The following is a 57078-nucleotide window of genomic DNA, read 5'->3' on the forward strand; positions in this document are numbered from 1 at the left end:
CGGTGGACGAGCTGCCGCTGATCTACGCGCAAACCGTGAGCGAACTGGCGAGGCAAGCCGGTGCCAGCGGTTTTGCCGCCTGGCAGGATGGGTTGAAACTGGCCTCGGGCCCGAAAGCCTTCGCCACGCCATCGGTGCTGGTGAACTACTGGGATCCGCTGTTCTGGGGCGGCGACAAGGAAGCCTATCACTGGGCGGGCAAGGGCTACCAGGTGGTGCTCGCCCTGCCGGATTATCTGTACTTCGATTTCCCGCAGGAAGCCAACCCCCGGGAGCCGGGTTACTACTGGGGCGCTCGCGATACCAGCACCTATAAAGTGTTCTCGCTGGCGCCCGGCAACCTGCCGCAAAACGCCGAAATCATGCCCGACCGCGATGGCAACGCCTTCGAATCGCTCTCGAGCGAGGAGCCCGCACCCTTCGCCGGCATGGAAGGACTGGCATGGAGCGAAGTCATGCGTACCGACCAGCGCCTCGAGTACATGAGCTATCCGCGTATGCTCGCGCTGGCCGAACGAGCCTGGCACCGTCCGTCCTGGGAGCTCGACTACCAGAAGGGCCGACGCTTCAAACTGGGCGAAACGAACTGGGTTGACCGGGCCGCGCTGAATCGTGACTGGCAGGACTTCGCCGCCGTGGCAGGATGGCGCGAACTGCCCAAACTGGAAAAGGCCGGCGTGCGTCCGCGTCTGTCCCAGCCTGGCGTGAAATCCACGGCGGCGGGCTGGGAAGCCCGCACGGAATTGCCGGGAATCGCGGTGCAATTCTCGCGGGACGGCGGCAAGACTTGGGAGACATTTGGCCAATCAGCGCAACCGGGGCCGGGAGAGACACCGCTCTGGCGCACACAAAGCCCGCTGGGCACGGTCAAGGGGCGCGAAGAGACCCTGGACGGCATGGCCCCCTGATTTTCTCCAGGCGACGAGCCTTGAGCCACCCGTGTCCTCCGGGTGGCTTTTTTTCTGTCGGCCGCCGAGAGGCAGGCAGACAGGGTTCGCACATTATACTACTGTGAATAACAGCATGAAGAACCCATTCCGGAGACACCGCCATGCAGTTCGACGAAGTCCTGCCGCAGCATTTCATCACCCTGTCGAGGGATCCCTATCCGCACATACTGATCGACACCGCCTTGCTGCAACTGGCGGGTGGCGGAGCGGAAGCCTCGCAATTCCGGCTTCAGGTTCTGGCGGCCGCCGGCTGGCGTCATCATGCGGTCACGCCGCTGGCCAAATACCCGGCGGAAGCCAGCGTGGTCTACAACCGGATCCGCGGCGTGCTCGCCGTCACGCAAGACCCGCAAGCCATCCTGGACGAGCTGGCCAAAGGATGAAAAGAACACGCGGACCCGCCTGCCGGCGGATCCGCGGTGCCGCGCGTCAGGCGACGGCCTTGAGGACGGCGTACAACTCGTCCTTGAGTTTCAGCTTCTCTTTTTTCAGGACTTCGATCTCCTCCATCGAAGCGGGCTCGATGCGCGCTTCCATGTTCTTGATACGCTGGTCCAGCTCGTTATGGCGCTCGAACAGCCGGTTAAAGTGCGCATCCTCGGTCTTCAAGCGCGAGATCAGATCGCGGTATTCGGGAAACATGCCGGACTCCTTGCCAACGACCGGCCCGGCGCGGGCAGGTCTACGCATTCAGTCTACCCAATGTCATGTTTCGCTGATTTGATCTGGCTCAGTGCCGGATGGCGGGCAATGAAGAGCGAATCTCCCCCACCTCTTGCGCAGACACGGCGCCGGCCGCATTGCCCCAGCTTTGTCGCAGGTAGCTCAGAACCTCGGCCACATCCCGGTCGGACAATTGGTGGGCATAGCCCGGCATGCTGTACTCCCAAGCCAGATGCCGCGTGCGCGCATTGACGCCGCCCTCCAGGACAACACGGATCAGCGAGGAGGGATCGCGCGCCATGACGGCGGAACTGCCGGCCAGAGAAGGAACGACACGCTCATGCCCCTGCCCGGCGGCCTGGTGGCACGTCGCGCAATTCTCGGCATAGAGCGCCGCCCCCGTTTTGACCGACTCGACCCTGGCCGCTCCCGATGACGGCAGGCTCTTGATATAGGCCGCGATCGCCTTCAGATCGGCATCCTCAATGTACTGGGAACTGTAGTGCACCACCTCGGCCATCGGTCCGAACGCCGCGGTATAACGGTTGCGACCTTCGCGCAAGTAATCGGTCAGATCCCCGGGCGACCAGTTGCCCAGGCCTTCGCGCGGGTCGGCCGTCAGATTGCCGGCGAACCAGCCGGCCAGCCGCGCGCCGGTCAGATATCCCGGCTGGCGTTCCGACAGGGCGACTTCCTGGAAGGCAAAACCGCGCGGCGTATGGCAAGTGCCGCAATGCGCCATGCCCTGCACCAGATAGGCACCACGGTTCCACTGCGCGCCGCGCGACGCAACCGGCTGATAAGGGCTGGCGTCATGGAACAGCCAGCGCCATACCGTCAGCGGCCAGCGCATCGACAAGGGCCAGGGGATATCGCTAGCGCGATTGGACTGCCGAACGGGCTCGACCCCGCCCATGAAATACGCATACAGATCTTTCATGTCGGCATCGTTAATACGCGCGAACGAGGTATACGGCATGGCCGGATACAAGGAGTGACCCTCGCGGGCCACCCCTTCACGCAGCGCGCGAGCGAATTCGTCGTACGTGTAGTTGCCGATACCGGTTTCCTTGTCCGGCGTGATATTCGTGGAATACACCTTGCCGACGGGTGTGTCCATCGGCAAGCCTCCGGCGTTGGGTTTGCCGCCAGGAGCGCTATGGCAGGCGATACAGTCGGACACGCGGGCAAGGTAGGCGCCGCGGCTAATGCTGCCGGTATCGACGCCGGCCAAGGCGGAGCCGGCGAGCAACGACAGGGCCAGAAGGCCCAGGGTTTTCAGGGAAGTCATTCGCGGTTCCTCTTAGCCCAGTTCATTGACGGCGCGCCATGCCTGATCGATGGCGGCGTGCGTGTACGGATTCCAGTCGGAGTCGGAATTGGCGATCGTCACATTGCCAACCGGGCGGCGGGCGGCATGAATGATGCGCTGACTCTCCGCTTCGTCGTCGAACAGGGAGTTGAAGAAATAGGAGTAGCCATGCGACCAGCGGTTGACGGTGATACCGGCGATATCGCGCTTGTGATCGAAACCGGCCGGTCCGAGAATGCGCTGCAGCTGGTCGCGCACCATGGATTCCATTTGCGCGAACGGCATGGCCAGCAACTTGGCGCGGCCCATGCGCGCCTGGGTGCGCACATCAAGGCCGGAGCCCGCCACCGTCGGCACATACACCATGTGCAGGCACATCGGCTCGGCAGGGTCTCGCGGATGACGGTAGCCGCCAAGATCCACCGGGTAATCGAGCTTGATCCGGCTATAGGGCATGGACGGGCAATAGAGTTCGTGCACGCCGAGTTTCGCGAAGCTGCGCCAGTTCTTCATGGCCACCTTGGTGTACACCAGCGGACATTTCACATTCTGTGCCAGGGCGTGCTTTTGATCCTCGGGCAAGCTCGGCATCATGTGCGGAATCATCATGTTGTAGCAGGCCATGACCGTATGTCGCGCCTGAACGCGGTGCAACCGGCCGGCCTTGTCCAGGTAGCCGACATCCACCTTGCCATGGGGGTTGTCCACGCGCACCACCGTGCTGTTCAGTCTCAGGCGCACCGGAGAGCCGGCGACATCCAGCCTGGAGTAATCGAAACGGGCCATGACGATGTCGTTCATGTCCTTGCCCGGCGCGACCCGGGGGATCATTTTGCGCACCAGCAAGCGGGCGATGGAGGCGTTACCGTCGGGGAAATGGTAGATATAAGGATCGCGCAGCTCGGCCTCCGCTTCGGCGCTGATCTTGCCCAGTCCCGCCACGCCGTGAAAACCCGGCAAATCGAGGTTGCGCGCATCCAGGGCCGGCAAACCGTCGATGCCCACCGCCTGGAAGTCATTGCTGCGCGCCTGGAAGAAGCGCACGGCCTGGGCGCTTAGCCCGACATGGCGTGTCAGATACGTGCTGTAGCTGATCTTGGCCAGATACGCTTCGCGCTTGGCGCGGGGCATGTCCCCCAGATAATCGCGCGTCGAGGTGTGCAGATCGATCAGCGCATCGCGATCCTTGCGCGATAACGGAAAATCATTGATGAAATCGCGGACCGGTCGCGCATTGAGGCGCTTGGGATCGATGTCATCGGCCACCTGCAGGTAGGGGTCGCCCGTCACCAGCTTGTCCGTGCCGAAGTTCTCCCTGTCGAAGAACACCCCGCGCGACAGCTTCATGTCGGGGTAGAAATTGCGGTCAAAATGCTTCGCCAGCGTATCGATATCGACGGTGAGCTCCTTCATCAACTTCATGGCCACCGGACTGAACACATGCTTGGGCGATTGCAGTGATTCGGTGCCGCCATAGCCGAGAATCGTCTTCCCTCCCACATCGAATTCATTGCGCTTGGCGTGCCCGCCGAAATCGTCGTGATTATCCAGAATGAGGATGCGGGCGCCGGGATGTTTCTTGCGGTAGAAATACGCCGCGGACAGGCCGCTGATGCCGCCGCCGACCACGACAAGGTCGTAGCTTTCTTCGACCTTCACCGCATCCAGCGCGTACGCGTGATGAGCCCGCCCCAGCTTGTGGGCGGATTCGAACGAACCGTCGTGATTGCCGCGCAATCCTGTCAGCCCCGGAGGGTAATAGCTGGCGCCGACCTGCCGGGGCGCGGCGCGGAGGATCTCCAGCGGCGTCAACCCGGCGGCCACCGTCAGCGCGAAACCGTTGAGAAAGTCTCGGCGAGTAATGGACATGGTTTTTCCTGTTGATATGAGTTGCAGACCGGCAGCCTCTGCGTGCTGTCCGGATAAAGCCAAGGCGCTGCGATAGTCAATGCTCTGGAGTGACGGTCGGCGACGAATCGCCGGACGGAGGCGCCGGCAAGACGCATGGAAAGGATGAGGACACCCGGGATGCCGGGACGGGAAAAGGCTGCGCCATCATGCCTTTTTCGCTCGGCCGGTTATGCGTGGAGCGGAATGGACCGGATCGGTCCATTTAAGCTAACGTCATCAAATATTGATCTATTATTAAGAATTAAATAGAAATCAGCCGCATCTGTCAAGACAGTTGTCCTTTTCCTCGCGCGTCCCCCACGGCGAACCGACCGGACCGCGGCCGGCTCCGAGACAGCCGCGCGGGAAGCCCCGTTGTCACTTGGGACTGCCCAAAGGGAATCCGCCTTCCCGATGCGCACTGCCAGTGCGCGGCGACAACCAGGCCGGTAACAGGCGGCGCGCCGGGAAACACTGATTGACCAGCTCCCTGGCCGACAGCATGGCGCCCATGCCCCCTCCCCCGGGAAAAGTCCAGGCTCCCACCTGGTACAATCCGTTGAGCGGATAGCGCATCGGAAAGCGTTTGCGTATCCCGGCCTGCTGAACGGACTGTTCGAACCCGTTGATGCTGCCCTGCTCGTTGCGGGTATAGTTTGCCATGGTCTGCGGGGTTCCGGCCTCGATCAGTTCGATGTGCGCGGAAAGCCCGGGCACCCGGGACTCGGCCTTCGCGATAAGAAGGCGAACCAGTTCGGCCTTCTTTTGCCGGTAGACATCGGGGGGCAGGCCGAGCCAGTCTTTGCCGGGCACCATCGTGAACAGACCCACCGAGGATTTTCCGTGGGGCACCAGCCCCGGGTCGACATTCGAGAAAAAATTCAGGCTCCACCCCACCCGGTCATCGCCCGCATCGCCCGCCAGCATCTTTTTGTATTGGGACTGGGAATCCAGATCGTAAGCAAAATAATGGCTGCATTCGTCCGGTTCGATACCCAAAGTCCCGAGCGGGCAGTCCAGACCGAGATACACCTGAAAACCCGACATGGCAGGCCGCATGTTTCTCAACCGGGTCAGGAAAGAGGCGGGGAACACCTCTTCGCCGATCATCCCGACAATCGCTTCCGGACTGATGTTGCTGATGACGCGGGATGTGGCGATGCGCCCGAGCCGGCGAGCGGAAACGCCGACCACACCTTGCCTGTCCACATGGATGCGCGTGGCGCCCGATGACAACTCGACCCGCCCGCCATGTTCGCGAATCACATCGACCAGCGCGTCGGACAGTGCCTGCGCTCCGCCCTTGACCGAATAGCCGCCATGCGCGAGAAAATCGTAAAAGGGATAAGAGAAATACGAGAACGCCAGACGCCGGGATGGCAAGCCATAGCACAGCCACTGGGCACTGAGCGCTTCCTTGAGCCGTTCGTTGGCGGTGAACAGGGAAAAGAACTCATGCACGGTCATGTGTTCGTAGCGCGCCAACCGCGGAAAAAGCAGCGGCATCATGGCGAGCTTGAGCGTGTGGGGCAACGGCGTGGCCATATAGCGGCTCATGTCCCGAAACATGTTTCCCGCCTCGTCAAGAAGCCGGCCGATATTGGCCGCCTCCCCCGGAAAACGCTTCGCCAGCTTGCGCCGATACCCCGTCAGATCGCCAGGCTCCACCAGCATTTCCCCATCGTCGGTCACCAGCCGGTACACCGAGGCGAGGGGGATCAACTCCACGCGATCCGCGACACCGCACTCCTGCAGGCACCGGTACGATAATGTGCCCGGCTTTGCGCCGTTAAGAGCGCGTAACGCGACGTCGAAGGTGAACGCGCCGCGGGAAAAACTGGTCGCATAGCCTCCTGGTTTGGCCTGACGCTCCAGAACCAGGATTTTCTTGCCGCGGCGGGCGAGCAAACTGCCCGCCGCCAGACCGCCCAGCCCCGCGCCAATGATCACCGCATCGTAACGCTCAGACATCCCGTGCACTCCTGTGAATCGTCATTCTCCGCATCCGCCGGCGCCCGCCCCGGCGCATTGGCCGATCCGCCACCTCCCGGAAAGATTTCTGTTATTGCCAGATGGGCGAACGGCATGACTGTCCATCGCGGAGGCCCGGTGCGGCACACTTCGTTGCCGGATGCAGGGTCCAATGAATTGAAAACATGGAAACAGGCAAGACAGATCACGCCATCGAACCACCCCGGCGGGGCAAAACGGAAGCAACAGAAACACCTTGAAGCCGCCTGATCGTCTGGCGTTGGGTAGTATCCTAAATCACCACATGCATATGATTTTGACATATATCAAAGTCAATTACATTTGAATTAACTGTTTGAATTGCCGTTGTCAAAACACGGCGAGCCGCCACTCGCCCCACACGATGCGCTTTACCGGGACGCGACCGCTACAGAGAACCGGCCGGTCCGTCAGGAAGAACGGTATTTTTCCGCAGCAGATTCGTAACCAGACCTGCGCGCCCGACCAGGCCAGGCGATCCCCTGCGAACACGGCGGCACGCGGCTGCCTCGACCAGCACGCCGCCTTCCGAAGCGCCGCTCCAATGCGCACCGGCCTCCGCGCGGATACCGTTGCGACGCGTCGGGCCGTACCATGGGAAACTGTCCGCCAACACCTCCCCATCTTGCGTCAAGCGATTGATCGCCTTGTGGGGGAGACAAAAAAGCAAAGGACTCCCGGTCTTCCGCCTTTGGGAAGAGGCCGTGTCAACGGCGTCATTGCATAACCCCGGGCCATGGACTAGAAGTAAAAGTCCGGGCTCCACCACAGCGCATCGCGCCTGACAACGGTCCCGCAACCCGATACCGGAGTCGCAAGCATCATGTCTTCAGCGTTTTACCTCCTGCGCAGCGGCTGTTTTGGCGTGAATGGCGGAACCCGCCGCAACCGCACTGTCGCGGCCCGCATTCCGTCAGCGCGCGTGCTTCGCCTGAGCGCCGGACGGCGAACCCCGCTTCCGTCTCCCGAGCCGGTGAGGAGCATGGGAACCTTCGTGATCTCGACATTCTCCGTGGCGGCAGCCGAAGAGCGGGAATAGTCCGGCAAAATCCCGTGCCCCGCGGGCGAGCCCGCCCGCTTTCCCCGCCTGCCCCCCATTTATCGTGATCCCAACAAGGCGAGGGTTTTGCGATGGCACCGACTCTGCTGCTGTTCGACCTGGGCGGCGTCCTGATCGAAAATGTCATGTTCGAACGGCTCAACGCCTTGCTGCCCGCGCCTCGTCCGGCCACTGAGCTGAAGGAGCGCTGCCTGAATTCCGACGCGTTTCGGCGCTTCGAAAGCGGGCACTGCCAACCTCGCGAGTTCGCCGGGCATTTCATCGCGGAATGGAAGCTGAGTCTTGCTCCCGATGCGTTTCTGGAAGAGTTCGCCGCATGGCCGAAGGGATTTTTCCCCGGTGCAGAAAGATTGCTCGCCACACTCCGCCAGCGCTACCGGGTGGCCTGCCTGAGCAACTCCAACGCGGTGCACTGGACGCGCTTCGGCGGATTCGCCGAGCACTTTGATCTTGCCCTGTCCTCACATCTTCTCGGCGTCGTCAAACCCGACCGGGAAGCCTTTATCCGGTCTCTTGACATCTGCGGCGCGATGCCGGACGAGACGCTGTTTTTCGACGATTCGCGGGCGAATGTCGACACGGCCCGGAGCCTCGGCATCGCGGCGCACCATGTGGAGGGATTCGATGCCCTGACCACGCGCCTGCAAGACCTGGCCCTGATCTGACACCCTTTCCGCCCGCCCCCTTGCCAGATCATGAAAAGGTGTGTCGTCCCTCGCCCTCATCCCGGCTCGATAATCAAGCATCACTGACAACAGTTTCGCAAACTGCTTTTATGTCCTACTCTTCATGCACTTCCCGCGAGTCAGGTTCGCCTGCCACCTCGGCACCTTTTCGCGCCCCCAGACGGAGACATGCACATGGCAAAAGTGAGCACTTACCTGATTTTCCGGCGCTCGACCGAGAGCGCGTTTCTCTTCTACCGCTCAGTATTCGAGAGCGAATTTCTCTGTCCCATACACCGGTTCAGCGACACGCCGTCCCAGGAGAACCAGCCGCCCGTTGCGGAGGAAGACAGAAATCTGGTGATGCATGTCGCCCTGCCGATTTTGGGCGGTCACATACTGATGGGCAGCGACTGCCCGGACAGCGGCAAATTCCCTCTCGAACCGGGCAACAACGTCTGCATCAACCTCGAGCCCGATTCTCGCGCAGAAGCGGATCGCCTCTTCGCGGCCTTGTCGCGCGACGGATCCGTCAAAACCCCAATGCAGGAGATGTTCTGGGGCGCTTACTTCGGGGCATTGATCGACCCGTTCGGCATCCACTGGATGATCAACTGCGAAAGCAAGACCTGACCCCCCGCCTTCGGCAACGCCGCCGATCCCGCTTTTCCAGTGCCAATAATGTGTAACGACAATCAAAAGCGTTACAAACGAATCCGGGACACTATACTGACCGGAGTGGCGGCAAGAAGAGCGGGAAACGGAAATGGGCGGTGGCGGGAGGTCTCGGCGGGAAAAGTGGCGCAAAAGCGCCGCCGTTGCACTGTGCGTGGTTGCGCAGGCCATCCCGGCCGCCGATCTGTCAGGCGTCAGGATCTACACGGATAACGACCCACCCTATGTGATAGCGGATGACAAAACCGGTATTCCGGGGGGAACCGCCACTCGCAAGGTTCTTGCCATCCTTGTCCGTCTGAAGTTGCCCGCGTCGACCATCCGGGTGGTGCCTTGGTCGCGCGGTTACAACGAAGCGAAGAACCGACCCTATGCGATGATTTTTCCCATCGCGAAAACCCGTGAAAGGCAGGGTTTTCTCGATTTCACTGTCAAACTGCTCGATTCGGAAGTGTCGTTCTACCGGCTTCGCTCGCGTACGGATCTTTCGCTGTCGTCGCTGGAGGATGCAAGGAAACACCGTATTTGTGTGGTTCAGGATGACTATCGCCACGAATATCTGGTCGGCGAAGGATTCATGCAGCTGGAACTGGCCTCCGACTCGACGCTCAATGTGAAGAAATTCATCGCCGGGCGCTGCGATCTGATCATGTCGACGGAGAACGGCATACTCAGCAAGCTGACTTCGCTTGGCAAGGATCCCTCGCTGGTGGAAAAGGCATTGCCAGTGAGAAACCTCGACAGCGCTCTTTATGCGGCTTTCAACAAAGCAACCCCGCCCGATGTCATCGAGGCCTTCCGGCATGCGGCCAAAGGGCTGGACTCCATGTAACGCCCTGCCCCCCGATTCAGCCGTTTCCCGCACACCCCGCACTTTTGGCCGATAGTCTTCCCGAAAAAAAGGAATACCATGAAGTCCGGTACGCGCAAGTGACTCCTGCGCGACAACACATTTTCGACAAGGATCGCCTTATGCAGACCGTTTTATGGAAATCCGTCATGACCACAGTGCTGATCGGCATCACCGCGCTCGCCCATGCCGACGAACCGGTCAAGCTCTCCGAGGCGCAGCAAAAGCGGGTGGATGCCGCCATCGCCCGACTGAAGTCGGCCGAAGACCGCGCGACAGCCTCCGCCTGGAGCACCGCGAAAAAGGCGGCGGAAATCCTGTGCGGCCCGGCTTCCTTGCGCGCGGCGAAAAAACAGGATCCCAGTGTCGACAAGGTGTTCCTTGGCGACAACTCGACGGAAAGCCTGAAACTGGTCAGCGCGGGGCGCCTGGAAGGCAGGGGGTCGATGCGTACCCGCAAGGGCTGGCGCGACATGACATTCGTCTGCACCCTCAACCCGATGTCGGGCAAGACTGTCCGCGTCGCGATCACACCCACCCGCTGAACTGGCCGGTAACAGGATGCAGGACGCCACCGCCAATGCGCAGGACGCGGGCGGGAACGAGATGCCGTGGCCGGCGGTGACTGGCAACGATGACAAGCGCTCCGCGTTCCAGCGCTCGGGCCATGCCAGCCTCAAGAACCTCGCAGGCAAGGTCGTCCAGCGCATTATAGGGTTCGTCGAACAACAGCAGCCTGGCGCCGCTGGCGAATGACAGCGCAAGAAAATGCTTGCGCCCGGTGCCCAGCGACAGTTCGTCAAGCGGCTGCCGTTCCGTACCCGTCAGGCGGAACGCATCTAGCCCAGCGCGCCAAGCGGCCTCATCGAATGCCGGCAAAACCTCAGCCGCCAGACGCGCCCATTGCGATGGCACAAGCCATGGCAATGGCACTTCGTCGCTGTCGCAGAAAAACAGCTGGCGGCGGTATGCAGCAGGATGGGAGGCCTCCTCGACACCATTGAGCCGCAGTGTTCCGCGGTAGCCCGGCAAGGCACCGGCCAGGGTACGCAGGGCGCTGGATTTGCCGCTCCCGTTCTCGCCGGTCAACCAGACCAGTCCTGCCTCGAAGGTCAGATGGGCGCAGTCCAGGATACGTTTCTCCGGGTAAGCGATGCTCAGCCCAACCAATTCCAGACGACTCATCCGGTCAGCTCCGAAACAATCGCCAGGCACGCGGCCCAGCCAAAACCCAGGGGAAATATCGCCCGCTCCGGCGCGATGTCGCGAAGCGCATGACACAACAGGCACTGCAGGGGCGCGGCCAGGCACAACCAGAGCAGCGGTTGCGGATTCACCGGTTGGGCAGCCCATATCGTCATGACAAAAAACGCATGAAACGCCAGATACGGCAAGAACGCCAGTACCGCGACGCCGGTCGACAGTCCGGCTATCGGCCAATGCCCGAGGCTACGCTTTATCCGGCGCTCTGCGGCATGCAATCTGAGCTGCCACATTCGGGTAAAAAACTGCATCAGCGAGAAAGCCAGCATTGCAGCGATGGGGTGGTACCGGAAAGGAACAGAGGCCAGGTACCCCAGCATCACCCATGGCACACCCTGCAGCAACCGCCTTTGCCCTGCGGGTAACGCGGCCAACGTGACGTTGAGAGGCAAGGTCAGGACAACGGGCATTCGGAACAAGGGAGGCCGATAACGGGTGCCTCCCCGCGCGAGTTGCCATTGCAGCCAGAGCCACATGATCGAGGAGGCCATCATCGTACCGCCAACCCCCAGCCAGCCGATGCCGCCCAGCGCGGCATCATCCACCCGCCCCCCGCACAGCCAGGATGCCAGCGCCATCGCTAACAACAAGGCCGGCAACGGCATACATGCCGCCAAGGCCAGCAGCGCATCGCCAATCCGGTGCTGACGGCCGGACAAGGGCAAGCTGGCGAACAGGCGGATCACCGAAGGCGGACGCAAAATAGGCAACAGGGGAAATGCGGCGAACAAGAACAGCATCGCATAGCCCCCCTGCAAGGCAGAAACGGGAAGTTTGCTGAAATACGGCAACCAGGGGATGGCGGGATCGCCCCCCTTGACCAGTTGGTAGACATACAGCAACGAGGGAAACAGCAACCAGGCGCCGCGTCGCCTCAGCAGCCGGAGCCAGTCGTCGGCGAAGGCACGCCAACGCAGCCCCAGATAACAGGCCAGCGCCGGCGAGACCGCCCAGCAATTAGGCGCGATTGGTTTGCATCCGCCCACATCCGCTCCTGAATTCGGTTGGCCGGCCAAGATAACTCAAAAAGCATAAAAATAAAACAACAATCCGGACCTCTCTTGCTCTTCGGCTCCGACCAACTTCCAGACAAAGCAGACCTCGCGGATTGTACCGGGAAATGGCCAGATGCAATTGCCGGGTCAGCCGCGCGGCACCTCCTCGCCCTCCTCCGAAGCCTCAACGCCCGCGTCCGCTATCCCCGGACATCCGGCCTTGAATTCTCCCAGGATCGGCACCCCGCCCGTACCAAGAAAGGCGTTCAGGCCCGGCCTCCGAGCCTTTGGCCGATCAATTGCGACAAATTCTTTCATGTAACGCCGGGTTCATGGGCTCTTACGCATGATATCGCGCGGGATTTTTTGAACCCCGAGATCCCGCAGGCAAGGCCGTGATCGCGTCGTCAGCAGCGGCCAGTGCGATTCACGTTTGCCCATGCGACACTGGATGATTCTGTTATTTAAAGGCGAGAATAATGCTCAACGCTGTATTCTCGTCCGTCCCCCACGCAGCCGGTGCGAATCCAAAGACCAATCGAGTAAAATGTTTCGAACGGTTGGCTTCCAAGAACAGCGATCGAAGCGAACGGAGCACCGGCTTGATGGACATTGAATGAAGGACTGCCACATGGCGAACACAGAGCTGGATAGACTGGTCATCCGTCGCGCGAACGAAGCAGACGCTCCGGCAGTGTTAAGAATTTTCGATGAGATAATCGCTTGGTTTGTCGAAATACACAATCAAGGGCAATGGGGATCTGAGCCGTGGTCGACCCAGCCACGGCAAGTTGCCAGGGTGACCGAAGCGTGCTCGCTGCCCGGCGCGTGGGTAGCAGAGGAACAAGGCGGCCCGGTTCGGGCCGCTTTGGTATTGGGAGAAGCCATGCCCTACGTTCCAGCCATGACAGAACCTGAACTCTATGTGAGATTGCTGGTGGCATCACGTAGATCAAACTATCGAGGTATTGGTCGACACTTGATGGCTTTCGCGGAGGATCAGGCAAAACTGGCCGGGGTAAAGCGCTTGCGTGTCGATTGCTATGGCGGGGGTTCCGGTGCCCTGGTGCAATTTTATGAGTCCTGCGGCTACGAGCGAATCTGCGCATTCGATGTGGATGGTTGGCCGTGCCAGCTGTTAGGGCGGTCGGTGTGAGCAGACAATGCGAGAAGCCTGACTTGACGCCAGAAAAGCAGCTTGGCTGGCCCGGCCAGCTTATGCCTTGCCGGACCACATCTATAATCGGAAGGTAACGCGATTACTTGTCCAGGTAGTGTTGCAAACCATTCCAGTAGCCCTGAACAAATTCGCGAATAGCGGTCCGGTCATCGATCCAGACGCCGAACTCCATGTTATACGACGGGTAGGCGTTATCCGAACCGATATAGCACAAGGCATCATCAACCAGAGTCAGCTTGCAGTGATTGCCATTCGAGGTCAGATCGTTCCTGACCCGTCTGTAACGCAACAGCGTCCTGACCAGGTCGGCGACGGGCGCCGCCGGTTTGATGATCCCGGTCAAAGCCTGCCCCTGCATATATGCGCCGAGCCGGGACGAAAAGATTTCGGCATGCGCCATGTCGGACCAACCCTTGTCATAAAAGGAGCAGACGATATCGATGCCGCGATCGGATCCGTCAGTCCGGCTCATGGTCGCCAGCGCGCAGCCCATGGCATCGAATGTGTCAAAAGCCCAGATCAGCCCGTCCCAATGAACCCCCAGCCGTTCATTGACAAGACGGACGAACGACTGGTAGGCCGGAATGCCCAGCAATAACCCTTGGACCACGGCCTGCTGACTCATGCGCACTGTGCGCTGCGCATGTCGGATGGCATGGCTGCGGGAATAGCGGGACGCCCAGGCCATGGGATTAATGCCGAACTTATGCGCGACCTCGCGGAACAGCTCGCTGTCGTCGCTTAACAGGCGACACAACAAGACCAGCAAGGCCGAACCCGGCGCAGACGCCTTCTTTTCAATCCAAAGCGCGGCAAGATTGAGAAACGCGTCCCGCAGCGCGTCGAAAATTTGTACTGGATACTCGAAATGGCTCATATGCCAGTCACCGTTACGGCCCACGCTAAGCACATGGGCCGGCCCCGCGTTAACGGGCATGGGGCCAAACACGGGAACGTGGCGGCAAGGAATCGGTTCGGCAGAGGTTCCGTCAAGCTTCACGGCCTTGCACCATGAGACCGGATCGGAACCGGAACGCGCGCCCAACCGTTGCCAGAGGTAGTCGGCGAACAAGTGCGCGTCAACAGCGGCATCCCCCCGCAAGGAGATATCCAGATCCAGCACGGTGCCATCAGGCCGGTTCTGATAAAGCTTCCAGTAATTCATGCCCCCGGTGACCAGCGCCAGGCCATTCATGGCGAAAATCTTCGAGTGATTCCAACTGCCGGTAACCCGTACCCAGTGTTCCAGCAACTCGGGAAGCATCGGCCGCAACTCCGCTTCCATATCGGTGATCAGTGCGCGCGCGGCGGCCGTCAGCCCGGCAGCCGCGGTCAGTGTCGCCGGATGGGTCAGGTGTTGCCAGAGCTCGCTCACGACCCTTTCAATGAAAGGGCTGACCTGGCCCGCCTTCGGAGTCGGCAGCGGTACGGACGGCGAGCTGTTTCCGCAATACAGCATGGCGCGAGGATGGCGTATGTGCGTGGTGATGGCCTGGTAGATTGTGTCTTCGGCCACGAAACCGTTCCAGTCGATCGGCGTATCGTTGCCGATCAGATAACGGATGACCGGCGTGGCATCGCTCGGCAATGCGTTGATGTACCGGGCGAGCGTACCGATGATGGTGTGGCCTTCATCAGAAGCTCTGTCCTCGAAAATCCGGGTTTCCTTGGCGAGGGACAAATTACTCAGGTCGATGAAACAGGGACGGTTCCCCCCCTCGGCGACAGCATCGACAATGGCGCGGTGAAGCGCTTGCACAAAAGGACTGTAAGACGGTATCTCCGGTGTCTTTGGCCTTTCGTGGGAAGCGGGGGGAGCTGACGGCGAACCCCACGAGCCAAATGGCGCCATCACCCACCATGACGGAATCAACCGGTTTTTGCCGCTCCATCGGTAGGAAATACCTTCCTGCATGCCGCGGGACGGCGACCGGGGGTCCTTTATGTCGAGAATCTGGAGCTCGGCGAAGAGATCGCGGGTATCCATGTCACAGTCCGATCAAGCGGTGGTGGCGGAAAAGCCAAGCGCAATGACGACAGCGTCATTGTTGTGACCATAGCGAGTTTCAACTCCGACGAAAGTGGCAGAAAGGGCAGGTCTTTAGTAGCTGGCGCACAAGCAAGACCAGCCGCCAATCCTCTAAACGGAAAATGACAGCGAAGCAGGTGACCACCTCATCGCGAAGCGACGGCATGCTCCACTTCGCATGTCTTTTGACTCTATCGCGTCACATACCCCCCAAGGACGCCGAGAGGAAATGCATCGTTGCGAGAGAAATTCTTTCAAGTTCCAGGCAGAAAATGGAGGAGGGAGGATAACCATGACACACTTCGGGACACCCGCTGACAGATCACGCACTCATCATCATGAAAAGCTGAAGGTACTCATAGCGTGGTAATACGGAAACATCGCGTAATCTTGCCGAACGGCCAAAGAAATGGCCCCGATGACATTCCGGAATGTTGCCAGATTTGAATGTGGTGGACCGGAGGAGGATCGAACTCCCGACCTTCGCATTGCGAACGCGACGCTCTCCCAGCTGAGCTACCGGCCCCGAGAAGGGCCATTCTACGCCCCGGTCAATCGTTTGCCAAGCATCATGCAAAAAGAATTATTTCTCGCTTTTTTTCATGGCAACAAACTCACCGGACAACCGTCCCCTTACCTCGCCCTCCTCCAGCAGCACGGCCAAGACGGCGATGCGCGCTCTGCCCTTGCGTTCAAGCATCCGTAAAAAGCCCGGCCACGCCCCCTCTTGCAGAAGCATCGCCTCCACCGTGACCGCTTTGGCCACAGGCTTCTCATACTCCATCGCGTGGCGCTGAATCACCAGATCCGCCACCAGCCCCTCATCGGCCAAGCGCACGTGCACAAGCGACCAGGCGGCGAGAATCGCCAGCGCCGCGCCGCTGCCGCCAAATAGCGTGCCATGATGATTGAGATTGGGCGCCAGGGGCGCATCCAGTATCAACCGGTCCGGCCCGGCATGGCGGATGATCGCGCCCATGGCAACGCTCATGGGGATATTGTCGTTCAGAAATACTTGCAGCCGTTCTGGCGTCATGTCCTTAACCGGCAATAGTCACAGATAAAAACGATACGGCATGAGGCCAAATCAGGCAAACAGGCAAGTGGATAGCGCGCGGACAGAAACACTCAAAACCGGCATGGACCAAAAAGGAGGGAAGTCTTGATACAGGCAGGATTCACCGGTGAAGATATCTGGTGCGAAAGGAGAGACTCGAACTCTCACGCCTTGCGGCGCTGGAACCTAAATCCAGTGCGTCTACCAATTCCGCCACTTTCGCGTCGCTCATGACGGGCGTTGACACACCGATTTCACGAACGGCGCACAGAATACCGTAAAGCCCCGCGCCCGGCAAGCCGGAAACCTTCCCCCCTTGCAAAATAACGGCCAGGACCCTATTTAAGGACAAATACTCGACCATTTGTGATAATGGCGTCGAGGGACGAAACTATTTATCATCCCTCCTGTCTATCTCGGACACGCAACATATCACCCAACACCAGGAGACTGACTACATGCAACCGAACCTTCAGACGGCCTACTCGCCTTCGCTGGCCGAATCGCGCCACAAGGTTCTGCGCAACACCTATGCGCTGCTCGGTCTGTCGATGATCCCGACGGTCATCGGCGCGCTGATCGGTGTCAGTATGAACTTCGGCTTTTTGCTGAGACAAAACCCGATCATGGGCATCGTGGCTACCTTCGCGATCTTCTACGGACTGGTTTACGCGATTGAACGCAATCGCTACTCCAGCACCGGCATCTATCTGATGCTCGGCTTCACCTTCGTGATGGGCCTGCTTCTTGCCCCCCTGCTGCAATCCGCTCTCGGCCTGCGCAATGGCGGCGCGCTGATCGCGGTGGCCGGTGGAGCGACCGGCGCGATCTTCCTTGGCATGGCGGCGATCGGCGCCACCACCAAGCGCGACCTGTCCGGACTGGGCAGCTTTCTGATGGCCGGCGCCATCGTGCTGATGCTCGCCGTGATCGCCAACATCGTGATGCAGATGCCGGCGATGATGCTGGCGATTTCCTGCGGTTTCGCGCTGTTCAGCTCGCTGATGATCATGTACCAGGTGAAGGTGGTCGTGGACGGCGGCGAGGACAGCTACATCTCCGCGGCGCTGACGATCTACATCCAGATCTACAACCTGTTCACCAGCCTGCTGCGCATTCTGATGGTGTTCGCCGGCGATCGCGACTGACCGCGAACGCACTAGCACTCATTGCATCGCCCCCGGTCACGACGCCGGGGGCGTTTTCATTGGTAAAGCCGTTTTTTGCAAGTCCGCATCCGGTACCGGCGCTACTCTGGCTTGACACCCACCACACCGGAGCAGCCGCATGATCCCGTCGATTTCCCCGTTGCAGTCATCTCCCACCCCCCTGTCGGAATTGGGTATCGGCCTGACCCTGGATGAACTTGTCACCCGCGCGGCACAAGGTGATGAAGACGCCATCGAATACCTGGGCAATCTGGCGCTGCGCGACGACGCCATCGGCAAAACCGCGGCTCTCGCCTGGTTCGACCTGACGATGCACGAATCGTCAGTCATACGCGACAGGCTTGCCGACCAAGCGGACATGATGCTGCGTATCGTCGCCCAAACCGCAACCCATGACAGTATCGATACCGGCCTGCTACCCGCCTTGGGCAACCCCGGCCATCTGGCCTTCCTGTTGGGCAGCCGGGCGCATGACCTCGGACACACGGTGGTGGAAAAATTTCTCAATCAGGCCTTCAGGCACAAATCGGGCGACCCGGGTGAGATCGCCGCGCGCAAAGACAGCCTGGGAGAATCCCCATGGACTCTGGCGCGCCTTGTCTCGCAGGACGAGATTCATGCCGAGCTCGAGCGGCTGCCCCGCATGCGGACCTGCCGGACCCTCCCGCGCGTGGTCACCGCCACCGAACTGCCCGGCCTGCTGCTCGAAGAAAAGTCGGGCACTTCGCCATGGCTCGTCCCGTTTTATCAAAGCCTGCACTGGACGCTCCTTGTCAGGCTGGCCAACGGACGCTGGCTCCACTTCGATTCCAACAGCGAAGGATCGCACCACCCGCTCACCGGATTGTTGCCGGCCGATCAATTGACATGCGCGCATGCGCGGCTACAGAAAAATGTACCCAATGGCTGCGGGCTTTTCATGACGGAGGCCATCCAGCGCCTGCAAGAAAACCGCCTGGGAGACCCGCAAACGGTGTTGAACGCGATGATCGGGGAATTTCAAGCCATGGACGATGCCGGCCTCGCACACTTCAACCGACAAAAAAGAATGGCGCTGATCAGACCTTTGCTGGATTAGCGTCAGGCAGCCAATCCGGCCACCAGCCATCGTCGGCGCGCGCGTCCAGCGCCACGGCCACACCGGGAACCGCGGCGATACGACCGTCATCGCGCACGAGAAGCGGAAGACCGGCGCGCAACGCCGGAGGGATACCCCACTCCTGAAGCAGGGTCTTGACGCGCTTGTGGCCGATCTCCAGCAACACGCGCTCTCCCCCCTCCCTCGGCACCAGCCTCAATCCGGCCTCCAGTACCGATTCGGCCAGCCCGCCACGGCGCCGGGACCAGACAAACCGACCTTCCCATCCTTCCTGAATCGAACCGCTGTCGGGCCAGGCGAGCGGGCATGCCCCGCCGGCGCGAAGGCCGGCAACGGCCGCCCTGAGCCGACCGCGATAGCGGAACACGACAACACCGCCCCATGTCAGGGACGGGGAGCGGTCTTCTCCCGCCACAAGCACCTGATGCCGGAAATCCTCAAGCATTTCCGGCGCAGCGGATGGCGCACCCAGTTTTCCCAGCCAGGCCACCAGGAGCAGCCTCTGGCGCGGGGCCGACAAGGCTGAAAAACGTCCCAGATCCAGCCCTTCATGGTCCTCGCAGGTCTCAAGATCCATGCCCGCGACCTCCTCCAGCACCTGAGCGGCATCGGCCATCAGCGCGGCACTGCGCGCCAGATGACGGCGGTACTCGGGAACAGCCCGGGCGATACGGGGAAACACATCGTGGCGCAGAAAATTGCGCCGCCAGCGCACATCGGCGTTGCTCTCGTCCTCGACCCACGACAAGGCGCGGGACACGGCATACGCCTCGATCTCTTCGCGGCTGAACCCAAGCAGCGGGCGCCAGTAACGGCACCCACCCTCGTCGCGAAGCGTCGGCATGCCCGCCAGCGCCCTCACCCCGCCACCGCGCAACAATTGCAGCAGTTGCGTCTCCGACTGATCGTCAGCGTGATGAGCCAGCACCACGCAATCGGCCCGGCTCTCGCGATAAACACCGTAACGCGCCTCGCGAGCCACCGCCTCGAGGCTCATGCCTCCCGGTATGGCAAGCTTTACCCGGTGAACACGCAAAGGGACGTTCAGGGCCTCGCACAACGCGCGGCAATGCTCCACCCAGCGGTCGGCATGGGGACTCAATCCGTGGTGAACGTGCACCGCGCACAAAGAGAACGGGCGCTCGGAACGGCCGCGCGCCAGAAGATCCAGCAACACGACGGAGTCGATGCCGCCGGAAAGACCAAGCTCCAATGACAAATGGCCGGACAGGCTGTCCGGCCATTGCTTCAGAACTTCCCGAAAAAGGTCAGGCCGCATTTTCCAGGTAACGTCCATAACTCATCAGACGGTCAAAGCGGGTCTTGAGAATCTCGTCGATCGCCCTTCCGTTGATTTCTTTCATCTGATCCTGCAAAACCCGCTTGAGCGAACTCATCATCTGCCCGTGGTCGCGGTGAGCGCCGCCCAGGGGTTCGTTGACCACCCGGTCGATCAGGCCGAGCGACTTGAGGCGATTCGCGGTAATGCCGAGCGCTTCGGCCGCCTCGGCGGCGCGTTCGGCGGTTTTCCAGAGAATGGAGGCGCAGCCTTCCGGAGAAATCACCGAGTAAGTGGCGTACTGAAGCATATTGACGTAATCACCGACGGCAATCGCCAGCGCGCCGCCCGAGCCGCCCTCGCCGATCACGGTGACGATCACCGGCACGCGCAGCTTGGCCATTTCATAAAGGTTGCGGCCAATGGCCTCGCTCTGCCCGCGCTCTTCCGCGCCGATCCCCGGGTACGCGCCCATGGTATCGACGAACGTCATCACCGGAATGGCAAACTTTTCGGCGAGCTTCATCAGGCGCAAAGCCTTGCGATAGCCTTCCGGGCGGGGCATGCCGAAATTGCGGAGAATCTTTTCCTTGGTCTCGCGCCCCTTCTGGTGGCCGATGACCATGACGGGCTGTCCGTTGAAACGGGCGAGTCCGCCAACGATTGCCGGGTCGTCGGCATAGGTGCGATCCCCGTGCAATTCATGAAAATCAGTGAAAATGGTGTTGATGTAATCCAGCGCCAAAGGGCGCTGCGGATGGCGGGCCACCAGGGAGATCTGGGCCGGAGTCAGCTTGCTGTACAGTGTTTTGGTCAGCTCCTGACTCTTCTTTTGCAAGCGAGCGATCTCTTCGGAAATGTCCAGAACGGAGTCGTCCTGAACGAACCGCAACTCTTCAATTTTGTTTTCCAGCTCGGCAATCGGCTGCTCAAAATCGAGAAAGGTTGGCTTCATGCGTTTCGTAATCCGGTCGAGGAGAATCCCGGAATAATACATGAGGCTGACGACCGACGTCACCTCTCTGTCCGACAAAATGCATTCACCATCATGGAATTTAAAAAAATGCGGGTTTTCCCTAAAAAACTCGATGAAACCCCTTGCGCAAGCAAAAACGATATGGTTTAATTCGCCTCCTCGCTGATCGCGAAATGCAGTCAGCAGAACGGTTCCAGGGCGTTTAGCTCAGTTGGTAGAGCGTCTGCCTTACAAGCAGAATGTCGGCGGTTCGACTCCGTCAACGCCCACCAGGGTCTGGAGCGGTAGTTCAGTTGGTTAGAATACCGGCCTGTCACGCCGGGGGTCGCGGGTTCGAGTCCCGTCCGCTCCGCCAGGCACCCTGCCGTCACAATGGAATTCCGGGCGTTTAGCTCAGTTGGTAGAGCGTCTGCCTTACAAGCAGAATGTCGGCGGTTCGACTCCGTCAACGCCCACCAAGGTTTGGAGCGGTAGTTCAGTTGGTTAGAATACCGGCCTGTCACGCCGGGGGTCGCGGGTTCGAGTCCCGTCCGCTCCGCCAAATCGTTGCAGTACCCTTAAAGGGGCGTTTAGCTCAGTTGGTAGAGCGTCTGCCTTACAAGCAGAATGTCGGCGGTTCGACTCCGTCAACGCCCACCAGGTTGGAGCGGTAGTTCAGTTGGTTAGAATACCGGCCTGTCACGCCGGGGGTCGCGGGTTCGAGTCCCGTCCGCTCCGCCAACCTTCGCAGTACCCTTGATCAGGGCGTTTAGCTCAGTTGGTAGAGCGTCTGCCTTACAAGCAGAATGTCGGCGGTTCGACTCCGTCAACGCCCACCAGAGTTGGAGCGGTAGTTCAGTTGGTTAGAATACCGGCCTGTCACGCCGGGGGTCGCGGGTTCGAGTCCCGTCCGCTCCGCCAACTCCTGCAGTACCCTTATCAGGGCGTTTAGCTCAGTTGGTAGAGCGTCTGCCTTACAAGCAGAATGTCGGCGGTTCGACTCCGTCAACGCCCACCAGGTTGGAGCGGTAGTTCAGTTGGTTAGAATACCGGCCTGTCACGCCGGGGGTCGCGGGTTCGAGTCCCGTCCGCTCCGCCAACACGCATCAGGCTTCACGACACGCCTCCGGGCATGAGTCGCGAAGCCTTTTTGTCGTTCGCCCCTTCCTGGAATACACCGGCCCGCGGAGTGAACCGCGAACCGGCAAGCCCATCCGTCAGCGACCGTGACGACGCCACAGAACGATCACGAACATCAGCACCATCACAAAGAAAACCAGCACCCAGAACGGCATCGCCATGCCCAGAAACGTCCAGTCAACCACGGCGCACTCGCCGCTGCCTTCGAACACCTTGCGAAACATTCTGGAAAAGGGCATCGTTTGCAGCATGTAATCGAGGCCGGGACCACAGGCGGGCACCATGTCGGCGGGCAAATGCTGCAACCACAACTGGCGCAGTGAAACGGACCCACCGGCAATGGCGGCCAGCGACACCAGCACGGCCCCGATGCGGAATCCGGTCCGGCCAGGATTGGCAAGCCCTGCGATCAGGGCGACAAGCCCCACCACAATCACGCCAACACGCTGAAAAATGCACAGGGGGCACGGCTCCAGCCCAAGCGCGTACTGCGAGTACAAGGCAAACCCCATTGCTCCGGCACACGCGGCAGAAATCAGAAAAAACCCTTGTCTACGACCGGGAAACCCCATGGTAACAAACCCTTCATAATTGTTTTAATCAGAACTAAGCCGAAGCTCAGATCATAACCGCTTATCAAAGTTCCAGAAACCTGCAAATCGCGTCTCGCTGCACCATTGCATCCTGATAACCAAGCGAGATCAGCTCCCGGGTATAACCCGGTTCGAACAGCAGATAGGTCGCCAGCACCGCGCCGCGCTGCCCGGTCCCTCCCGTCCCCCTCAACAGGAATCGCAGCATCGGCGGAAACAGGCGGATATGCTTATGAGCTATTTTTTCCAGTGACTGGCTTGGATTCAACATGAAAATATCCACTTTGCGCAGACGGGTCTCATGCACCAGGTCCGGATCGCGCGCCAGCAGCGACATCGTATGATTAACGCGCACCAGCCGCTCAAGATCGGTCGCCATGCTGTCCAGAAAAACGCTATTGAGCAAGTGGCCGAATACCTGCGCGGGGGATGGATAGCTGCCCGAACGCCGCCGCTCCATCCCGTGGTGCTGATGAGCCAGCCCCACCACGAAAAGACGGTCGGCCCCCAAGTGCAGGGCAGGCGACAGCGGTGTCATCTGGCGCACCGCGCCATCGCAATAATACCCGTCCGACAGCTTCACCGCGGGAAACAGCAAGGGAATGGCCGACGTCGCCAGCAAGTGATCAAGCGTGAGCGCCTCCCGCACGCCAACCCGCTGATGCCGCGTCCACTCCTCCAGTTCGGTTTTTCCCTGAAAAAAGGTCACCGAGATGCCCGTGGTATAGCAAGAGGCGCTAAGCGCCAGCGCTTCGAGCGCCCCGCTGCCAATGGCTCGCCCGACGCCAGAAAGATCCATCACGTCGTCAAGAAAATGCCGCAAAGGACGATTGTCCAGAAAACTCGCCGGCGGCCCCCAGGCACGACCGGCCGTCAGGATGGACACCCCGAAGTGCAGAAAGGTTTTCAGGAAGTAAGCGATACTGCCATCGTAAACATCATCGATGTGGACACGTTTCCAGATCTTTGTCAGATAGTGCGCGGTGCGCCGGAAATCCTCGGCGCCACTGGCAAGAGCCACGGCGTTGATCGCCCCGGCAGAGGTACCGCAAATAACCGGAAACGGATTGCGCTCCGGGGCGGATTGCATGCGGGAAATAGCGAGCAGCACCCCCGCCTGATATGCCGCCCGGGCGCCGCCGCCGGACAGCACGAGTCCCGTCCGAGGCGTCTCCGTCATGACGATGTCCCGATAAAAGTCAGTGCATTAATTTATCAATAGCAGAATCATCTATCAAACATCAAATCAATGCACTGCCCCGGCTTCATCAGTCCTCGCCGGCCACCATCATCCCGCCGATCAGCACTGAACCGGTACGCCGTCCGCCCCGGTCGATCGCATCGTTTCCGATGGCCTCGATATCGAGGAACATCTCCCGCAGATTACCGGCAATCGTCAGCTCCTCGACCGGCCAGGCGATGACGCCATTTTCCACCCAGAATCCGCATGCGCCGCGCGAGTAGTCTCCGGTCACGGTATTCACGCCCTGCCCCATCAGCTCGGTGACGAGCAACCCAGTTCCCATACGGGCCAGCAGGGCCTCGAATGTCTCGCCGGTATCCTGCAGGGTGAGGTTATGCGAGCCGCCGGCATTCCCGGTGGTCGCCATGCCAAGCTTGCGCGCGGAGTAACTGCCCAGCATATAACCCTTGAGCACGCCGCCATCCACCAGCCGTCGCGGCGCCGTGGCGACACCCTCGTTGTCGAAGGGACTGCTGGCCAGTCCGCGGGGCAGGAAGGGATCCTCGTCGATGGTCACCTTGTCGGAAAACACCCGGGTATCGAGGGCGTCCAGCAGGAAGCTCGATTTGCGGTACAGGCTGCCGCCACTGATTGCCGCCACCAGATGGCCGATCAGCGAAGCGGCGACCGGAGCCTCGAACAGCACCGGATAACGCCCCGTGCGAACACGCCGGGCATCCAGGCGGCGCACACTGCGCTCTCCGGCTTTCCGGCCGACTTGCGCGGCCGTGTCCAGATCCTCGGGATGGCGGGCGACACTGTACCAGTAGTCACGCTGCATGGCCGCCCCTTCTCCGGCCACCACCGCCGCCGACAGGCTGTGCCGGGTGCTGGAAAAGCCATCGAGAAAGCCATGGCTGTTGGCATAGATGAACTGGCTCGAATGGGAAGAGACGGTGGCGCCTTCCGAGTTGACGATCCGCTCGCTGACCCCGCGGGCGGCTTCCTCGCACTCGCGCGCCAGTCCGATCATCGATTCGACAGGAAGATCCCAAGGGCGATACAGATCAAGATCGCGCGAAGCGGTGGCCAGACGATCCTTGTCGGCGAGACCGGACGCCGGGTCGTCGGCGGTGAAGCGGGCGATGTTGACGGCGGCGCGCACCGTCTCGGCCAGCGCCGCATCGGAGAAGTCAGATGTGTTGGCATGGCCTTTTTTCTGGCCGATGTACACCGTGACGCCGACACCCTTGTCCTGGTTGTATTCGATGGTCTCGACCTCGCCAAGACGCACCGTCACGGTCTGGCCGAGCCCTTCGGACACGTCGGCCTCAGCGGCGGTCGCGCCTTCCTTGCGCGCGAGGTCGAGTACGCGCGCCGCCAGGGTTTCCAGGGAGTTTCGACTAAAACTGAAGGTAGAGTCTGCCATAGTGTCTTTCGCAATGGTCCGTGACGCCCGCGTGAAGCAGGCTTTTCCGGTATCATACCAGTCTTGAATTGTATTGAGTTCCAAGAAAATGAGCGATCACCACGACGCGTCGACCGGCGACGAGCCGATCAGTAAAAGCGAAAAAAAACGCCAGCTCAACGAGCTGCAGGATCTGGGCATGGAGCTGGCCGAGCTGCCCAAGGAAAAATTGCGCGCCATGAACCTCGACCCGGATCTTCTCGAGGCCATTCTGGACTATAAGCGATTCACCGCGCATGGCGCCAAAAAACGCCAGGAACAGTATATCGGCAAACTGATGCGCGACGTGGATCCCGAGCCCATCCGGCAGTACCTCGCCGTGTTGCGCGGAGAATCGGGCGAGCACACCGCGTGGCTGCATCTGGTGGAGCGCTGGCGCGAACGTCTGCTGGAAAGCGACGAAACCCTGGCGGCCTTCCTCAACGACTTTCCCGAGGGCGACGCCCAGCAACTGCGCACCCTGATCCGCAATGCCCGCAAGGAACACCAGGAACAAAAACCTCCCAAGGCGTTCCGCCAGCTGTTCCAGACCATCAAGGCGCTGATTCCCGAGCCCGGCGTTCCGGCGGCCAGGGGCGACGGCGAGGACTGAGACGGCATGCCGTACCGCCCTCCCGCCTGGCTGCCCGGCGGACATGCCCAGACCATCTGGCCGGCGCTGATGCTCAAGGCGCCGCCGCCGGTTTACCGCCGCGAGATCTGGGATACGCCCGATGGCGCGACCATCTGCGTGGACCGCGTGGACGGCACGCCCGGCGCGCCGCTGGTGGTGCTGTTTCACGGACTGGAGGGCAGCAGCGCCAGCCATTACGCCAGCGCGCTGATGCGGGAGGTGGTAAAGTGCGGCTGGCATGGCGCGGTGCCCCATTTCCGCGGATGCGGCGGCATGGACAATCCGCTCAAGCGGGCCTATCACGCCGGCGATGCCGCGGAGGTGCGCTGGATTCTCGCCCGGCTCGGCGCGCAGAACCCGAAGCTGTTCGTGGCGGGAGTTTCGCTCGGGGGCAGCATGCTGCTCAACTATCTGGCCGATGAGGGCGATACCGCCCTGCCGCTCGCCGCGGCGGCGGTCTCGGCGCCGCTCGACCTCGTGGCGGCAAGCACACGCCTCGACCGAGGCATGGGACGCCTGATCTATACCCGGATGTTCATGGACACCCTCAAGCCCAAGGCCCTCGGCCAATTGGCACGCCACCCGGGACTGTTCGACGGCCAGGCCCTGCGCCGCGCGCGCACCTTCAACGAATTCGACGAACTGGTGACCGCTCCGCTGCACGGCTTCGCCAATGCGTTGGACTATTGGGAACGCAGCAGCAGCAAAACGCGGCTTGCCGACATTCACTGTCCGACCCTGGTGCTCAACGCCCGCAATGACCCGTTCCTGCCAGAGAGCGCCCTGCCGGCTCAGGATGCCGTATCCGGCAGGGTCACCCTGGAGTTTCCCGCCGACGGAGGGCATGTCGGCTTTGTCACCGGCCGCTTTCCCGGCCGCATCGATTGGCTGCCGCGACGCCTGATGGCCTTCTTCTCGCCGCATCTGTGACACCGGCTTGCCAAAGACTCCCGGCTTCTGCATGATGATTGGCTTTCGCAGACCCGCCGACGAGACGCCGCATGTCCGATATCCTGACCACCATTCTTGCCACCAAACATGAGGAATTGCGCGCGGCGCGGGCATCGCGCCCGCTCGAACGCGTGCGCGCCGACGCGCAGGCCAGACAGGGCGACCGGCGCGATTTCATCGCCGCGTTGCGCGCGCGCCATGCCCTGGGCAAAGCGGCCGTCATCGCCGAGATCAAAAAGGCCAGCCCGAGCAAAGGCGTTATCCGCGAGCATTTCGAACCGGCCGCGATCGCGGAGCGCTACGAAGCCGGCGGCGCCGCCTGCCTGTCGGTATTAACCGACCGACAGTATTTCCAGGGCAGCCCCGACTATCTCGAAGCGGCGCGCGGCGCCTGCGGCCTTCCGGTGCTGCGCAAGGATTTTCTTGTCGATCCCTACCAGGTGTACGAGGCACGCGCGATGGGCGCCGACTGCATCCTGCTGATCGCCGCCGCGCTCGATGACGCGCGGATGCGGGACATGGAAGCGCTGGCGCTGGAATTGGACATGGCGGTGCTGGTCGAAGTGCACGACGAAGCAGAGCTCGAACGGGCGCTGCATCTGTCGACCCCGCTGATCGGGGTCAACAATCGCAACCTCAAGACCTTCGAGGTATCGCTGACGACCACGCTGCGGCTTGTCGGCGTCATGCCGCCGGACCGCATCCCGGTGACCGAGAGCGGGATCGCCACGCAGGACGACGTAAGGCTGATGCGCAGCCACCGCGTCGACAGCTTCCTGGTCGGAGAAGCCTTCATGCGCGAAGCCGATCCGGGCGAGGCGCTGTCGCGCTTGTTCGCCTGACCACGGTACGGGACGGACGGGCCGGCCCGAACCATATTCAATAATCCACGCCGACCATGAAGTAGCCGGTCAGCCGCCCGCCCTGGGCGGCTCCCACGCCCAGAAACACCGGACCGATCCAGGTATCGGCGCCCAGGAACAGCGCCCCGGCCTTGAGAACCCGGCTGTCGCGGCCATAGGGCCACAACCCCAGCGGCTGCCACACCTTGCCCGCCTCCAGCGATACCCCGGTATAGAGTCCGCTCCCGAGCGCGGAGGGCAGTGTCGCGACGCGCCAATATCCCATCAGCCGGCCCAGCGCGACCCGCTCGCCGACCAGCTCGTTCTGCTGATAGCCGGTCAGATTGAGGAATCCGCCGAGGAACTGCGGCTGAATGGCGCGCTTGCCCGCGCTGTCGAGGATATTGCCGCGCAGCTTGCCGGTCATGCGCAGGCTCAACTCTCCGAAAGTCACCACGTTTTCAGCGGTGACATTGTAATAGCGCCCGTTGTAATTGCCCCAGGCCGGCACGGCCATGCGCACTTCTCCGTTGAAGAAGTAGCCGCGGCGCGGCCACCGCGGATTATCGAACTGGTCGATGACCAGCTGGCTGCGAATACCCCTGTCCTGCCAGGGCACGAAGTTGTCCGGGAACGACTCGTCGATACCCTCCCGATGGAAAGGATGATAGCGGCTGAAGTACGCCCCAAGCCGGAATTCGCCGAATTTGCCCAAGGCTATCCCGCCGTCCAGCCCGGCGGTACGCTCGCGGATGCCGATCTCCATCGCCTTGACGTGGGAGGGGAAATAGAACCCGTAATGTTTTTCGCTGTAGCTTGCGTAGGCCGCGACAAACATCGGATTGGTGGCGGAAAAGGGTTGATAGAATTCGGTTCGCAACAAAGGATCGTTGCCGAGCGTCGCTTCGTTGCGCCAGGAGGCGCCCGCCGAATTGACCCAGGTGCGCAAATGCGACGCCATGATGTTGTAGCTGGAATCGCCGGGCGCCGTGCCTTTGAGCTCCATGCCAAAGCGCAGATAGTCCGGGCCGGTCGCCCGCTCGACGGGCATCACGCTCATGATGTTTTGCCCGTTCTGATGACTGATCGTGTAGGTCAACCGGTCGTAGTCGCCTTCGGCGAACAGACTGCGCAAAGTCTTGCGCACCTCGGCCACATCCTCGCCGTTGCCGTGCTGACGCAACCGGGCTTCGACCGCCGACCGATTGACAAACCCGGCCTTGCCCGCGATGCGGATCTCGTTGATCACCGGCGCGGCCGGAGCCACCAGAGTTTCGTGCCAGGCAAGGTATTCCGGTTCCGGAACCGACAGCGCCCTGAGCTTGGCCTCGATCGCCTTCGCGGCCTTCAGACCGCGCTCCATGATCGCCTGGTTTTCGCCGAAATCGGCGGAACTGAAGCCGTCAAGGTCCGGCCGTATCACGATATCATCCTTGTCCAGGCGCTTCATTTGTTCGCTGACATTGCGCGAAATCAGCAGGCGGCTGGTTTGCGATACCACATCGAATAGCGAGTTGATCTGATCCTTCTTCAAGGGCGGCGTACCGACATCCACGACGATCACCCGATCCGCGCAGCGGTGCTTGATTTCCTGGATCGGCAGATTGCGCGCGACACCTCCGTCGACAAGCAACTTGTCATCGTATTCGACCAGATCGAACAACCCCGGCACCGCCATGCTCGCGCGCAGCGCCACCGACAGATCGCCCTTGTCGAACACCACGGCCTCGCCCGTGCTCAGATCGGTCGCCACCGCACGAAACGGAATGGGGAGCTTGTCAAAGCTGTCGATCGTGCTGTCCCGGGTCAACTTGCGAATGAAGAGATCGATATCCTGGGAGTTGATGGCGCTGCGCGGCACCTTGAGCGCGCCGTTGCCCACGCCGAGAGTCAGATCGAAATAGTTGATGTAATCGTTGCGCTTCCTGTCGTAGGGTGTATCGCGCCGGTCGACCCGGCCCGACAGCATGCGATCCCAATCCGCCGTGCGGAACGCTTCGCGCATGCCTTCAAGACTCATACCGTTGGCGTACATTCCGCCAACCAGCGCCCCGGCGCTGGTTCCCGATATGCACGAAATCGGCACATGCAACCGTTCCAGCTCCATCAGCACCCCAAGGTGCGCGAATCCTCGCGCGCCACCGCCTCCCAGCACGATCCCGATGCGGGGAGGCGCGGATGCCGACCGGGAAGCCACCTCCGCGGCGAACGCCAACTGGCACGCCAGAATCAGCGCGATTCCCCCCAAAATGCGTTTCAACATGCCCTCTTTCCTGCTTTCATGGTTTATTGGGGTAGCCGGCTGGCGTAAGATAGAGGCACACAACTTCCGGCCACCCCGTTCATACTGATCATGCCCAACCCGCTGTCCACACTGCGCGCCCTGCTCGTCCGCTCCCGCACGGCCCGCCACATGACAGATCTCGCGACCCACATCAAGGCGGAGGGCGACGCAGGCGGCATTGCGACCATCATGGACGTACTGCCGTCCCTGACCCGCCTGAACGCCGACACAGGCCTTGCGCTGATGAGCCGAGTCGAGGCGCTGCTGACGCTGGACAGGGCGCTGGAACCTCTGCTCGCCCGTCTTGGCGGCGAGTGCCGATTCGGTCAGTCCGCCCTCCGGGCGAGTCTGCCCGCGCTGCTGAGCGTGAGTTCGGAAATGGCCGGCGCCTATCTTGGCTGCGTCACGCATTATCTTGCCCGGCCGGCTCCGATGGTTCACGAGAAACTGCGTCTGGCGACCCTTCGCGGACTGCATTTTCAGCTCGAGGCCATGCTCTACAAGGCATTGCGCTATCTGCAGCCAAGCGAACAGGACTGGAAAACGCTCGGGCGGCTTTACCTGTTCGCCGACGAACATGATTATGCCCGCACCCCGTTCGTCTTGTCTTCGCATAATACGCCGGTCACGGCCGAAGCCTTGCTCATCCAGGCGGCGCTTCTGAACCTGTCCCAACCGGAAAACCTGCTTCACAAGGATATCGCCGCGTGCGATGTCCTGCTATCCCGGCTCCGGCAGCACTGCGAGCTGACCCACCGTCCGTCGGGCGCCGAGCCGGTCTACCGCATCGATCCGGACAGCGGCATGCCCCCGGAGCGTCTTGCGCATACGATCACGAACCGTCACCAGCGGTTCCTGTCATTGCAACCGGCAAGCACCGCCCTGGCCGATCTTGCGCTGGAACTTGAAAACCGCGCCGTTGCGTCGGAGACACCCGGACAAGTCCTGACGCGGGAGCAATGGCTCGCGCTTATCCGCGCGCTTTCCGTGCGCTGGACCGCCGATGGCGGCAAGTCGTTGCGCCGCGCCGATCGCCAGGCCAACAATGAGGATGTACGCGTGACGGACGGATTGCCGCACATCGCCCTGGCTTTGCAATTCGCCGACAGCGAGGCCGCGCTGCCAAGGCAGCAGCAGGGCTGGCGCATGGTCGATGAAAGCGAGTCGGGCCTCGGGCTGTTTTTTCCGGGCGCGCTCCCGGATCTCGCGCCAGGACGCCTTGTACTCGTACGCAAAATCGGGGGAGACCCGCTTCTGGGCGTGATCCGCCGCCTGGCGCGACAGACCCTGGGCACCCGGGTCGGCGTCGAACTCCTCGGCGACGCGCCACTGCCGGTCTCCGTGCAGGCCGCCCGCGCGGAAGAGCCATGCGTGGCGCTTTACGTTCCGCGTGACCGGGCGCGCGGACGCGAGCGATGGCTGCTGCTCCCTCCCGATCTGGCCCACCCCGGTCAGGAGTGCCTGCTGCACGCCCAGGGCAAGACCTACCGGATCGAATTGGCCGACGAGACGGCGACGTCCTTCGACGATGCCGTGCACATGGACTTTGCCACTCTGGCAAGGCTTGCCTGAGCCTTGCCCGCCAACCAGGACCCTTACCATGCTTTGTACTCCCCTTGATGGCGACTTGCCGCAACGCGACCTCGAACCGACGGCGCCGTTCGACGCGGCGGCATTCGAAACCGCGATCCATGACCTGCTTCTCGCATGCGGCGTTCCCCCGAGCGGCAAGCACACCGGCAAGACGCCGCAACGGGTTCGCGAAATGTGGCAGAACCGGCTGCTCGACGGCTATGCGCAAAGTCCGGAGACCGTTCTCGGAGAAGGCTTCGCCGACGATTCACGCGACATGGTGATCATCCGCGATATCGCCATCCACGGTATTTGCCCCCATCACCTGATTCCCTTTCACGGACTGGCGCACGTCGCCTACCTGCCCGGCGGCCGCCTGCACGGATTCGGCCGCATTTCGCGCATGGTGGATGTCATCAGTCACCGGATGACCTATCAGGAATGGATGACCCGGGACATCGCCGACACCCTGCTGCGCGCCGGGCAGGCACGAGGCGTCGCCTGCGTTGTCGACGCCCAGCAGCTGTGCCTGCTGCTCGGAGAAAACCGCCGTGGCAGCGAACGTGTCGTCACTCAGGCTTTCGCCGGCGCATTCGAAGATGACACCGGGTTGCAAAATCGCTTCCTGACCGCCATCCGCCAGGCCTGATATTCCCCTTTTCCCGCTTTTCTTCGTACATTAGCGTTTACAGATATAACTTAGTTATGTTAAAGTAAACGCTAACGTCTTGTTTTTCATAATTATCGTCCGTCATCCCGGACAATCGGACCGCCATGCGGTCCACCTTCATTCACTCCCCCGCGAGTGACGTTTCGAACCCCCGAGGCCCATAGCCCGCCTGAGCATCCGCTTGGCCGGCGCGGTCAACCCCAGGGAGATTTTGCATGGTCTTACGACTTTCTCTTGCGCTGACGGCGCTATTCGCGCTGTTCGGCGTGTTTTTTCCCGGTCTTCTGAACGAAGCCACTTCGCACCTTCTGGCGTTGACCATCAGCCGTTTCGGCTGGTTTTACCTGCTTGCCGTCTTCGGTTTTCTGACGGTCTCGCTGTATCTGGCCTTTGGCCCCTTCGGACATATCCGCCTGGGTAAAGAGGACGACGAACCCGAGTTCACGAGGGGCACCTGGTTCGCCATGCTGTTTTCCGCGGGCATGGGCATCGGACTGGTGTTCTGGGGCGTAGCCGAACCGATGTCCCACTTCGCCATCCCGGCCAGCGCAGCCACAGCGCCCGAGACGGCCGAGGCGGCCCGCCAGGCCATGCGTTACGCCTTTTTCCACTGGGGGCTGCACCCCTGGGCCGTGTTCAGCCTGATGGGCCTGGCTCTGGCCTATTTCAAATTCAACCGGGGAGAACCGGGGCTGATCAGTGCCGCGTTCCGCCCCCTGATCGGCGATCGCGTGTCCGGTCCGGCCGGCAAGATGATCGATACACTGGCCGTGCTCGCCACCGTGTTCGGTGTCGCCACCTCGCTCGGCTTCGGCGCAAGCCAGATCCAGAGCGGCATTCAGCGGATGACTGGACTGCCCGGCAGCCCCCTGCTGACGGCCGCCATTATCGCCATCGCCACCTTGCTGTTTCTCAGCTCCTCGCTGACCGGCCTGTCGCGCGGCATCAAGTGGCTATCCAATCTCAACCTGTCGCTGGCCATCGGACTCATGCTGCTGGTGATGATCCTGGGCCCCACCGGATTCCTGTTCGATACCTTCACCACAACACTGGGCGATTACCTGGGAAGCCTGGTCAGCACCAGCCTGCGCATGACACCTTTCACACAAGGCACCTGGACGGCCGACTGGACACTGTTTTACTGGGCTTGGTGGGTGACGTGGGCACCGTTTGTCGGCATGTTCATCGCCCGTGTCTCTCGCGGCCGAACCATTCGCGAGTTCGTGGTCGGCGTGATGCTGGTGCCCGCGCTGACCAGCTTCATCTGGTTCGCCGTTTTCGGAGGAACAGCCTTGCACCTACAGCTATTCGGCGGCACGGATATGGTCGCCGCCGTCAAGAGCGATGTTTCCACCGCCCTGTACGTGATGTTCGATCACATGCCGGCATCCGGCCTTCTGTCGGCCGTGGCGATGCTGCTGGTCATGAGCTTTTTCGTGACATCGGCCGACTCGGCGACATTTGTGCTGGGCATGCTGTCCAGTGGTGGATCGCTCAACCCGTCGCAGCGCGTGAAAATCATCTGGGGAGTGCTGCTGGCCGTGGTGGCCCAGGTCCTGCTCGCCTCGGGGGGACTGAAAGGCCTACAGACCATGTCCATTGTCTCGGCGCTGCCGTTCACCCTGATCATGATCGGCATGGCCGTTTCCTTGCTCAAGGCCCTCAACCAGGATGAAACCCGCCAGCGCAAACGGGAAATCGAACGGCTGCATGAGCTGGAAGCGCTGATCACCCGCCGGGAAAAACACTAGCGCAATCCGTGCCGAGCGCCGCGCGCAGCCTGCCCAGCACCGGATTGGACGATGCCTGGGCAGGCAGACACAAGCCGACACGCCGGGTCGGCAAGGGACCGACCAGCGGACACTCTCGCACGCCGGGCAGGGAATGGATCAGCGAGCGCGGCAAAAACGCCGCGCCCGCGCCGCAGGCGACCAACTTCGCGGCAATGGTGAGATTTCCCGCCTCGGCCGCGACCGTTCCGTCTCCATACAGGGGCAACAAACGCTGATGCGAGGGATGGAACGGACAAACCACCCAGGGCCCGGTCTTCTCCATACCGGCATCGGACTCGGGAACCGCCAGTACGAACGGCTCCTCGTCCAGAGCGAAAAACCATTCGTCTTCGCAGCTTGACGCCTCCGCGCCGAGACGGATCTCTCCGCAACACCCCTCCTCGACCAGCAGGCGCACTTCCGGCATCAGCCCCACGATCCGGTTCACCGCCGCTTGCAGATGCGCGATGGCGATATCGCCTTCGACTCCGAGACGCACAACCGGACGTTCCCATCCTGGAAGAAACTGCGCGGCGAGCGCCGCGGCCTGATCCACCAGTTGCCGGGCTCCGGGATACAACCGGCGCGCCGCATCGCTGACTTCAACGCCACGCGGCAAACGATGGAACAGCGCCACCCCCAGCGAGACCTCGAGTTGCCGGATCGTCACCGACAAACTAGGCTGAGAAACAAAAAGGCGTTCTGCGGCAGCCGTGATGCTGCGCTCTTCGAAAACGGCGATAAACGCTTTTAGCTGACGAACATCCATAGAAAACTCCTATACCAGCCAGAAAAACAAAGTATTTTTCAGGCGAAAACAGGCGGATTATAGTGGATGCATCCAGTAAACCATCGTTTTCTTCTATGGGAGTTCCATCATGTCACGTCCCCTGATCATCATTACCGGCGCCAGCTCCGGCATCGGTCTGGCCACCGCCCGGGTGTTCGCCCGGGAAGGGCATCCGCTCTTGCTGCTGGCCCGCAACCGGCAGGCCATGGAGGCGCTCGGACTGCCCGACGCCATGTGCCGTTCGGTCGACATCACCGACCGCGAAGCCGTCCTGGCGGCCGTGCATGAGGCCGAAACGGCCCTCGGCCCCGCGGATGCCATCATCAACAACGCGGGCGTCATGCTGCTCGGCGCCCTTGCCCGGCAGGATCCGGCCGAATGGGAGACCATGTTCGATGTCAACGTGAAGGGAGTGCTCAACGGCATTCACGCTGTTCTGCCCGGCATGATCGCGCGTCGGGCCGGAACCATCATCAATGTCAGCTCGATTGCCGGCCGCAAGACGTTTCCGGATCACGTCGCCTATTGCGGCACCAAATTCGCCGTGCACGCTGTCTCGGAAAACCTGCGCGAAGAAGTCTCCGGCCATAATGTGCGGGTAGTGACGATCGCGCCGGGCGCGGTGGAAACCGCCCTGCTCTCGCACACCACCGACGAGACCATCAAGGAAAACTACGGAAAGTGGAAGGAAGAGATGGGCGGAGTCCTCGAGGCGGGCGACGTCGCCGAAGCCATCTGGTACGCCTACCGCCAGCCGCAGAATGTCTGCATCCGCGAAATCGTGCTGGCGGCGACCCGGCAGCAGCCCTGAGCCTTTAGCGCCCGGGCACAGCAAAACGCTCGCGCGCCGCCTCGGCGGCGACCCGGACATGACAATCGGCCTGATGATCGTTCACCAGGCCGATTGCCTGCATGAAGGCATACACGGTGGTCGGCCCGACAAAACGCCAGCCCTGGCGCTTCAGATCCGCCGCCATGGCTTGCGCCTCGGTCGAGCGGGCGGCCCCGACACGGAATTCCGTGCGTTTCGCCTCGTAGCGCCAGACATACGCCGCGAGCGTTGCCTCGCGCTCCAGGAGGCGCTCCGCGCAACGCGCATTGTTGATCACGGCTTCGATCTTGCCGCGATGGCGCACGATGCCGGCATCGGCCAGCAGACGCTCGACGTCCCGGTCATCGAAGCGGACCAGGGTGGCGATGTCGAAACCGGCGAAGGCCCGACGGAAGGCCTCGCGTTTTTTCAGGATGGTGAGCCAGCTGAGACCCGATTGAAATCCCTCGAGGCACAGTTGCTCAAAGAGGCGGGTATCGTCCCCAACGGGGAAGCCCCATTCCGTATCGTGATACGCCATGTAGATCGATGCCCCGTCGCACCAGCGGCAACGGATCGGATCCCCGGGCGGAGGACTATCCATAAGAAGACTCGCGCAAGAAACGGGAACAATCGTTCAGGCAGTGTAGCATCCATACCTCCCATCACCACGACCAAGCCGCTCAGGGAAGCGAATGAATCCGGGCTGCATCGAAAAAATCTGACCTACACTCAAGCTAGCGACCCGATACCGACAAACATGTCATGGAGAACGTTATGGCTCGACACCACTACCGGCTGGTCACGCGCAGCGACTTCGATGGTCTGGTCTGCGCTGTTTTGCTCCGAGAACTGGAACTGATCGACGAGATCGTGTTTGTGCACCCCAAGGACATGCAGGATGGCAAAGTGGCGATCACCGGCAACGACATCACCACCAATCTGCCGTACACGCGCCAGGCTCACCTGGTTTTCGACCATCACCTTTCCGAAACCTTGCGCAACGAAGGCATTCCGGCCAACTACATCATCGACCCGAAAGCCCCCTCCGCCGCTCGCGTGGTGTACAACCACTTTGGCGGGGCCGACGCTCTGCCCGGCATCAGCCCGGAAATGATGGAGGCGGTCGACAAGGCCGACTCCGCGCAGCTCTCCCGCGAAGACATCCTCGAACCCAAAGGCTGGGTCCTGCTCAACTATCTGATGGATGCGCGCACCGGGCTTGGGCGCTTCAAGGACTTTCGCATCGGCAATTACCAGTTGATGATGGATCTGATCGTCTACTGCCGCCATCACGACATCGGCGACATCCTGAGCTTGCCGGATGTGCAGGAACGCGTGGCGCTGTACCGCGAGCATGAAGCGGCCGCCAAAGAGCAGATCCTTCGCTGCTCTCGGGTGCACGGCAATCTGGTGGTGCTCAACCTGCTGCATGAAACCGTGATTCATCCGGTCAACCGCTTCATGATTTATGCACTGTTTCCCGAGTGCAACATCTCGATCCATGTCATGTGGGGACTTAACCGGCAGAACATTGTCTTCGCGGTCGGCAAATCGATTCTGAACCGCTCGTCCAGCACCAATATCGGCGCGCTGATGCTGCAATATGGTGGAGGGGGGCACGAAGCGGCGGGAACGTGCCAGATTCGCAGCGACCGGGCCGAGGATGTGCAGGAAGAACTGGTCGCGCGCATCCGCGGTCACGGCTGACAAAAAACCCACGCCGGGGCGTGGGTTTCGAGGGTGGATCCGAAAAGACCGTTACAGCACTTCGATGATGCCCGCGGCGCCCATGCCGGTGCCGATGCACATCGTCACCATGCCGTAGCCCTTCTGCCCGCGACCGCGCATGCCGTGCAGCAGCGTCGCCGTACGGATCGCGCCGGTCGCGCCCAGCGGGTGACCCAGGGCGATCGCGCCGCCATGCGGATTGACGAGCGAGGTATCGAGTTCCAGGTCACGGATCACCGCGAGCGCCTGGGCGGCGAACGCCTCGTTCAGTTCGATCCACTTCATGTCGGACTGGGCGAGGCCGGCTTGCTTGAGGGCGGCCGGAATGGCTTCCTTCGGACCGATGCCCATGATCGCCGGGGGAACCCCCTTCACCGAGAAGGTGACATAGCGGCCGATCGGAGTCAGGTTGAACTCCTTGAGAATGCGTTCGGACACGATGATCACCGCGCCGGCGCCGTCGGACATCTGCGAGCTGTTGCCGGCCGTCACCGAACCCTTGGCATCGAACACGGTCTTCAGTTTGGCCAGACCTTCGAGCGAGGTTTCGCGGCGCGGGCCCTCGTCGGTGTCGAGCAGCTTGTTGACCAGTTGCACCTCGCCGGTTTCCAGGTTGGGAATCCGGTAAGTGGCCGGCAGCGGGGTGATTTCGCTCTTGAAAGCGCCCGAATCGATGGCGGCCAGCGCGCGGCGATGCGACTCGACGGCGAAGGCGTCCTGATCTTCTCGGGAAACGCCCCATTGCTGGGCGACTTTTTCCGCGGTCAGACCCATGCCGTAAGCGATCGCGTAGTTTTCATCCTTGGCGAACACTTCCGGATTCAGGGAAACCTTGTTGCCCATCATCGGCACCATCGACATCGATTCCGAGCCGGCCGCGATCACGACGTCCGCCTCGCCCATGCGGATGCGGTCGGCCGCGATCTGCACGGCGTTGATGCCGGAGGAGCAATAACGGTTGATGGTGATACCGCCAACCGTATCCGGCAAGCCGGCGAGCAGCACGCCGATACGCGCCATGTTCAGGCCCTGCTCCGCCTCGGGGAAGGCGCAGCCCACCACACAATCGGAAATCAGGTTGGGATCCAGGCCGGGCACCTGGGCGAGCGCGCCGGTGATGACATGCGCGAGCATGTCGTCCGGACGGACGTGGCGCATCATGCCACGCGGAGCCTTGCCAACCGGGGTACGGGTGGCGGCTACGATATAAGCTTCCTGTACTTGCTTGACCATTCTATCAATCTCCTGGTGCGAAACGGCGGCGCGGGGCGGCCGTTTCGCGATGTATGGGCTTCGATCAGTTGCGCAGCGGCTTGCCGGTCGTCAGCATGTTGGCAATACGATCCTGCGTCTTGGCGTTCTGCAGAAGCGTCATGAACGCCTTGCGCTCCAGATCCAGGATCCATTGCTCGTTGACCTCGGTGCCGGCTTCGACATCGCCGCCGGTCATCACGTCGGCGATCTGCGACGCGATGAAGAAGTCATGCTTGCTGATGAAGTTGCCTTCCAGCATGTTGACCAGTTGCCCCTTGATCGAGGCGGCGCCAGCGCGGCCGGCCACCGGGAAGGACTTCACCTTCATCGGCGGGCGATAGCCGGATTCGGCCATGGCCAGCGCTTGCTGCTTCGCCACGTACAGGAGTTCGTAGGCATTGAACACCACCATATCGGACTTCTTGAAGAAGCCGAGTTCCTGCGCTTCCAGGGCGCTGGTGGCCACCTTCGCGGTCGCGATGTTCATGAAATAGTCTTTCAGCGCGGCGAGGATGTCGCCACGGGCTTCCTGCGACGCGCGCAGGGCGAATTCCTTGCAGCCGCCGCCGCCGGGCAGGAGGCCCACGCCCACTTCCACGAGACCGACGTAGGACTCGAGGGCGCCGACCACGCGGTCGCAGTGCAGCGCGATTTCGCAGCCGCCACCGAACACATAGCCCTGGGTCGCCGCCACGGTCGGAACCTGACTGTAGCGCATGCGCAGGGAGGTCTGCTGGAAGCGGCGGATCATCGCTTCGATCGCTTCCCAGTCTCCGGTCATGAAAGCGGGCAGCATCGATTGCAGATCGGCGCCGACGGAGAACGGCTCCTCGGTCTGCCAGATCACCAGGCCCTTGAAGCGGTCCTCGGCGATATCGAGCGCGGCGTTCAGGCCATCGAGCACGGCCGGGCCGATCGCGTGGGCCTTGGACTTGAACGACACAACGAGTACATCGTCGCCGGTGGTGAAGGCGCGCACACCTTCGTTCTCGTAGACGGTTTCGCCAAGTTCAACGGTTTTCTCGCCCAGCACTTTGGCCGGCGCCAGCTGACGCGCGTAGACATCGAGCGAGGAACGGCCTTCCAGGGCATTGCCGGCCGGGTTGTAGGAGCCTTCGGCGAAGTGCACGCCGCCGCGGTCGGCTTCGAGCACCCAAGCCGGCAGAGGCGCCGACGACAGGGCCTTGCCCGCCTTGATGTCCTCGTCCACCCACTTGGCCACTTGCTGCCAGCCCGCCGCCTGCCAGGTCTCGAACGGACCGGTGGTCCAGCCGAAACCCCAGCGGATCGCGAAGTCAACGTCACGGGCCGAGTTCGCGATATCGGCCAGATGGACGCCGATGTAGTGGAACACGTCGCGGAAGCACGCCCACAGGAACTGGGCCTGCGGATGGGAGGATTCACGCAACGCCTTGAAGCGGGCGCCGATATCCGGGTTCTTCAGGATTTCCTTGACGCCATCGTCGCCTTTCTCGCCGGCGCCGACATAGTCGCCCTTGGCCGGGTCGAGGACGAACATCTGCTTGCCCTCTTTCTTGTAGATGCCGACCTTGGTCTTGGCGCCCAGCGCGCCCGCGGCGATCAGTTTCTGCAGCCACTCGGGCGACTTGTACAGGCTGTGCCACGGGTCTTCCGGCAGGGTGTCCTGCATGGTCTTGACCACATGGGCGAAAGTATCGAGTCCGACCACGTCGGCGGTGCGGAAGGTCGCGGACTTCGGACGGCCCAGGCGCGGGCCGGTCAGGTCGTCGACGACATCGAAGCGGATGCCGAATTTCTCGGCGTTGGCGATGGTCGCCAGCATCGAGTAAACCCCGATGCGGTTGGCCACGAAGTTCGGGGTGTCCTTGGCGCGCACCACGCCCTTGCCCAGGGTGGTGACAAGAAAGCGCTCGAGGTTGTCGAGAATGGCGGCGTCCGAACCCTTGCACGGGATGATTTCAACCAGGTGCATGTAGCGCGGCGGGTTGAAGAAATGCACGCCGCAGAAACGCGGCTTCAGTTCGCCGCTCAGGCTGTCGGCCAGGGCGTTGATCGACAGTCCGGAAGTATTGGTCGCGAAAATGGTGTGTTCGCCAAGATGCGGCGCGACCTTCTTGTACAGGTCGGTTTTCCAGTCCATGCGCTCGGCGATGGCCTCGATGACCAGGTCGCAATCCTTCAGCAGGTGCAGGTGGTCGTCGTAGTTCGCCGGCTGGATATGGTTGACGGCGTCGCGGGACGCCAGCGGGGACGGCTTTTGCTTCTTCAGCGCTTCGATCGCCTTCTTCGCGATGCCGTTCTTGTCGCCTTCCTTGGCGGGCAGATCGAACAGCACGGTCGGTACCTTGGCATTGACCAGGTGCGCAGCGATCTGCGCGCCCATGACGCCAGCGCCGAGCACGGCCACCTTGCGCACGATGAACTTGGTTTGAGACATGGTTTCCTCGTTTATGGAGAACACAATCATGGGGCAGGCCCCTCAATTCCTGCCTTGCCTTGTCGGGGAGGAGCATGTCGCCCCTCCCCTCCTCACCACGCCTCTAAACAGCCGTTGTCAACGGTTTAGAAGCTGTAGTTGTACTGCAGACCGACCATTTGCAGGTTGGTCTTGTAATTGCCGATCGTCGTTTCGCCGTTGCCGGTGCAGGTGTTGTCCGCGCCGATCCGGCAAGTGTCGGTGAAGTTGACCTTGGCTTTCTTGAAGAACATGTAGCTGTAGGCGAAATCAACCGACGACTGCTTGTTGAACTTGTAGTTGGCGCCCAGCGACACGACATAGCGGTCACTGTCGGGCAGGGCCGGGTGACGCAGACTGTCGTTCTTCACCGGCGACTGGTCGTACGCGAGACCCGCGCGCAGCAGCACCGCGTCGCTGTACTGATAGTTGGCGCCCACCGACACCTTGACGGTATCCTTCCACTCCTGCTTGATGACGAGATCCCCCTCATGCGTGCCGGGGAACTTGATGTCGATGCTCTTCATGCGCGAGTGGGCGGTCCAGGTCACATCCCCCATCAGGGCGATGGTCGGAGTCAACTGATGGAAGGCGTTGACGGCGACCGACTCGGGAGTGTTCACATCCACGCTGGCCGCCGAGTTGTCGTGCGAAGCGCGCAGTGCGGCGAGGATCGCGGGATCGGTTACCCCCGTGTAATCCCAGATCGCATTGCCCTTGAGCTTGTGCTGGATGTTGGAACGGTAAGCGATACCAAAGCGGGTATTCTCGTCCAAGGTGTACATGTAGCCCAGATTGAACCCGAAGCCCCAGTCATCCGCGTCCATGCGCGCCTGACCGTCGGGCAGGGCGGCAAGCGACTTGCCCAGCGCGGCGGTCACCGCGGTTTTCGCGTTAGCTAGCGTGGTGGCCGCCGTGGTGTTGCCACCCGCCGCCGCCGTCACCAGCGTCTGGTAGGCCGCCTGGCCGCCAACGGCCTGGACGACGCCCGCGCTGATCTTGCTGGTCGCCAGGGCCTGACCCGCCGCCGTGTACTTCACGGCGTTGGAAATGCCGCTGGCCACGTCCACGCCCTTGGCGAGCTTGGCCTTCATGTGCTGGGCCGACACGCCGAAACCGAAGGCGTGGTGGTCGTCGAGCTTGAACGACACGGACGGGTTCAGGTTGAAGGTTTCCAGCTTGATGTTCTGCAGCGCGTAGCGGCCGGCCCAGGTCTTGTCATAGTCGAGCTTGGCGCCGAACGGAACGAACACGCCAAGGCCGACGGTGATCTTGTCGTTGATCCGGTGCGACAGGTACAGGGACGGCGCGGCCACGAGTCCGGGCGCGAACGAGCCGCCGTTGTTGCCGCCCGTGGCGGCGCCGCTATTGCGCGTGGAGCCTTCCTCGGTGTACTTGGAATCCGGGATCACCAGAGTCACGCCACCGGAAAACTGGGTTCCGTCCAGGCGGGATAGGCCGGCCGGGTTGTAGAAAATGGTCGACGAGTCGGCGGCTTCCGCGCCGTTCGCGAAGGCGGTCCCCTGGGAGGAAACGCTCTGGGAACCGAAGTGATAGCCCGAAGCGACGGCCTGGGTCGACACGGTGACAGACGCGGCACCCATCATCATGACGGACAGGCTCAAGTGCTTGAGTTTCATGTTATCCCTCTCTGCGTATCAATTTATTTGATTTGGCATTCATATGTGCTGAACAACCCTGAAAAGGGGTTCAGCTGGGATAGTACCAGAGAATTAGAGCTTGTCCACTAATTCCAGAGCCTTTGTTCCAAACGCCTGTTTGACGAGACATCGCTGCAACACCGCCCTTCGCTCAGGGAATTCCCGCCGACGTTTCACCCAGCAGGCGTGATTTTCCCTGCAAGTCGACGGCGACAAACGTGACAATCACTTCGGTAATAAAAACCGTTTCCCCACTCATGCGTTCGGAGCTGACCGTAATTTTGAGCGTGATGGATTTTTGGCCGACACGCAGCTTTTCCACATACAGGTTGACCACGTCTCCGAGGAGAATGGGCAGGGAGAACTGGAAAGCGTTCACCGCCACCAGCGCCACCGGACCGCACGACTCCCGCTCGGCCACGAGGCTGCCGGCCAGATCGATCTGATTCATCAGCCATCCGGCCTGAACGCGCCCGTACGCGTCGGTACTGATCGGGAGAGCGCGAACCCTGAGAGCCGGCATTTTGTCGCAGGGAATGTCCATGGCATCACCTAATAAATGTTGGTGCATCTTGCGAAAGCCCGCCCAGGCGACGGACTTTCGCAAAACGTCCCGTCGGCGGGGCGCCCGAAGGCACCCCGCCCCGCCTCATCAGAAAATGTGGCGTTCGAGAAGCTTGTCGTCGTGATGAGTCATGGTCATGTCGAAGTCATCAACCATGATCACATCGCGCTTGAGCTTGCGCGCGCGGGTGACAGCATCGAACTCGGTCTGACTGATCACGCCGGCGGCCAGCGCTTCGTCCAGGCGCTCGCGATGGGTCAGCGCCTTGAGCTTGCCGTCGCGCGTCAGTTTGCGCAACTTCTGCTCGATAGGCTCGGTCTCCAGCGTTGCCTGCAGGGCATGCGGCAATACGCCGACCGGATCGCTCTCGCTTTGCGGCAGATACATGCCGCGGGTCAGGCGGTCGCGCGACGCGCCCGGCGCCATCATCAGACGCGCCACTTGCGTGCCCAGATGGTCGGACGGCGCCTGCAGGGTGAGGCCCCACGGGAAAATCACGCGGCGCAGCGCCCAGGCCAGCGGCCGGTTCGGCAGGTTGGCGAGGAATCCATGCATGGCCTGCTGCGCGTCGTACAACGCCGACTCGACAGCCCATCGCACCAGGGCGAGATCCTCCTCGGGCGCGCCATCGCGTTCGAAGCGCTTGAGCGAAGCGGTGGCGATATACAGGCCGGACAGCATGTCACCCAGGCGGGCGGACAGTTTCTCGCGGAACTTCAGCGAGCCGCCAAGACTGAACATCGCCATGTCGGACAGCAGCGCGAAGGCGCTGGACAGCCGGGTCACCTGCTTGTAATAACGCGCGGTGGGACCGGATACGGGCGAACCGGTGAAGGCCGCGCCGGTCAGGCCCAGCCAGAACGCGCGCACCTTGTTGCTGATCACGAAGTTGATGTGACCGGTGATGGCCGCGTCGAATTCCTTCAGGTCATTATCCATCGCGGCGCGCATTTCGCGCAGCACGAACGGATGGCAGCGGATCGCGCCCTGCCCGTAGATGATCATCGAACGGGTCAGGATGTTGGCGCCTTCCACCGTGATGGCGATCGGGATCGCCTGGTAGGCGCGCGCCAGGTAGTTGCGCGGCCCGAGCACCACGGCCTTGCCGCCATGCACGTCGAGCGCGTCGTTCAAGGTTTTGCGCATGCGTTCGGTGTTGTGGTATTTCAGCACCGCGGACAGCACCGAAGGCTTCTCGCCGATATCGAGACCGGTCAGCGCCAGGTCCTGCGCAGATTCCATCTGATAGGTGTAACCACCGATGCGCGCCATCGCCTCGTCGACGCCTTCGAACTTGCCGATCGGCAGACCGAACTGGTCGCGGATGCGGGCGTAAGCGCCGGTGACGAAGGTCGCGAGCTTGCCGGACGCCACGGACATGGCCGGCAGCGAAATGCAGCGGCCCACCGACAGGCACTCGACCAGCATGCGCCAGCCCTGGCCGCAATAGTCGCGGCCGCCGATGACCCAGTCGATCGGAATGAACACATCGCGACCCCAGGTCGGACCGTTCATGAATGCGGCGCCGCCGGGGTAATGGCGACGGCCGATGCTCACGCCGACATGCTCGGTCGGAACCAGCGCGCAGGTGATGCCGATGTCTTCCTTGTCGCCCAAGAGATGCTCGGGGTCGTAAAGCTTGAAGGCAAGCCCCAGGATGGTGGCGACAGGCGCCAGGGTGATCCAGCGCTTTTCCCAGCTGACACGGATGCCGATCACGTTTTCATGATGCTCGCCGGTGCGCGGGTCGGTGTAGGATCCGCGGCACACGTAGCCGTAGTCGGGAATACTGCCGGCATCGGAGCCCGCGGAAGGACTCGTCAGCGCAAAGCACGGAATTTCCAGGCCCTTGGCCAGACGCGGCAGATAATAGTCCTTTTGGGCATCGGTGCCGTAATGCTGCAACAACTCGCCCGGTCCGAGGGAGTTGGGCACCATGACCGACACGGCGGCGGTACCACCGCGGGTGGCGATCTTGGTCACCACCTTGGCGTGCGCGTAATTGGAGAACTCCAGACCGCCATACTGCTTCTTGACGATCATCCCCAGGAAGCCCTTGTCCTTGATGAACTGCCAGGCCTCTTCGGACAAGTCCTTGGTCTCGTGGGTGATCTTCCAGTCGTCGATCATCGCGCACAGTTCTTCGGTCGGACCATCGAGGAAAGCCTGCTCTTCGGCCGTCAGCTTCGGATCGGGGAAAGACAGCAGCCGCTTGAAATCGGGCTTGCCCGAGAACAGATCGCGATCCCACCAGACCGTGCCGGCGTTGATCGCTTCCTGCTCGGTCTGCGACATGGCGGGGGTGATTTTCCGGAAAACCCCGAACACCGGCCCGGTGAAGACCAGACGGCGCAGGAACGTCAGGTTGAGCACGGCGGCGATGACGGCGAAGACCGCCCACACCGCGATGGATGGCGTCGCGCCGCACAGGTATGGCAGGCCGGCCAGCCAGGCGGCGATGCCGACCGTCCAGGCCAGTACCGGCGCGCGAAAATACGCCAGCACGCCCAGAAGCGCAATCAGAATGATGGCTGTAATCATTGTATGTAAACCCTCGTGTTGACCCTACTCAGCCCTGGGCTGGCGCCACCAACCCCGAAACGACAAAAGGCAGAAGATGCTTGACGATCATGTCCGGATCGCGTGCCGTCACCACCTGGCTGCGCACGAAAATCTTCAGCACATCGTTGCCGGCGAAGGCGTTGAACATGATGCCGAAGGCAAGATGCATGCGCCAGGCCAGCTCCTCGTCGCTCAAACCGGGCAAAGCCTCCTTGAAGGCCTTGCCGAAGCGGTGCACGAACACGCTGTACTGTTGGGAAATGGTCTCTCGCAGCAGCCGGTGGTTTTCCACCAGCGCGCGCGACAGCAGGCGGACAAACAGCGCGCCGCCCCGCGACGGATCTTTCGAAAGGGCCAGACACGGACGGATAAACGCCATGACCAGCTCCTCGACTGTCGTTTTCCCTTCCGCCGCATCCAGCCTGTCCAGCTCAGCGAGGCAGGCCGCCACCAGCGGGGCCAGACGCCGCATGAACACGGACTCGAACAGCGCGTCCTTCGAGCCGAAGTGGTAATTCACCGCAGCGAGGTTGACTTCCGCCTGCTGGGTGATCATGCGCAGCGAGGTCCCTTCGAACCCGTGTTCGACAAACAGCCTCTCGGACACATCCAGTATTCGGGTGGCGGTATCGGGTTTACTCGCTTCCATGGTTTCTTGTGCCTTTTTCAGGTTCGTTGTTGGCTTGACCGTATCCATTTGGCTATTCGAACAAGCGTTTCAAACTTACGTTTTAATTTGATCAGTGTCAAGAAAATCCTGACGGAATGCCCACAAGGCCAGCCGCGCCGGCCGCAGGAAAACGCCGCCTTGCGCCGCGGTTCTTGAATAGTAGTACTTCCGTTTGAATCGAACGGCTGGATTACGTCGGAAGCCCGAGCAGCAGATCGCGCTTCAGATCGTCGACGTGTTCGAGACCGACCGCGACGCGCAACAGCCCCTCGCCGATCCCGGCGTTCTGCCGCGCCTCCGGCGTAATGCGGGCATGCGTGGTCGAGGCAGGATGTGTCAGCGTGGTTTTGACATCGCCAAGGTTCGCGGTGCGGGAAATCAGGCGGACCGCATCGACCACGCGCCAGGCCGCCTCGCGGCCTCCCCGCACTTCGAAGGAAACCACCGCGCCGCCCGCGGTTTGCTGACGGCTGGCAAGCTCATGGCCCGGATGGCTGGGCAGCCCGGGATAATAAACTCGCGTGACGCCAGGCTGGACCTCCAGCCAGCGCGCCAGCGCGAGCGCGCTCTCACACTGGCGCCGCATGCGCAAGTGGAGAGTTTCCAGCCCGGACAGCAGCACCCAGGCATTGAACGCCGACAGGGTCGGCCCCGCCGTGCGCACATGGAGGTAAACCGGCTCGATCAGCGCCGATGCGCCAACCACCGCGCCGCCGAGCACCCGGCCGTGCCCGTCCAGATACTTGGTCGCCGAATGCACAACCAGATCGGCGCCAAGCTTCAGAGGCTGCTGCAAGGCGGGAGTACAGAAACAGTTGTCGACCACCAACAGCGCGCCGGCGCCGTGGGCGATATCGGCAATGGCGCGGATATCAAACACATCGGTCAGCGGATTGGAAGGCGTCTCCAGATAAAAGAGCCGCGTCTCCGGACGCGCGGCCCCCGCCCAGGCGGCCAGATCGGCGCCATCGACGAACGAAGTCTCGACACCGAACCTCGCCAACGTGCCGGCGAACAGATTGGTGGTCGAACCGAACAGGCTCCGGGAAGCCACGATATGATCGCCGGCCTTGAGCGTGGCCATCATCACCGCCTGAATCGCCGCCATGCCGCTTGATGTGGCGATCGCCCTCTCCGCGCCTTCCAGCGCGGCCAGCCGCTCCTCGAAAGCGCTCACCGTGGGATTGGTGAAGCGCGAATAGGTGTATCCCTCCTGTTCGCCCAGAAACAGCGCCGCCGCCTCGGCCGCGCTGCCGAACGTGAAGCTGGAGGTCAGAAAAAGGCTCTGGCTGTGCTCACCATGCGGGCCGGGTTCCCGTCCGGCGCGCACGGCCAGTGTTTCGGGATGATAGGTATCGTGAAGCGGATTGTCGGAAGCCATGGAGTTCTCTATGCGGATCGTTTCGGCGCCCGGCGCTGCCCGCCGGACAATGACGAACATATTGCCCGAATTCCGGCCCCAGGGTAAATGACATATCCTTATATCGCCTGTTCCGCGCGGGCATTAGCCTTCCGGGAAATATCGATGACGCGATCCGCGCTGCGGATGGTCTCGGGACGATGGGCGACAATCACCCGTGTCAGGCTCAACTGGGCCACGGCGCGGCTGACTTGCGCTTCGAGCGCGAGATCCAGATGGCTCGTCGCCTCGTCCAGCAATAAAATCCGCGGCGCTTTGTAGAGGGCGCGAGCAAGCAGCACACGCTGGCGCTGCCCGCCCGACAAGGTGGTTCCCATATCGCCGGCCAGCGTGTGGTAGCCCATGGGCATGGCACGAATCGTGTCATGAATCGCCGCCATGGTCGCGCACAGCTCAACCCGGGCGAGGTCGGGACACGGATCGAAAAACGCGATGTTGTCGAGCAGGGAACCGGCAAACAGCTGATCGTCCTGCATGACGGCCGCGCACCAGGCGCGCGCGCCATGAACTCCCAGTTGCCGCATCGGCACGCCGCCGATCAGGATCTCTCCCTGCTCCGGCGCGAAAAACCCCAGCACCAGCTTCAGGATCGTGGTTTTCCCCGAACCGCTCGGCCCGACCAGCGCCACCGATTCTCCCTCGCGAACCGTGAAACTCAGGTCGCGGCAGACCCACGGTTCCGATTCGGCATAGCGGAAAGCCACTTCGCGAAATTCCAGCGATCCGTCGCGCGGTACGGCCAGGGAACGCAAGGGCTCCGGCTCAGGTTCGGTCAGCACGATATCGGACAGACGCTCGCCGGATAAACGCAGCAAAGCGAACAGGGCCGCCTTGTCGATCAAGCCGGCGACGTTTTCCGAGAACTGCGCGCTGAAGGCGATGAACGCCATATACATGCCCACCGAAAAGGAAGAGTCCAGCACCAGTGTCGCGCCGGCCCAAAGAATGGCCGCGCGCTCCAGACCGCACACCAGGGAAGCCCCCGCTCGATGCACGAAATGAAGTTTCTCGAGTCGTACCGCCGCGGCGGTCTGCTCGATGAGAAGATTCCACCATACAGCGCGCCGTTCGCTTTGCCGCTGAAACAGCTTGATCGCCTGAATACCCCGCAGCGTCTCGAGAAAATGGCTGTCGCGGCGGGCGTCGAGCACCATCTCCTTTTCGGCGGTTTCTTTCAGCGGTCGGTGAAGCGCGAAACGCAGCAGAGCGTACGCCGACACACCGGCAAGACTGATCAGGGCAAGACGCGGGCTGTACACCAGCATCAAAACCAGCGTACCGAGCGCCATGAAACCGTTCAGCGCCGCTTCGATGAACTGGGTCGTCAGCGTTTCCTGAATAGTGGTCACGGCATCGAACCGCGAGGCCACATCGCCGATGAAACGCCTTTCGAAGTAACCCAACGGCAGGCGCAGCAGGTGACTGAACACACGGTTCATCCAGCGAAGACCGAGCGCGGTGCCGACATAAAGCACGGCCAGGGCGCGGAAGGCCGACACCACGGCATGCGAAACGGCCACCAGCACGGCTCCAACGACAAGCACGGCTAGCAAATCCCGGTCGGCGCTGAAGAGCACGCCGTCGACCATCCACTGGGAGAACAGAGGCGGGGCGAGCGTCAGCACTTCCAGCACGGCCGCCATCAGAAAAATCTGCAGCGCCGCGTGGCCGAGACCGGGAGCGCCACCCAGCGCCTTGTTCCATGGAACCGAGCGTTTCGCCTCGATAGCGCCGAACCCGGCGACCGGAGCGAGTTCCAGCGCGAATCCGGTGAAGTGCCGCGACACATCGGCCCACCCGAGACTCACCCGTCCACGGGCGGGATCGTGGATGACAATGCCGCGCCGGCCGGTTTTCGCCAGCACGACAAAATGATTCAAATCCCAGTGAAGCACGCAAGGAGCGGCCAATTGATCCATTTCGCGGGGCTCCAGGCGCAAGGCCCGGCCCGCCAGACCCAAACGGTCGGCGGCCCGCACCATATCGGCCATGGTCATACCCTTGAGCGACACACCGCAATGCAGGCGCAACGAGGCAAGATCGATGCGGTGCCCGTGAAAATTCGCGATCATGGCGATAGCGGCCAGGCCACACTCCGCCGCTTCCGCCTGCAGCATGACAGGCAGGCGCCGCCCCCCGAACCAAACCGGTGTTCGCGACACTCAGCCCCCCCATTTTCCGGTGATACTGTACAACGGTTCGAGCACCCATTCGAAAAGCCGTCGGGACTCCAGCAGAATATCCCCTTCCACGCGCATGGACGGCAAGAGCGGCATGTCCCGGCCATAGGCCCTGACGAAGGGTCTCGCCAGGGCCACGCGGATGCGGTAAAGCGGCTCCCTGGCGTCGATCATGGACAACTCGCCAGGCAGCAAGGCGGTGGCGGACACGGCGGTCACGGTTCCACGGGCATGACCGAATTTCTGAAAGGGAAACGCCTCAAAACGAAGCTCGACGCGCGCGCCGGGCCGAATGAAACCGATGGCCCGGCTTGGCGCGAACAGATGCGCCTCCATGACGCCATCCCGCGGAACCAGAATGGCCAGGGGCTGATGCACCCCCGCGGGAGAGCCGGGCTGGGCGGTCAACGAGGCGACCGTCCCATCCTCGGGCGCCAGCACATGCACCTCGCGCTGCGCTTCACTGGCGGCCAGATCCTGCTTTAACGCTTCGGCTTCGCGCCGCAGCTCCATTTCGCGCGCGCGACGCCGAAGCGGCAAAGCATCGCGCTCGGCACGCAGCTCGGTCCGCTCACGCCGCAGCCCATCCATGCCCCTCGCCAGGGCGGCGAGGTTGCCGGCCGCCGCGAGCATGTTCTCTTCCTTCTGCTGGGTCTGCGCCGGCGCGACGAAGCCAGAGGCTTCCAGTGCGGCAAAGCGCTCGCGCGCCTTGCGCGACAACGCCAGCCGCCGGACCAGCAGCCGTTCCTCCTCTTCGCCGCGCACGATCTCCCGTTCGAGCAAGACCAGCCGCCGCGCCATGTCTTCGGATTGCATGGCGGTCAAACGGCCGTATTCTTCGATGCTGCGCTCGTAGGACTTGAGCCGTTCGTTCAAGGCCTGCACGATGACCCCCTGGGTCGGCCCCATGGCGCTTTCCTTGTCCGCGCCCAGCGTGAAGAGCCGCGTGCCCTTGTGAACCGATTCGCCCTCCTCGACATAGCGCCGCGCGACAATGCCCGGGTGGGGAGGATACACACGGATCACGTCGCCGGCTGGCCGGAGCACGCCGCTCACCGTCACGCGACGTGTGTAGCTGCCCCATGCAAGGTAAGCGAGGCCGACCAGAACGAGAGAGGTGAACAGATACGCCACGACGCCGGACCCCAGCGACAGCCTGACGCCCGCGGAGCCTATCAGCGCATCCGTCTGGCTGTGCACCGCGTCTTCACGAAACGGTGGAGGAGCACCGGGGGTACCGCTCATGGGCGATGCCTCCCGGGCATTCGAAGAGGATGACCGGCCACTCCCGGGAGAATGGCCGGCCGTTCAAACGCAGCCGGCACGTTCAGGCGAACCGGCATCCGAAGCGGTCGCAACAGGAAGGGTCGATTCCGGATCCTCTGGCATCGCTCTTGCCCGCGCCGCAGACTAACCGGAGCACGCCATGATCCACACTTTCCATTCCCACCTCCTGTGCTGACTGGAAAAACACTCCGGACTGTTCGGGCCATCCCATCCAGGCCACAAGCTAACCGCAACTGATGCCGCGGTTGCCGCTGTTTCCCTTGCCCTTGCTTTTGCCGGCGGCGCTATCGCGGCCCGTGCCCCTGGAGGGCGTGCCACGGCCATGAGCGCTGTCGCGCCCCGTGCCATCCTTCGCCTGGCGGGCTCCCCCGCCAATACTGCGCAACATGACCGAATCGACGATTTTCATACCCTTTCTCCTTATCACAATGAAATGAAAAGCCGGTACGGCGCGGCGCGCACCCGTGGTCAACCGCACCGGTTCAGATGCGTCCGCAATCTTGAAGCCGCGACCGACTCTTGCATTTTTGGCCAAACGGCCATGACCCTGAAGAGGAAAAGCACGTGTCCCTGCCAGGCTGTTTTCTCATTTCACCGCGGGTAAACTTACGTCCGGCAAGCCACGCGCCGGAAACATTCGCACGGCAAGGACAACGCCGGCGGCTTGCGGTATGATCCGCCCGGTTGATGTTTTACGAGGCGGCTCACGATGAAACCCCGATCCGGCACCGGAGGCCTGGTGTACTCGACCGAATTCGGACGTATGTGTCCGGTTTGCAGGGAATCTGTCGAAACGTGCCGCTGCGCGGAGGAAGTCCGCCCGGCTGGAGACGGTGTCGCCAGGATCAGTCGGGAAAAGAGCGGCCGGGGAGGCAAGGAAGTCACGGTGATTCGCGGACTGGCGTTGACCCAAAGTGAACTGAATCTGCTGGCCAAATCCCTCAAACAGGCCTGTGGCACGGGAGGCACCGCCAAGGACGGAGCCATCGAGATTCAGGGCGACCGCCGGGAAACCGTCGCCCGCGAGCTGGAAAAACGCGGGTTCACCGTGCGGCAGGCGGGGGGTTAGCCTGGGCGGTGGTCATAACCATACTGAAAGTGTTTCCTTTGCGTCACAATTCGCATAAAGCATTTGTTGCCGCCAAGCTTGCTCACTATCATTCGCCATGACAATGGCACGCGGTGTGCCATCCTCGTCGAGGGCATGCCATGGCGACAGAAGACGACTCTCTCAACGCGCTGCTGTTCGAAGCCATTGTCAGCCACTCGGAAAACATCATCGGCGTGAAAGACCTGTCCGGGCGCTATCTATTCGCCAACGTCGGGTACGCCAGAACATTCGGACAGCCGGCCGATACCTTTCTTGGCCGCTCCGACCGGGAGCTGTTTCCCTCCGATATCGCCACCAGCCTGCGCGCCGCCGACCGCCGCGCCCGCTTCTCCCAAAGCTCGATCATCGTCGAAGAGACCGTTCCGGTGAACGGTGAAATGCGCACGTATCTTTCCGTGAAATTCCCCATCCACGACACGGCGGGCAAGGTTTTCGCGACCGGCCTCATCGCCACGGATGTCAGTCAGTGGCGCAAATCCGAGGAGCAACTACGGCAAAGCGAAGAACTGTTTCGCCAGGCATTCGAGAATGCCACGATCGGCATGTGTCTGGCCGGACTGGACGGCGTACTGCTCCGGGTCAATCCGCAACTGTGCCGCACGCTCGGCTACGAACGGACGGAACTGGAAGGACACCCTCTTAGCGAATTCACGCATATCGAGCGGGGCGACGCGCGCCCGGATTATGTCCGCCACGCGCGAAACGGCGACGCGGCCTGGAGCGAACAGGACCGCCGCTATCGTCACAAGGACGGACACGATGTGTGGTGCAAGGTTTCAAGCTCGCTGGTCAAGGGCAGCCAGGGCGAACCGCTCTACTACATCAGCCATGTGCGCGACATCACCGAAAGCCGTCAGATGGAGGCGGAGCTCAAGCGGCTCGCCTCGACCGACCCGCTCACCGGCATCGCCAACCGGCGCTCTTTTTTCGAACACATCGAACAGGAGCTGCAGCGGCTGCGCCGCATGCAAACCCATGTCAGTTGTCTGATGCTCGACATCGATCACTTCAAGACCATCAACGACCGCTTCGGCCACCCCGCCGGCGACGAGGCCCTGCGTTTTTTCACGATGCTGTGCCAACAAAGACTGCGTATCACCGATGTGTTCGCCCGACTGGGCGGCGAAGAGTTCGCCATTCTGATGCCGGGCACGCCGCTGGACGGCGCCGTGGAGTTGGCCGAACAGATCCGCCAGTTGGTCGGCGCCACGCCCGTGACGCTTCCTGGCGCCTCCGTTCCGCTGACTGTCAGCATCGGCGTCACCGCTTTGCACCGGGACGACAATAGTCCGGATGCGATGCTCCGGCGCGCCGATGCCGCGCTTTACCAGGCCAAGACCAAAGGGCGGAACCGGGTCGCCAGCGTCAGAGAGGCGGCCTGACCGCGCGCGACGGCCCGGCCAGCCGTTCGATCCACCAGGATTGGGCCGGCCCCGGAATCGCCAGACGCGACCAGACCATATCGATCTGCACCGGCCGCGGCCAGCCGGCAACCGGCAGCTCCACCAGCAACCCGCCGCCGTAGTGCTCCACCAGCCAGCGCGGCAACTCGGCCCATCCCATGCCAAGACGCGCCAACTCCAGAAGCAGCAGATAGCTGGGCGATGACCAGCTGGGGCCGGAGCGCCCGCGCCCGGCCCCCTGCAGATAGGTACCAAGCCGAAGTTCGCGATGGGCGGACAAGTCCGTGCTCCCGACAGAATCGAGCGCGGCCAGCGGATGGCTGCGCGAGGCGTAGAGCGCGATGCGGCTTTCGCCATCGAGCCGGCTGTGCGCGAATGACGCGGGATAAGTGTCGCGCGCCGAGACAAATCCCAGGTGCGCCCTGCCCTCCGCGACCCAGTGCAGCACATCGTCGTCCTCGCCGAACAAACACTCGAGCTCCAGCGCGGGAAAACGTCCGGAGAAGTCGCCGACAATCCGTTCCAGTTCGGCGGAAGGGTAGGTATCGGACAACACCAGCGTCAGGCGAGCCTCCACCCCGGACTCCAGTTGCGCCGCCTGCCGCCTGAGCCGATCCACCCCGTCCAGCACCAGGCGGGCGCCGGACAGCAGCGCCTCCCCTTGCGAAGTCAGGCGCGGCTGGCGCCCCGACCGGTCAAAAAGGCTGACCCCCAGATCGATTTCGAGGTTGGCGACGCTTTCGCTGAGTGTCGACTGACTTTTGCCAAGCGCGCGTGCCGCGGCGGTGAACGATCCGCGCCCGGCGACTTCGGCAAAGGCCTGCAGAGCGTCCAGTGAGGGTGGGGGCATTATCGGTTTTTCCGATGGAAATCAATTTCCCATTATCTGCAATTCCGATAAGAATAGCCACCCGACCTCACCCCAAGGACACGATCATGCCGTATTCACGCTCACTGGCCGAGCGCATCACGCACGCGACCCTCTTCGAACTGGGCGGTGTGCTTCTGGTCGCACCGCCGGCTTCCTGGCTGATGGGAGTTCCGATGCTGCACATGGGCGCGCTGGCCGTCTGGCTGTCGACCACGGCCCTGCTCTGGTCCATGGCGTTCAACGCCGGGTTCGATGCGCTGCTGCGCCGCCGCGGGCTTGCCCGCACCTGGGCGGTCCGGATCGCGCACGCCTTGCTGTTCGAAGGCGGCTTCATCCTGATCGCGGTGCCGATCGCCGCGGCCTGGCTGAACATCGGACTTCTCCAAGCCTTCGCGCTGGATATCGGCCTGTTTCTGTTCTATCTGCCTTATACGTTCCTGTACAACCTCGGCTACGACACCGCGCGGCGCCGGCTGGTCGGTCAGTCCTGACGGCATTTCGCCCTCTGCCGCCCGCTCATGGGTGATGCGCAGCACAAAATGGGTTGTTTAAAAAACCGGCCGAATGAACTACATCTTGATATGTAGTCATCATCGGAACAACCCCGAGGGCAACCATGCTCGCATCGATCACCAGATGGATGAATCGTCTCAGCTATCCGGCGCGTTTCGGCCTGATCGGCGTCCTGTTCGCGCTGACGTTGCTTTATCTGACCTGGGGGCTTTATCGCACCAATCAGGCCAATATCGAATTTTCCGCGAAAGAATTGCAAGGCGTCGCCTACCTTGTTCCCTTTCCGGCGCTGCTGCAGGCCATTCAGGTCCATGCGGCAGGACAGGGAGACGGCGCGGCCATCGACGCGGCGCTGGGGCAATTGACCGAACAGGAGCGCAGGCTGGGCGCCGACCTGGGCACCGCGGAGCGCTACAAAGCCGTGATGGAAAAATGGAACGCCGCCAAGAGCGCGGCAGGCAACCCGGATGCGCGTATCGCGGCCCACCGCGACCTGTCCGCCGCCGTACTGGACCTGCTGGCGCAAGCCTGCGACGGATCCAATCTGACGCTGGACCCGGACATCGACACCTATTACCTGATGGACAATCTGTGCACCCGCCTTCCCGCGCTGACCGCGCGCAGCGGCGAAGCCGGCGCGCTTGCCCTGCTGCCCGCCGAAAACGGACTGCCCGCGCCGCGCCGCGAGCGCCTGATCGAGCTGCGCCCGCTGGCGGCTGACAGTCTGGGTGCGTGGAGCGGCAATCTCGCCAAGGTCGTGGCCTACAACCCCGCAGTCAAACAGGCTTTCCCCGACGATGCGACAGGCCTGCCCCAGGCGTTGAAATCCGTGCTGGATCCGGTTTCCGCCCTGCTTGGCGGCGCGACGCAGGACAGGACGTCCGGCGCGCTGGCCAGCGCGCTCTCCCCCTTGCAAGGCCGTCTTTCCGCCTTGCAGAACACCACGCGAGATCAGCTCACCAGTTTGCTGCAGATCCGCATCGACGGCATCCGCAGTCAGCGCGACCGCTATGCGCTCATCGCGGGGGTTTCGCTGCTCGCCTCGGTTTTCCTGTTCGTCGTGCTTTACCGTTCGATCACCCTGCAGCTGGGCGGCGAACCGTTCTACGTGATCGAAGCCATCAAGCGCATCGCCGAAGGCCGGCTGGACACGCCGATCAGCACAGAAAACCTGACTCGCGACAGTCTGCTCGGATCCATCGCCGAAATGCGCGACCAGCTGCGCGGCACGGTGGGAGAACTGCTGGAGATTTCAAGCAAGATCGAATCCGCCTCCCGCGAAGTGGAACACAACGGCCAGAAACTCGCCAGCACGGGGCAGGAGCAGCACGCGTCGGCCGACACAATCGCCGAGTCCATGGCGGGACTGAGCCGGCGGCTTGCCCAATGCGCGGAATTATCGGGCGAGGCGCACAGACATATCGACCGGGCGGAACAGCAAACCCAGTCCGGCAACGACAGAATCACACAGACGGCCGAATCGATGAACCGGGTGGCGAACCAGGTCAACGATGCCGCGCGCATCATCGAAGAGCTCGGAGAAAAGGTGAAGCAGATTTCCAGTGTAGTGAACGTGATTCGCGACGTTGCCGCCCAGACCGACATGCTGGCGCTCAACGCCGC

Annotated in this window: 49 protein-coding genes and 12 tRNA genes (2 of these 61 cut by a window edge); 32 read left to right on the forward strand and 29 right to left on the reverse strand. The window is 62.0% G+C overall.

The features are described from left to right. Nucleotides 1–908, forward strand: the end of a protein-coding gene (locus JNO50_RS11900) for a family 20 glycosylhydrolase (RefSeq protein WP_189534108.1). Its footprint begins 1756 nt before the window's first position; the window shows 908 of its 2664 coding nt (coding positions 1757–2664); its start codon lies off the left edge, out of view; the stop codon is at nucleotides 906–908. A 143-nt stretch (nucleotides 909–1051) separates the two neighbouring features. Continuing rightward, nucleotides 1052–1333 carry a hypothetical protein gene (locus JNO50_RS11905; protein WP_189534107.1) on the forward strand — a complete coding sequence of 94 codons (282 nt, stop codon included), beginning with the start codon at nucleotides 1052–1054 and terminating at the stop codon, nucleotides 1331–1333. Nucleotides 1334–1379: 46 nt separating this feature from the next. On the opposite strand, the gene JNO50_RS11910 is transcribed toward JNO50_RS11905, so the two are convergent. The 4 genes from JNO50_RS11910 to JNO50_RS11925 all read right to left on the reverse strand — a co-directional run bounded on the left by JNO50_RS11910 (nucleotide 1380) and on the right by JNO50_RS11925 (nucleotide 6786). Next, nucleotides 1380–1592, reverse strand: a complete 213-nt coding sequence (locus JNO50_RS11910; RefSeq protein ID WP_189534186.1) for an HP1242/YdcH family protein — start codon at nucleotides 1590–1592, stop codon at nucleotides 1380–1382. An 88-nt stretch (nucleotides 1593–1680) separates the two neighbouring features. After that, entirely contained in the window at nucleotides 1681–2904 is a 1224-nt protein-coding gene (locus tag JNO50_RS11915; RefSeq protein WP_189534106.1) for a c-type cytochrome, read from the reverse strand. A 12-nt stretch (nucleotides 2905–2916) separates the two neighbouring features. Beyond that, nucleotides 2917–4794, reverse strand: a complete 1878-nt coding sequence (locus JNO50_RS11920; RefSeq protein WP_189534105.1) for an NAD(P)/FAD-dependent oxidoreductase — start codon at nucleotides 4792–4794, stop codon at nucleotides 2917–2919. Between the two features lie 399 nt (nucleotides 4795–5193). Further along, nucleotides 5194–6786, reverse strand: coding sequence for a phytoene desaturase family protein (locus tag JNO50_RS11925; protein ID WP_189534103.1), 1593 nt, complete (start codon nucleotides 6784–6786; stop codon nucleotides 5194–5196). An 862-nt stretch (nucleotides 6787–7648) separates the two neighbouring features. Between JNO50_RS11925 and JNO50_RS11930 the strand changes: the two genes are divergently transcribed. The 5 genes from JNO50_RS11930 to JNO50_RS11950 all read left to right on the forward strand — a co-directional run bounded on the left by JNO50_RS11930 (nucleotide 7649) and on the right by JNO50_RS11950 (nucleotide 10620). Next, on the forward strand, nucleotides 7649–7864 hold the full coding sequence (locus JNO50_RS11930; RefSeq protein ID WP_189534101.1) for a hypothetical protein: 216 nt from the start codon (nucleotides 7649–7651) through the stop codon (nucleotides 7862–7864). Between the two features lie 92 nt (nucleotides 7865–7956). Continuing rightward, nucleotides 7957–8550, forward strand: a complete 594-nt coding sequence (locus tag JNO50_RS11935) for an HAD family hydrolase (protein ID WP_189534099.1) — start codon at nucleotides 7957–7959, stop codon at nucleotides 8548–8550. Between the two features lie 195 nt (nucleotides 8551–8745). Then, nucleotides 8746–9183: a VOC family protein gene (locus JNO50_RS11940; RefSeq protein ID WP_189534097.1), complete on the forward strand. Its 438-nt coding sequence runs from the start codon at nucleotides 8746–8748 to the stop codon at nucleotides 9181–9183. Nucleotides 9184–9379: 196 nt separating this feature from the next. Beyond that, nucleotides 9380–10057: a substrate-binding periplasmic protein gene (locus JNO50_RS11945; protein WP_215796363.1), complete on the forward strand. Its 678-nt coding sequence runs from the start codon at nucleotides 9380–9382 to the stop codon at nucleotides 10055–10057. 167 nt (nucleotides 10058–10224) lie between these two features. Next, nucleotides 10225–10620: a hypothetical protein gene (locus tag JNO50_RS11950; protein ID WP_189534094.1), complete on the forward strand. Its 396-nt coding sequence runs from the start codon at nucleotides 10225–10227 to the stop codon at nucleotides 10618–10620. Here the strand turns inward: JNO50_RS11950 and JNO50_RS11955 are convergent. Together JNO50_RS11955 and JNO50_RS11960 are read right to left on the reverse strand one after the other, a co-directional pair. After that, entirely contained in the window at nucleotides 10604–11260 is a 657-nt protein-coding gene (locus tag JNO50_RS11955; RefSeq protein WP_189534092.1) for an ABC transporter ATP-binding protein, read from the reverse strand. The two genes, JNO50_RS11950 and JNO50_RS11955, sit on opposite strands and share 17 nt — an antisense overlap. Beyond that, nucleotides 11257–12324, reverse strand: a complete 1068-nt coding sequence (locus JNO50_RS11960) for a hypothetical protein (RefSeq protein ID WP_189534090.1) — start codon at nucleotides 12322–12324, stop codon at nucleotides 11257–11259. Before JNO50_RS11960 ends, JNO50_RS11955 begins: the two co-directional genes overlap by 4 nt. A 640-nt stretch (nucleotides 12325–12964) precedes the next feature. Here JNO50_RS11960 and JNO50_RS11965 point away from each other — a divergent pair. Next, nucleotides 12965–13489: a GNAT family N-acetyltransferase gene (locus JNO50_RS11965; RefSeq protein ID WP_189534088.1), complete on the forward strand. Its 525-nt coding sequence runs from the start codon at nucleotides 12965–12967 to the stop codon at nucleotides 13487–13489. A 103-nt stretch (nucleotides 13490–13592) separates the two neighbouring features. Here the strand turns inward: JNO50_RS11965 and JNO50_RS11970 are convergent, their stop codons facing one another. The 4 genes from JNO50_RS11970 to JNO50_RS11985 all read right to left on the reverse strand — a co-directional run bounded on the left by JNO50_RS11970 (nucleotide 13593) and on the right by JNO50_RS11985 (nucleotide 16822). Beyond that, the gene (locus JNO50_RS11970) at nucleotides 13593–15272 is read right to left on the reverse strand and encodes a phospholipase D-like domain-containing protein (protein WP_189534086.1); all 1680 of its coding nucleotides are present in this window, start codon (nucleotides 15270–15272) and stop codon (nucleotides 13593–13595) included. A gap of 720 nt (nucleotides 15273–15992) precedes the next feature. Continuing rightward, nucleotides 15993–16068 (reverse strand) — tRNA-Ala (locus tag JNO50_RS11975). Nucleotides 16069–16125: 57 nt separating this feature from the next. Next, nucleotides 16126–16578: a YiiD C-terminal domain-containing protein gene (locus tag JNO50_RS11980; protein WP_189534083.1), complete on the reverse strand. Its 453-nt coding sequence runs from the start codon at nucleotides 16576–16578 to the stop codon at nucleotides 16126–16128. A 159-nt stretch (nucleotides 16579–16737) separates the two neighbouring features. Then, nucleotides 16738–16822, reverse strand: a tRNA-Leu gene (locus JNO50_RS11985). A gap of 235 nt (nucleotides 16823–17057) precedes the next feature. Here JNO50_RS11985 and JNO50_RS11990 point away from each other — a divergent pair. Beyond that, the gene (locus JNO50_RS11990) at nucleotides 17058–17747 is read left to right on the forward strand and encodes a Bax inhibitor-1/YccA family protein (RefSeq protein WP_189534081.1); all 690 of its coding nucleotides are present in this window, start codon (nucleotides 17058–17060) and stop codon (nucleotides 17745–17747) included. A gap of 139 nt (nucleotides 17748–17886) precedes the next feature. Continuing rightward, nucleotides 17887–18846, forward strand: a complete 960-nt coding sequence (locus tag JNO50_RS11995; protein ID WP_189534080.1) for a C48 family peptidase — start codon at nucleotides 17887–17889, stop codon at nucleotides 18844–18846. Here the strand turns inward: JNO50_RS11995 and tilS are convergent. Both tilS and JNO50_RS12005 read right to left on the reverse strand, forming a co-directional pair. Continuing rightward, a complete protein-coding gene (gene tilS, locus JNO50_RS12000) occupies nucleotides 18827–20146 on the reverse strand; it encodes a tRNA lysidine(34) synthetase TilS (protein WP_229804682.1) in 1320 nt (439 codons plus the stop codon). The two genes, JNO50_RS11995 and tilS, sit on opposite strands and share 20 nt — an antisense overlap. After that, the gene (locus JNO50_RS12005) at nucleotides 20136–21101 is read right to left on the reverse strand and encodes an acetyl-CoA carboxylase carboxyltransferase subunit alpha (protein ID WP_189534076.1); all 966 of its coding nucleotides are present in this window, start codon (nucleotides 21099–21101) and stop codon (nucleotides 20136–20138) included. The genes tilS and JNO50_RS12005 overlap by 11 nt, the downstream gene beginning before the upstream one ends. A 217-nt stretch (nucleotides 21102–21318) precedes the next feature. On the opposite strand from JNO50_RS12005, the gene JNO50_RS12010 reads away from it, so the two are divergent. From JNO50_RS12010 to JNO50_RS12055, 10 genes are all read left to right on the forward strand, one after another. Beyond that, nucleotides 21319–21394 (forward strand) — tRNA-Val (locus tag JNO50_RS12010). 6 nt (nucleotides 21395–21400) lie between these two features. Beyond that, nucleotides 21401–21477 (forward strand) — tRNA-Asp (locus tag JNO50_RS12015). Between the two features lie 27 nt (nucleotides 21478–21504). Continuing rightward, nucleotides 21505–21580 (forward strand) — tRNA-Val (locus tag JNO50_RS12020). A gap of 6 nt (nucleotides 21581–21586) precedes the next feature. Then, nucleotides 21587–21663, forward strand: a tRNA-Asp gene (locus JNO50_RS12025). Between the two features lie 22 nt (nucleotides 21664–21685). After that, nucleotides 21686–21761, forward strand: a tRNA-Val gene (locus JNO50_RS12030). A 4-nt stretch (nucleotides 21762–21765) separates the two neighbouring features. Continuing rightward, nucleotides 21766–21842, forward strand: a tRNA-Asp gene (locus JNO50_RS12035). Between the two features lie 22 nt (nucleotides 21843–21864). After that, a tRNA-Val gene (locus JNO50_RS12040) sits at nucleotides 21865–21940 on the forward strand. Between the two features lie 5 nt (nucleotides 21941–21945). Then, nucleotides 21946–22022 (forward strand) — tRNA-Asp (locus tag JNO50_RS12045). A gap of 21 nt (nucleotides 22023–22043) precedes the next feature. Further along, nucleotides 22044–22119, forward strand: a tRNA-Val gene (locus JNO50_RS12050). Between the two features lie 4 nt (nucleotides 22120–22123). Further along, nucleotides 22124–22200: transfer RNA gene (locus JNO50_RS12055), tRNA-Asp, on the forward strand. 118 nt (nucleotides 22201–22318) lie between these two features. Here the strand turns inward: JNO50_RS12055 and JNO50_RS12060 are convergent. The 3 genes from JNO50_RS12060 to pmbA all read right to left on the reverse strand — a co-directional run bounded on the left by JNO50_RS12060 (nucleotide 22319) and on the right by pmbA (nucleotide 25446). Further along, the gene (locus JNO50_RS12060) at nucleotides 22319–22753 is read right to left on the reverse strand and encodes a disulfide bond formation protein B (protein ID WP_229804680.1); all 435 of its coding nucleotides are present in this window, start codon (nucleotides 22751–22753) and stop codon (nucleotides 22319–22321) included. A 124-nt stretch (nucleotides 22754–22877) separates the two neighbouring features. Then, on the reverse strand, nucleotides 22878–24014 hold the full coding sequence (locus JNO50_RS12065; RefSeq protein WP_189534072.1) for a patatin-like phospholipase family protein: 1137 nt from the start codon (nucleotides 24012–24014) through the stop codon (nucleotides 22878–22880). A gap of 88 nt (nucleotides 24015–24102) precedes the next feature. Then, nucleotides 24103–25446 carry a metalloprotease PmbA gene (gene pmbA, locus JNO50_RS12070; RefSeq protein WP_189534071.1) on the reverse strand — a complete coding sequence of 448 codons (1344 nt, stop codon included), beginning with the start codon at nucleotides 25444–25446 and terminating at the stop codon, nucleotides 24103–24105. 88 nt (nucleotides 25447–25534) lie between these two features. Between pmbA and yjgA the strand changes: the two genes are divergently transcribed. From yjgA to trpC, 3 genes are all read left to right on the forward strand, one after another. Next, complete coding sequence (yjgA, locus tag JNO50_RS12075; RefSeq protein ID WP_189534068.1) at nucleotides 25535–26077, forward strand: ribosome biogenesis factor YjgA; 543 nt, start codon at nucleotides 25535–25537, stop codon at nucleotides 26075–26077. Between the two features lie 6 nt (nucleotides 26078–26083). Next, nucleotides 26084–27028 (forward strand): YheT family hydrolase, encoded by a 945-nt coding sequence (locus JNO50_RS12080; protein WP_189534066.1) that lies wholly within the window; start codon nucleotides 26084–26086, stop codon nucleotides 27026–27028. A 71-nt stretch (nucleotides 27029–27099) separates the two neighbouring features. Next, the gene (gene trpC / locus JNO50_RS12085; protein ID WP_189534064.1) at nucleotides 27100–27891 is read left to right on the forward strand and encodes an indole-3-glycerol phosphate synthase TrpC; all 792 of its coding nucleotides are present in this window, start codon (nucleotides 27100–27102) and stop codon (nucleotides 27889–27891) included. Between the two features lie 37 nt (nucleotides 27892–27928). Here the strand turns inward: trpC and JNO50_RS12090 are convergent, their stop codons facing one another. Continuing rightward, nucleotides 27929–30154 (reverse strand): patatin-like phospholipase family protein, encoded by a 2226-nt coding sequence (locus JNO50_RS12090; RefSeq protein ID WP_189534062.1) that lies wholly within the window; start codon nucleotides 30152–30154, stop codon nucleotides 27929–27931. Nucleotides 30155–30244: 90 nt separating this feature from the next. Between JNO50_RS12090 and JNO50_RS12095 the strand changes: the two genes are divergently transcribed. The 3 genes from JNO50_RS12095 (at nucleotide 30245) to JNO50_RS12105 (ending at nucleotide 34168) form a co-directional block, all read left to right on the forward strand. Further along, complete coding sequence (locus JNO50_RS12095; protein WP_189534060.1) at nucleotides 30245–31747, forward strand: hypothetical protein; 1503 nt, start codon at nucleotides 30245–30247, stop codon at nucleotides 31745–31747. A 28-nt stretch (nucleotides 31748–31775) separates the two neighbouring features. After that, nucleotides 31776–32396: a GTP cyclohydrolase I FolE gene (gene folE / locus JNO50_RS12100; RefSeq protein ID WP_189534059.1), complete on the forward strand. Its 621-nt coding sequence runs from the start codon at nucleotides 31776–31778 to the stop codon at nucleotides 32394–32396. 236 nt (nucleotides 32397–32632) lie between these two features. After that, nucleotides 32633–34168: a glycine betaine uptake BCCT transporter gene (locus JNO50_RS12105; protein ID WP_189534057.1), complete on the forward strand. Its 1536-nt coding sequence runs from the start codon at nucleotides 32633–32635 to the stop codon at nucleotides 34166–34168. Here the strand turns inward: JNO50_RS12105 and JNO50_RS12110 are convergent. Then, complete coding sequence (locus JNO50_RS12110; RefSeq protein ID WP_189534055.1) at nucleotides 34146–34958, reverse strand: LysR family transcriptional regulator; 813 nt, start codon at nucleotides 34956–34958, stop codon at nucleotides 34146–34148. The two genes, JNO50_RS12105 and JNO50_RS12110, sit on opposite strands and share 23 nt — an antisense overlap. A 109-nt stretch (nucleotides 34959–35067) precedes the next feature. Between JNO50_RS12110 and JNO50_RS12115 the strand changes: the two genes are divergently transcribed. After that, nucleotides 35068–35790 carry an SDR family oxidoreductase gene (locus JNO50_RS12115; RefSeq protein ID WP_189534053.1) on the forward strand — a complete coding sequence of 241 codons (723 nt, stop codon included), beginning with the start codon at nucleotides 35068–35070 and terminating at the stop codon, nucleotides 35788–35790. A gap of 4 nt (nucleotides 35791–35794) precedes the next feature. Here the strand turns inward: JNO50_RS12115 and JNO50_RS12120 are convergent, their stop codons facing one another. Then, nucleotides 35795–36331, reverse strand: coding sequence for a DNA-3-methyladenine glycosylase I (locus JNO50_RS12120; protein ID WP_425325368.1), 537 nt, complete (start codon nucleotides 36329–36331; stop codon nucleotides 35795–35797). Between the two features lie 236 nt (nucleotides 36332–36567). Between JNO50_RS12120 and JNO50_RS12125 the strand changes: the two genes are divergently transcribed. Next, a complete protein-coding gene (locus JNO50_RS12125; RefSeq protein WP_189534048.1) occupies nucleotides 36568–37500 on the forward strand; it encodes a DHH family phosphoesterase in 933 nt (310 codons plus the stop codon). 51 nt (nucleotides 37501–37551) lie between these two features. Here the strand turns inward: JNO50_RS12125 and JNO50_RS12130 are convergent, their stop codons facing one another. The 10 genes from JNO50_RS12130 to JNO50_RS12175 form a co-directional block, all read right to left on the reverse strand. Beyond that, entirely contained in the window at nucleotides 37552–38754 is a 1203-nt protein-coding gene (locus JNO50_RS12130; RefSeq protein ID WP_189534046.1) for an acetyl-CoA C-acyltransferase, read from the reverse strand. Between the two features lie 64 nt (nucleotides 38755–38818). Continuing rightward, a complete protein-coding gene (locus JNO50_RS12135) occupies nucleotides 38819–41194 on the reverse strand; it encodes a 3-hydroxyacyl-CoA dehydrogenase/enoyl-CoA hydratase family protein (RefSeq protein ID WP_189534044.1) in 2376 nt (791 codons plus the stop codon). Between the two features lie 125 nt (nucleotides 41195–41319). Beyond that, nucleotides 41320–42852, reverse strand: a complete 1533-nt coding sequence (locus tag JNO50_RS12140) for an OmpP1/FadL family transporter (protein WP_189534042.1) — start codon at nucleotides 42850–42852, stop codon at nucleotides 41320–41322. Nucleotides 42853–43024: 172 nt separating this feature from the next. Then, entirely contained in the window at nucleotides 43025–43417 is a 393-nt protein-coding gene (locus tag JNO50_RS12145) for an acyl-CoA thioesterase (protein WP_189534040.1), read from the reverse strand. Nucleotides 43418–43525: 108 nt separating this feature from the next. Further along, the gene (locus tag JNO50_RS12150) at nucleotides 43526–45979 is read right to left on the reverse strand and encodes an acyl-CoA dehydrogenase (protein ID WP_189534038.1); all 2454 of its coding nucleotides are present in this window, start codon (nucleotides 45977–45979) and stop codon (nucleotides 43526–43528) included. Between the two features lie 28 nt (nucleotides 45980–46007). After that, nucleotides 46008–46649, reverse strand: a complete 642-nt coding sequence (locus tag JNO50_RS12155; protein WP_189534036.1) for a TetR/AcrR family transcriptional regulator — start codon at nucleotides 46647–46649, stop codon at nucleotides 46008–46010. A gap of 211 nt (nucleotides 46650–46860) precedes the next feature. After that, nucleotides 46861–48051, reverse strand: coding sequence for an O-succinylhomoserine sulfhydrylase (locus JNO50_RS12160; protein WP_189534034.1), 1191 nt, complete (start codon nucleotides 48049–48051; stop codon nucleotides 46861–46863). Nucleotides 48052–48149: 98 nt separating this feature from the next. Next, nucleotides 48150–50252: a peptidase domain-containing ABC transporter gene (locus JNO50_RS12165; protein WP_215796364.1), complete on the reverse strand. Its 2103-nt coding sequence runs from the start codon at nucleotides 50250–50252 to the stop codon at nucleotides 48150–48152. Beyond that, nucleotides 50253–51515: an HlyD family secretion protein gene (locus tag JNO50_RS12170; RefSeq protein ID WP_189534032.1), complete on the reverse strand. Its 1263-nt coding sequence runs from the start codon at nucleotides 51513–51515 to the stop codon at nucleotides 50253–50255. A gap of 265 nt (nucleotides 51516–51780) precedes the next feature. Next, nucleotides 51781–51966, reverse strand: coding sequence for a hypothetical protein (locus tag JNO50_RS12175; protein ID WP_189534030.1), 186 nt, complete (start codon nucleotides 51964–51966; stop codon nucleotides 51781–51783). 300 nt (nucleotides 51967–52266) lie between these two features. Between JNO50_RS12175 and JNO50_RS12180 the strand changes: the two genes are divergently transcribed. Then, nucleotides 52267–52626, forward strand: a complete 360-nt coding sequence (locus JNO50_RS12180; RefSeq protein WP_189534029.1) for a translation initiation factor Sui1 — start codon at nucleotides 52267–52269, stop codon at nucleotides 52624–52626. A gap of 140 nt (nucleotides 52627–52766) precedes the next feature. Then, on the forward strand, nucleotides 52767–54050 hold the full coding sequence (locus JNO50_RS12185; protein WP_189534027.1) for a sensor domain-containing diguanylate cyclase: 1284 nt from the start codon (nucleotides 52767–52769) through the stop codon (nucleotides 54048–54050). On the opposite strand, the gene JNO50_RS12190 is transcribed toward JNO50_RS12185, so the two are convergent. Further along, nucleotides 54034–54921 (reverse strand): LysR family transcriptional regulator, encoded by an 888-nt coding sequence (locus JNO50_RS12190; protein WP_189534025.1) that lies wholly within the window; start codon nucleotides 54919–54921, stop codon nucleotides 54034–54036. The two genes, JNO50_RS12185 and JNO50_RS12190, sit on opposite strands and share 17 nt — an antisense overlap. 86 nt (nucleotides 54922–55007) lie before the next feature. Here JNO50_RS12190 and JNO50_RS12195 point away from each other — a divergent pair, with 86 nt between their 5' ends. Both JNO50_RS12195 and JNO50_RS12200 read left to right on the forward strand, forming a co-directional pair. After that, entirely contained in the window at nucleotides 55008–55433 is a 426-nt protein-coding gene (locus JNO50_RS12195; protein WP_189534022.1) for a multidrug/biocide efflux PACE transporter, read from the forward strand. A 149-nt stretch (nucleotides 55434–55582) separates the two neighbouring features. Further along, nucleotides 55583–57078: the 5' portion of a methyl-accepting chemotaxis protein gene (locus tag JNO50_RS12200; protein WP_189534020.1), read on the forward strand. Its footprint extends 448 nt past the window's final position; only the first 1496 of its 1944 coding nucleotides appear in the window; it begins with the start codon at nucleotides 55583–55585; the stop codon falls past the right edge of the window.

Source organism: Paludibacterium paludis, from assembly GCF_018802605.1.
GTDB classification, from domain to species: domain Bacteria; phylum Pseudomonadota; class Gammaproteobacteria; order Burkholderiales; family Chromobacteriaceae; genus Paludibacterium; species Paludibacterium paludis.

Coding starts and splice junctions, on each gene's coding strand:
- JNO50_RS11965 (WP_189534088.1), top strand. CDS start 12,965: ATGGCGAACACAGAGCTGGATAGACTGGTCATCCGTCGCGCGAACGAA.
- JNO50_RS12185 (WP_189534027.1), top strand. CDS start 52,767: ATGGCGACAGAAGACGACTCTCTCAACGCGCTGCTGTTCGAAGCCATT.
- JNO50_RS12180 (WP_189534029.1), top strand. CDS start 52,267: ATGAAACCCCGATCCGGCACCGGAGGCCTGGTGTACTCGACCGAATTC.
- JNO50_RS12105 (WP_189534057.1), top strand. CDS start 32,633: ATGGTCTTACGACTTTCTCTTGCGCTGACGGCGCTATTCGCGCTGTTC.
- JNO50_RS11915 (WP_189534106.1), bottom strand. CDS start 2,904: ATGACTTCCCTGAAAACCCTGGGCCTTCTGGCCCTGTCGTTGCTCGCC.
- JNO50_RS12155 (WP_189534036.1), bottom strand. CDS start 46,649: ATGGAAGCGAGTAAACCCGATACCGCCACCCGAATACTGGATGTGTCC.
- JNO50_RS12125 (WP_189534048.1), top strand. CDS start 36,568: ATGGCTCGACACCACTACCGGCTGGTCACGCGCAGCGACTTCGATGGT.
- yjgA (WP_189534068.1), top strand. CDS start 25,535: ATGAGCGATCACCACGACGCGTCGACCGGCGACGAGCCGATCAGTAAA.
- JNO50_RS12175 (WP_189534030.1), bottom strand. CDS start 51,966: ATGAAAATCGTCGATTCGGTCATGTTGCGCAGTATTGGCGGGGGAGCC.
- JNO50_RS12080 (WP_189534066.1), top strand. CDS start 26,084: ATGCCGTACCGCCCTCCCGCCTGGCTGCCCGGCGGACATGCCCAGACC.
- JNO50_RS11905 (WP_189534107.1), top strand. CDS start 1,052: ATGCAGTTCGACGAAGTCCTGCCGCAGCATTTCATCACCCTGTCGAGG.
- pmbA (WP_189534071.1), bottom strand. CDS start 25,446: ATGGCAGACTCTACCTTCAGTTTTAGTCGAAACTCCCTGGAAACCCTG.
- JNO50_RS12060 (WP_229804680.1), bottom strand. CDS start 22,753: ATGGGGTTTGCCTTGTACTCGCAGTACGCGCTTGGGCTGGAGCCGTGC.
- trpC (WP_189534064.1), top strand. CDS start 27,100: ATGTCCGATATCCTGACCACCATTCTTGCCACCAAACATGAGGAATTG.
- JNO50_RS12195 (WP_189534022.1), top strand. CDS start 55,008: ATGCCGTATTCACGCTCACTGGCCGAGCGCATCACGCACGCGACCCTC.
- JNO50_RS12135 (WP_189534044.1), bottom strand. CDS start 41,194: ATGTCTCAAACCAAGTTCATCGTGCGCAAGGTGGCCGTGCTCGGCGCT.
- JNO50_RS11935 (WP_189534099.1), top strand. CDS start 7,957: ATGGCACCGACTCTGCTGCTGTTCGACCTGGGCGGCGTCCTGATCGAA.
- JNO50_RS12160 (WP_189534034.1), bottom strand. CDS start 48,051: ATGGCTTCCGACAATCCGCTTCACGATACCTATCATCCCGAAACACTG.
- JNO50_RS11995 (WP_189534080.1), top strand. CDS start 17,887: ATGATCCCGTCGATTTCCCCGTTGCAGTCATCTCCCACCCCCCTGTCG.
- JNO50_RS11940 (WP_189534097.1), top strand. CDS start 8,746: ATGGCAAAAGTGAGCACTTACCTGATTTTCCGGCGCTCGACCGAGAGC.
- JNO50_RS12140 (WP_189534042.1), bottom strand. CDS start 42,852: ATGAAACTCAAGCACTTGAGCCTGTCCGTCATGATGATGGGTGCCGCG.
- JNO50_RS11920 (WP_189534105.1), bottom strand. CDS start 4,794: ATGTCCATTACTCGCCGAGACTTTCTCAACGGTTTCGCGCTGACGGTG.
- JNO50_RS11990 (WP_189534081.1), top strand. CDS start 17,058: ATGCAACCGAACCTTCAGACGGCCTACTCGCCTTCGCTGGCCGAATCG.
- JNO50_RS12190 (WP_189534025.1), bottom strand. CDS start 54,921: ATGCCCCCACCCTCACTGGACGCTCTGCAGGCCTTTGCCGAAGTCGCC.
- JNO50_RS11930 (WP_189534101.1), top strand. CDS start 7,649: ATGTCTTCAGCGTTTTACCTCCTGCGCAGCGGCTGTTTTGGCGTGAAT.
- JNO50_RS12065 (WP_189534072.1), bottom strand. CDS start 24,014: ATGACGGAGACGCCTCGGACGGGACTCGTGCTGTCCGGCGGCGGCGCC.
- tilS (WP_229804682.1), bottom strand. CDS start 20,146: ATGCGGCCTGACCTTTTTCGGGAAGTTCTGAAGCAATGGCCGGACAGC.
- JNO50_RS12005 (WP_189534076.1), bottom strand. CDS start 21,101: ATGAAGCCAACCTTTCTCGATTTTGAGCAGCCGATTGCCGAGCTGGAA.
- JNO50_RS11980 (WP_189534083.1), bottom strand. CDS start 16,578: ATGACGCCAGAACGGCTGCAAGTATTTCTGAACGACAATATCCCCATG.
- JNO50_RS12150 (WP_189534038.1), bottom strand. CDS start 45,979: ATGATTACAGCCATCATTCTGATTGCGCTTCTGGGCGTGCTGGCGTAT.
- JNO50_RS12090 (WP_189534062.1), bottom strand. CDS start 30,154: ATGTTGAAACGCATTTTGGGGGGAATCGCGCTGATTCTGGCGTGCCAG.
- JNO50_RS12130 (WP_189534046.1), bottom strand. CDS start 38,754: ATGGTCAAGCAAGTACAGGAAGCTTATATCGTAGCCGCCACCCGTACC.
- JNO50_RS11925 (WP_189534103.1), bottom strand. CDS start 6,786: ATGTCTGAGCGTTACGATGCGGTGATCATTGGCGCGGGGCTGGGCGGT.
- JNO50_RS11950 (WP_189534094.1), top strand. CDS start 10,225: ATGACCACAGTGCTGATCGGCATCACCGCGCTCGCCCATGCCGACGAA.
- JNO50_RS11955 (WP_189534092.1), bottom strand. CDS start 11,260: ATGAGTCGTCTGGAATTGGTTGGGCTGAGCATCGCTTACCCGGAGAAA.
- JNO50_RS12170 (WP_189534032.1), bottom strand. CDS start 51,515: ATGAGCGGTACCCCCGGTGCTCCTCCACCGTTTCGTGAAGACGCGGTG.
- JNO50_RS12110 (WP_189534055.1), bottom strand. CDS start 34,958: ATGGATGTTCGTCAGCTAAAAGCGTTTATCGCCGTTTTCGAAGAGCGC.
- JNO50_RS12120 (WP_425325368.1), bottom strand. CDS start 36,331: ATGGCGTATCACGATACGGAATGGGGCTTCCCCGTTGGGGACGATACC.
- folE (WP_189534059.1), top strand. CDS start 31,776: ATGCTTTGTACTCCCCTTGATGGCGACTTGCCGCAACGCGACCTCGAA.
- JNO50_RS11910 (WP_189534186.1), bottom strand. CDS start 1,592: ATGTTTCCCGAATACCGCGATCTGATCTCGCGCTTGAAGACCGAGGAT.
- JNO50_RS12145 (WP_189534040.1), bottom strand. CDS start 43,417: ATGGACATTCCCTGCGACAAAATGCCGGCTCTCAGGGTTCGCGCTCTC.
- JNO50_RS12115 (WP_189534053.1), top strand. CDS start 35,068: ATGTCACGTCCCCTGATCATCATTACCGGCGCCAGCTCCGGCATCGGT.
- JNO50_RS12095 (WP_189534060.1), top strand. CDS start 30,245: ATGCCCAACCCGCTGTCCACACTGCGCGCCCTGCTCGTCCGCTCCCGC.